This is a genomic window from Nocardia sp. NPDC004654 (assembly GCF_040609595.1).
Taxonomy (GTDB): Bacteria; Actinomycetota; Actinomycetes; order Mycobacteriales; family Mycobacteriaceae; genus Nocardia.
The window spans coordinates 281,861-336,215 of the sequence record NZ_JBEXKI010000007.1; the positions used below are offsets into that span (position 1 = coordinate 281,861).

Consider the following 54,355-nt stretch of genomic DNA (forward strand, 5'->3'; position numbering starts at 1 on the left):
GCAGCGCGGTGGCGGCGGGGACGTCGAAGCTGTAGCCGCGACCGCCGATGAGCGGGAACCGTCTTCCGATCAGGGCGGTACTCGCTCCGGTCGCGACGACCACCACATCGGCGTGACGACGGCCCGCGCCGGTCGCGACCTCGGCGCGCGTACCCAACCGGGTGGCGGTGACTCCTTCCTCGATGCGCACGCCGATGCCACGGAGATGCGCGGCGAGAGCGGCGACGAACGCGCCCGGATCGATCTGAACGTGATCGCGCAGTTCGACGCCGTGGCGGACCAGCGTCGACAGCGCGGGTTCCAGCTCATGGAGCGCGTCGGCGCCGAGGATGGTCTCCGGCACCGAGAACCCGGCGGCCCGGAACGGTTCGCGGGCGCGGCGGAACGCCCGCACGGCATCGGCCTCGCGGGCCACGGCCAGCAGACCCGCGTCGACGCGCCGGAATTCGACGTCTTCGTCGGCGAGCTCGTCCAGCAGCGGGAAGCAGCGCTTGCCCAGCTCGGCCAGCGCCAGGACGCCGCGTTCGTAGCGGCGGGCGGTGGAATGGCGGGCCAGGGACAGCAGCCAGGGCAACAGCCGCGGATAGTCTCGGGCGGCGATCCGCGATGCCGACTCGGGCGAGCGCAGATGCCGGAGCCCGTCGCGCATCAGTCCGGGCTCGGGGAAGGGGCCGGTTTGCGCGGGGTTCACCCACCCGGCGTTGCCGTGGGAGGCGCCCGCGCCGACGCGCTCGGCTTCCAGCACCGTCACCTCGACGCCGCGGTGCGCGAGCTGGTGGGCCACAGTGAGCCCGGCGATGCCCGCGCCGACGACTAGTGCGGTTCGCGGCGTGCTCATATGCCGGAACTGACGTAGCGCGGCATTGTGCGCCCTTCGTTTCGAACGCCGGAAGCATTCCGACGACCGGTGCGTCGTCCTCGCTGGATTGCCAGAACGTTGCCGACGGTCGGGGTAGTCGCAGTCTATTCCGGGCCCGGCGACGGTGTCCTCGATGTGGGATCACTTCGGCACGATCACGCGTTTCGTTTGCTCGGATCACGACCGCCGCTTGTTTTCACCGGGCTATCGCCTCGATTTCGATGCGGTCGGCGACCCAGGACAGGAAGGTGCGCACGTCGGCGGCGGGTAGTGGGACCGCCGCGGAGCGGGGGCGCTCGAAGCTGTCCAGCGCGGCTTCGATGAGCGGTCGGAACGCTTCCTCGGTCTGCGCTATCAGCCGCGCCGCCTTCCGCTTCGCCAGCCAGCGGCCGGTGCGGCAGAACGCGACCGAGCGGCAGCCGTTGAGGACCTGGTTGTCGCTCAAATGACCTACCCCGTCCGCGTGCTCGCGGACCGAGGCCAGGATCGCGGCGTAGAGGTCGCGGTCGTGCGGCGCCGCGACGACCTGGCGTACCGGACTCCCGTAGAGGAGCCGACCGGACTGGTGGGCGATGGAGCGATCGATGACATGCCAGAACGCCGGGGATCGCTTCGGGTCGAAGTCGGCGCGGCTCGGCAGCAGCGGACCGGTGTTGAGGTTCAGCGAATATCCCGCCGCTACGGACGGTCGCTTGGCGAACTCGGAGTCGTAGATCACCAATTCCAGCCCCGCGGCGGGACAGGGCAGCGCGGGATGAGCGAGCACTTTCGCCATCTGGCGCACCGCCCGCCCGGGAAGAGCCGGACCGGCCACCACCGTCACATCGACGTCGCTGCGCCCGTGCCGATAGTCCGCGAGCGCGATGGACCCCACCGCGAACACGCTGACGAGATGCGGTTCGCATACGGCGCGGGTGCGCCGCACGAGCTCTTCCAGGTACGGCCGCACCTCGACCGGCACCGATTCCGGATCCACGAGCGTGGAGGTCATACGACCAGTATCGGCCCAGGGTCGGATACCGGCCCTCGGACACGTGCGCGCAGTCGAAACCGATGTGCGCTGCGTGACCTGACCGTGGCGACCCGTCTCGAGCGCGTCGATGGTCGTATCCGGCATCGACGGATCGAGACCCGGCTCCTGCCACGGGGCGATCCACTGGGGGACTCGGTGAAATCGTCCTAGGGAGGGCTAAGCGCGGCGCGCGGGTGGGATCGTGTGCAGTTCGACTTCGGTGATCTCGCCCGAGGTGACGGTGGCCGTCAGGTAGGTGTGGTGGGGCTGGCGGCGTTTGTCGGTGGGGGAGCCGGGGTTGAGCAGGCGCAGGCCGGTGGAGGTGACGGTGTCCCACGGGATGTGGCTGTGGCCGAACACCAGGACGTCGGTATCGGGGAAGTCGCGGGCGCAGCGAGTGTCCCGGCCGGTGGCCGGGCCGGTCTCGTGCACGACCGCCAGCCGCAGGCCATCGAGGTCGGCGCGGGCGATCTCGGGGAGACGGCCGCGCAGCTCGGGCCCGTCGTTGTTGCCGTAGACGGCGATCAGTCGCTTGCTGCGCGCTTCGAGCCGATCCAGCAGCGCCACCTCGACCCAGTCGCCCGCGTGCACGACGACATCGGCGGCGTCCACCGCCCGCCAGACGGATTCCGGCAGATCGCGCGCGCGTTTCGGGATGTGGGTGTCGGAGATGATCAGCAACCGCACGGTGTCCGGTCTACCACCCGCGGGCGGCACTTCGAGCCGAAGCCGCCGAATCCGCGCTGCGAGCGGCCGACCAGCGCGTCGATCGGGCATCCGCGGCAGAGACACCCGTCACGAGAAGATCGCGTGCACCTGGTCGACGGCCTCGGCGCCGTAGGCCACCGCGCCCACCGGAACCGCACCGCGCACCGCCTCGATCACCCGTGCCGTCCATACCGGACCGAACCCGCCGCACAGTTCGATCAGCTGGGCGCCGCCGTCGACCAAACGGCGAGCCACGTCGACGGCCTGCTCCGGGTGATCGACGCCGACGAACACCGACCGGCAAGCGGCCGTCTCCACGACAGTTTCGTTTGCGGGATCGCTTCCTGCCGCGGTGTAGATGAATCCCCATGCGGTCAGCGCCATGTGCGTGCCTCTCCTAGAGCTTCGGCCGCGGACCTATCGAGGCGCGACCCGATCGAAGCCCAGCGAAGCCGATGCCGGGTCGCGCTGTCCACGAGGTAGAACCGCAGAGGTGTGCGGCCGTTCCGCACGCACCAGGTCGGCGACCATCCGGCACCATCGCGAGGCCGCCGAATCGGCCGGATTCCAGGCCAGCGCGTAGCGGATGGACGGCGAGTCTTCGACGAAAGGCAGCCAGACCAACCCGTCGCCCGGACGCACGTCCCACGCCGGTCGCAGTGCGACGACATCCCCGCCGTGCGCGAGCTCGGCCGCGAACAGTGCTCGTCGCGGTGCGCTGGCTCCGATCGCCGAGGGCTGCCAGCCCGCTCGGAGCCATGACTCGCGGATCGCGTCGTGATAGCCCGGCGCCGCGGATCGCGCGAACCACGACAGCGCGCTGCCGTCCAGATCGGCCCACCGCACCGCGTGACGCTCGGCCAGCCGATGACCGGCGGCCACGATCACGCCGAGCTGCGCCTCGGCGATCACGACATGATCCAGTCCGGCCAGATCCGTGGGCAAGAGCAGAACGCCCATGTCGAGCGAGCCTTCGCGCAGGGCGGGCAGCTGTTCGGCGGTCTGCGCGTCGAGGAACTCCAGGGTCGGCTCGGCGACCCCGCGCCACAACACCGAAGCCGACCACGGCGGCGCACCGGGTGTCACGGCGACGCGCGGAGTCCGCGCTTCCCGCACGGACTCTCGTGCTCGGCGAGCCGAATCCAACACGGCACGAGCATGTTCGGCGAGCCGCGCGCCCGCCCGAGTCGGCGTCATGCCGGCGGAACCCCGTACGAACAACGCCGTACCGAGGTCACGTTCGAGCGCGATGATCTGCTGACTCAACGATGTCGGCCTGATCCCGACCGCATCCGCGGCGCGCGTGAGATTCCGCTCCTCGGCGACCGCGAGGAAATACCGCAACTGTCGCAGTTCCACTCCGCCACGCTAACGAACCAGCGCCCACGCACCTTCCCGGCGACGGCCCGGTTCGGCTCGCGAGGGGCCGCGCCGGGACCGCGACCGCCGGTTCGACACGCACGGGACCGCGGCATCGGTGGTTCCGTCAGAGGGCCGGTCGATTTCTCGTTCCGTAGGTGCCCCATTCGTCGCCGCGCAGATACGCGAGGTGCTGGGCGTCGGCGCGGGCGGAGACGGCGGCGGCCACGGCGGCGGCGGCATTGCGGCGCAATTTCAGGAGCACGCCCATGCAGCCCGCGGCGATCGCGAAGCCCGCGGCGGCGCCACCGAATTCGGCGTCGAAGAGATTGCCGATACCGATGAGCAGGCCGAGTGCCGCGACCGCCCACGTCCACGCGCCGGGGTGCCGACGCATCGACTCTCGGAGGCTGCCGAAAGCTTGCTTGGTCTTGTCCGGGTTCTGGAAGCACCAGACGACGAGGTAGAAAGGCCACAGGAACGGAGCCAGCAGCAACAAGACGATGATCTTCATGGCCCTCCTCTCACTGATCCTGGGAATGAGGGACTACCCACCCCATCGAGACCCAGTCCACGCGCTGTTGCTCGCCGCGACTCTGCCGCAGCTGGCAGGCCGGAAATCCGCGAACCGCGCGCCGACCGCCGAGCCGCTCGCGACCTCGGCCGCGTCGGGCGGGGCAGACTGGTCGGATGATCATCGAGCCGTTGCGCCAGGGCGCGATTCCCGAGGTGATCGCGCTGATGGAGCTGGGAATGCCCTACATCACCGCGCGCACCTACTCCGACTACTGGCTCTACGCGAACCTGTTCTCCTCGACCTGTCCGGTGGCGACCATCGACGGCCGGATCGCTGGCGCACTCGTCGCCTTTCGCAGCCAGGACGAACCGGCCGACCTGTACGCGCAGGATCTGATGGTCCATCCCGACTTCCGCCGCCGCGGCGTCACGCGCGCCCTGATGGACCAGCTGCGCGCGACCGCGGCGACGATGGGTTGCCGCCGGATCTACCTGACCTCGATGCCGGGCAACCACGCGGCCCACCGCACCTGGGCGGCGCTCGGTTTCCGGAACGTGCCCGGCGACCGGACCATCGACGGTGTCTCGGTCGTCTCCGACTTCAAGGGCCCCGGCAAGGCGCGGGCGGTCTTCGAACTGCCACTCGACGGATGAGCGCCGAAACCATTGGTGCGAGGGATTTTCGGCCGACAGAGCGCGGCACCTCAGGCCGCGCTGGTCACGCGGGCGGGCGGCTCCGCGAGTGCCTGTTCGCGCAGACTGTCGAGCGTGTTGGTGAGGATCCTGGAGACCTGCATCTGCGAGCAGCCGATCAGGCGTCCGATCTCGGCCTGGGTCCGGTTCTCGTAGAACCGCATGATCAGCACTCGACGTTCGCGCTCGGGCAGCGCGGCGATGAGCGGTCGCACCGCCATGGCGTCCTCTAGCAGGCGATAGCACGGTTCGACGGTGCCGAGAGTCTCCCGGATCGATGGCGTCCCGCCTTCCTCCTCGCCGCGTTCGGGAGTGTCCAGCGAGTCGGCGGTGTAGGCGTTGCGTGCGACGAGCGCCTGGGTGACCTCGGTCAGTTCGACGCCGAGTTCGGCGGCCAGCTCGCGCGCGGTGGGCATGCGCCCGAGCCGGTGGGTCAGCGCGTCGGTGGCGGGCCCGAGGCGCTGGTGCAGTTCCTTGATGCCGCGCGGCACCCGGACGGCCCAGGTGTGGTCCCGGAAGTGGCGGCGCACCTCGCCCATGATCGTGGGCACGGCGAAGGCGAGGAACGGCTTGCCCTGGGAGACGTCGAAGCGGTCCACCGCTTGGACCAAGCCGAGCAGCGCGATCTGCTGCAGGTCGTCGAGATCCTGGCCGCGGTTGGCGAAGCGGCGGGCGATATTGCCCGCCAGCGGCAGACACCGGTGCACGATCTCTTCCCGCAGCGCGCGGCGCTGCGGGTCGTCGGCGTCGAGGGCGGCCAGCTTCTCGAACCAGGGTTCGATGTCGTCGTAGCTGTCGCCGGACTTCTTGGCGCCCGGCTTGCTCTCCGATGCCGAGTTGCTCATGGAATACCTCGCTCCCAACCGAATTCGACGTCGGTCAGATACCCGCGACCGCCGACGGCAAACGTCCGTCGAGCCGGGGATTGATGCCGCCCGAAACCTTCGCATGCCGTCGCCGGTCAGCGGAGGCGGCGCAGGGCGCGGTCGGCGGCGTGGGCGCCGCACATGCCGTGCGCGCCGGGGCCGGGCGGTGTGGCGGCGGAGCACAGGTAGTGGCCGGGGAGGCCGAGGTCATACGGCTGCAAGGTCTTTCGCGGGCCGAAGACGAGCTGGGGGATGTCCTTGGCGCCGGTCATGATGTTGCCGCCGACGTAGTTCGGGTTGTAGTCGGCGAAATCCGTTGTGGTGCGCACGTCGACGCCGAGGACGCGGTCGCGGAAACCGGGGGCGAAGCGTTCGATCTGGGCGACAATCGCTTCGGTGGCGTCGCCGGTGTAGCCGTGCGGGACATGCGCGTACGCCCAGATCGGGTGGATGTCGCCGACCGAGCGCCCCGGGTCCGCCAAATACTGCTGACCCACGAGCACGAACGGCCGCTCGGGCATGCGTCCGGTGTGGATGTCGCGCTCGGTCGCGGCGACCTCCGCGTAGGTTCCGCCCAGATGCACGGTTCCGGCCCGGCGGGCGGCCGTCGCGGTCCACGGGATACCGCCCTGCACGGCGAAGTCGACCTTGAAGGCGCCGGGTCCGTAGCGGAAACGCCGGAACGCCTTGCCGATTCGCGCCGGAAGCCGGTCGCCGAGGATCTCCGCGACGGCGGTGGGCGCCACGTCCCACATCACGACCTCCGCCGCGGGCAGATCGCCGACCGACCTGACCGGAGTTCCGGTCTCGATCTTGCCGCCGAGGTCGCCGAGCCGCGCCGCCATCGCGTCGGTGATGCGCTGCGAACCGCCCGCGGCGACGGCCCAGCCGTAGGCGTGGCCAGCGGTGAGGATGCCTAGGCCGATGCTCGCGCTGAGCGGCCGGTTCAGCGGGCGGAAGGCGTGGGCGGCGACGCCGCCGAACAGGCCGCGCGCCTGCGGCGTGCGGAAGGCCGCCGCGAGCAGGTCGGCGGAAATCAGCGCGGGAATTCCAAAGCGCGCCAAGCTCACCGGATGGCGTGGCACCCGCAGCAGCGGCCGCATGATGTCGGTGCTCATCCGGTCGTAGCGCGCGACGGGACGTTCGAACAGCAGCCGCCACGCACGACCGTCGGCGCCGAGACCGGCTGCCGTGTCGGCGACCGAGCGGTGCAACACACCGGCGCTGCCGTCGTCGAGCGGATGGACGCAGTCGATGTCCGGCCACGCCCAGGTCAGCCCGTAGCGAGCCAGGTCGAGCGACCGGAGGAACGGAGAGCCGACGGCCATCGGGTGGATGGCCGAGCACTGGTCGTGCAGCAGACCGGGCACGATCGCTTCCCTGGTCCGCGCGCCGCCGCCGATCTCGTCGGCGGCCTCCAGCACGGTGACCTGAAGGCCCGCCTCGGCGAGCACGATCGCCGCCGCGAGACCGTTCGGGCCGCTGCCGACCACGACCGCTGTGCTCATATCGCTCTCCGTTCCGGTGGTCATGGGTCAGCCGACGCGCGACGGCTCGGGTTCGCGGACCGGCGCGGCGGGCAGCGTCGCCGCCTCGTAACCCGCGCGCCGCCAGGTCACCTCGTGCGGGATCGGGCCGTCGGGCAGCCACGGCTGCGTCCGCACCGCGTCGCGCACCCGCCATTCTCCGCGCTCCACAACGCCGAGCGCCGCATCGATGACCTGGTACCGCTGGACGCCGCGGTGAATCGGCTGGGACTCCACCCATACGATGATCCACTCGCCGGGCGCGAACCCGACGCGCGACTGCACCGCGTCGATCAGATCGATGTTGTGCAGGTGCCCGTCGCCGAAGTTGAAGCCGATCAGCGAGTTGCAGCCGAACTCGGCCTCGCGCACCGTCCACCGGTCGAGATCCGGAATGTGCTTGTACAGCAGCGAGAACAGTCCGCGGCCCTGGCTGTGCATGGACCGCCACGCGATGGTCTGCTGCATGGTGATCTCGGCGATCGCCTTCGGGTAACCCATGTCCTGCAACTGGTCGATCTGGTTCTTGGCGGGCCGGTGCGGCAGGCTGTTCAGCTTCTCCTCCGCGCCGGGCGCGAAGGCCCACAGTGCCGAGGCCCAGTTGCCCGCGTACTGCCGCATCGACGGCAGGAACGACACCAGATCTGGGCGCAGATTGCCGAGGACCGGGAAGAACACCAGCGCGGCGACGATGCCGAGGGTCAGCCACGGCGAGGACATGTCGGTCACGGCGTAGCCGTCGGCCGCGGGGTACCCGAGGAAGAGGAACACCGTCAGGTAGGCGAACAGGATGTTCCACTCCAGCGGCACCGCCAGCGGGAAGGTGGAGGTGATGAAGAAGTGGAACACCACCATCATCACCACGCCGGCGAGGGTCAACCAGTGGTTGGTCGAGAACAGCAGCACCAGCGGCGTGACGATCTCGACCGTGGTCCCGCCGACGTGCGCCAGGAACGAGGCGACCTTGGACGGGCGCAGATCACGCGGGAAGTCGCGGTAGTGCAGGCGCTTGATCCACCGGAACGGCACGGCGGGGCTGTTCGACATCATCGGCGGAACCACGTTCGAGAAGTGGTCGCCGAACTTCGACACGCCCGCACCGATCCAGACGGCGCAGATCAGCAACTTCGCCGCGATGATCATGTCGACGAACGGCAGCGCCGCGAAGAAGATCAGCGCGGGCAGGTACTGCTCACCGCGCGCCGCGAGGAAGATCGTCTTGTCCCGCAGACCGCACAGGACATACAGCACGATCGGCGCGATCAGCAGCGCCGGATTCACCAACCCCGCCGTGTTGTCCGGCAGCGCGGTGCTCAGGGACGCGCTCGGGATGCCGGGACGCACGATCGCCGTCAGCAGCGAGCCGAGGAAGGCCAGGTACAGGCCGACGTCGACGATCGTGCGGGTGTCGCCGTTGGTGAACGGCACGTGCCGCCACGGCCGCAGGCGAATCGTGCCGGGCCGAGCCCAGAACAGGATGCCGCCGGTCATCGGCTTGAATTTGCCCGCGAGCGGACCCCAGGATCCGGCCAGGCCGATCGCCTCGAGCAGGATGGTCCAGAGCACCAGCTTCTGGTAGACGATCGGTTCGTGCCACCACTCGCCCACCGCCCAGAACGGTCCGACGCCGGAGGTCCAGGTCGCCAGCGCGACGCCGCCGACGGTGTAGAGCACGAGCAGTTTGGCGATATAGATGGTGTGGATCATTCGCGGACTGCCGAACCCGTATTCCACCCAGTGCAACGCCAGCGCGCGCATGCGCTCGCGTAGCGGTTGGTCGAGGAATGTGTCCACGTCGACGGGCGGGAAATCTCCCGTTTTGAATCCCATTGTTCGAACCTTTCTCGCGATCGTTTTTCGGGTGCACGGCATCGACATCCGTTCGCTCATCGATCGCGTTCGGACGGTGGCCGGTTCAGTTCTTACGGAGCCGAATTACTGTGCGGCTCAGGCAGGCGCCGCCAGGGCGCGCAGTTTTCTCTTGTCGATCTTGCCCACCGGATTGCGCGGCAGCGATTCGGTCAGATGAATGGCGACCGGCAATTTGACGCGGGCGAGCGAAACGCCGCAGTGCTCGAGCAGGGTCGCCGGCGTGAGCTCGGCGCCCGGCATGGCGACCACGTGCGCGACCGGCACTTCGCCGAGCACGTCGTGCGGCGCGCCGACCACGGCGGCCTCCAGCACGGACGGGTGCGCGTGCAGGACGTTCTCGATCTCCTTGGGGTAGATGTTCTCGCCGCCGCGGATGATCATGTCCTTGATGCGATCGACCAGCACCAGGTAGCCGTCCTCGTCGAAGTAGCCGACGTCGCCGGTGTGCAGCCAGCCGTCGACGACGGTCATGGCGGTCGCTTCCGGCCTGCCCAGGTAGCCGCGCATCACGTTCGCGCCCTTGATCACCACCTCGCCGCGCTCGCCCGCGCCGAGCAGGTCGCCGTCGGAATCCATGACGGCCACGGTCTGACCGGGCAGCGGCACCCCGACCGTGCCCGGCTTGCGCCGCCCGCGCGGCGGGTTCACCGTCGACGCGCAGGTGCCCTCCGACAGGCCGTAACCCTCGACTATCGGTACACGGAAACGGGTTTCGAAGCGCGCGATCAGTTCGGCGGGCATCGGGGCGGCGCCGCAGACCACCAGCCGCAACGACGAGGTGTCCGGCGTCCGCTCTGCGGCCTGGGCCACCAACATGGCGTAGATGGCGGGCACCGCGGAGAAGTAGGTCGGCTGGACGCGCTCGATCACATCGAAGAAGGTGGACGCGGAGAAACGTCCGGCGATGGTGGCGCGGCCGCCCGCCAGCAGCGGCGACAGCACGCTGACCACGATCCCGTTGACGTGGAACAGCGGCAGGATCAGCAGGCTGTGATCGGTCTCGTCCAGCCCGAGCGTCTCGATGAGCATGGCGCACATCGCGGCGATGTTGGAGTGGTCGAGCACGACGCCCTTCGGCTGTCCGGTGGTGCCGCTGGTGTAGATGATCAGGGCGGTCGCGTCGTCCTCGATCGCCACTGCGGGCACCGGCGCGCCGACCCCGACGGCGGGTCCGGCCACGTCGGCCACGTCCAGCGCGTCGAGTCCGCGTCCGCCTTCCGTGATCACGACTTTCGCGGCGCAGTCGGAAATCTGATAGTGCGCCTCGTCGAATGTCGAATCCGGCTTGATCGGCGTGACCGCGGCGCCGAGATGCCAGGCCGCGAAAAGGATTATGACCAATTCCAGGCGGTTCGGCAGCATTACCGCGACCACGTCGCCGCGCCGGACTCCGTGCGTGTGCAGAACGGTCGCGGCGGCCCGGACGCGGCGCGCGAAATTCTCGTTGTCGAGTTCTTCGCGATCGTCCGCGAGACAGGGCCCGGTCGGATTCCAGAGCGCCCGCACGTAGGGTATTTCGGCTACGTTCTGCACCATTTCCTCACCATCGAATGCGTACGTGACTCGGATTACATTTCCAAGGTAGGTACCCGGCGAAGGCGGAGCTACGGGCCCGCATCCCAGAGTTTTCGGCGCGGGTTGTGCCGGTGGCACAAAAGGTTGGCGTAAGCGCCCGCCCGGGCCGCTGACCTGGCGTATCGTCCGGAACAAATGAGCGAACCTGATGACCGGACGATCGACGGGGGCAGGCCACACGCCGAACCGAATGGCGGCGCGGACGCGGGCGGGAACGACGACGTCGAGTCGGCGGTCCGCGAGGTGGCCGAACGCATCAAGGCCGACCTGCCACGGCTGCTCGCGGACATGACCGCGATGTTCGCCGACATGATCGAGGAGTTCCGGCACGACGACGAGGTGCGGCGGCTGATGGAAGCCAGCACAGCCTCGAACCTCGCCGCGATCCTCGACCTGCTCACGCTGGGCATCTCGTTCGACGACCTCACGGTGCCGCCCGCCGCCGCCGAGTACGCCCGCCGGTTCGCCCAGCACGGGATGTCGTTGGAGGCTTTGCTGCGCGCGTACCGCCTCGGCGAGCACATGTTCGCCCAGACGGCGATGACCGTGCTGCGGACGCTCGATCCCTCGGCCGAGCTGGCGCTGGCGACCACCAGCCGGATCGCGGCGCGGATCAACCGCTACATCGACGGGGTCATCGAGGGCGTCATCGACATCTACGAGAACGAACGGCGGCGCTGGGACGCCCGCACGGACGCGACGCGCGCCGCGCAGGTCAAAGCGGTGCTCGAGGGGGAGGAGCTGGATCTGGCCTCGGCGGAGCAGATGCTGGGGACCTCGCTGCGCGGCTGGCATCTCGCGGCGGTCATCTGGACGCCGCCCGGCTCCGCGGCGTCCTACGATCTGCTGCGCACCGGCGTGGGCATGCTCGCCGCCGCGACCGGCAAGCAACCGTTGACCATCCTCGTCGACGAACACAATTGCTGGGCGTGGATCTCCTCGACGGGCAAGCCGTCGCTCGATCCGGCCGTGCTCGAAGCCGAGTTGCGCAAGCAACCGTCGCTGCGGATGGCGGTCGGAGATCGAGGGGCCGGGCTCGCCGGGTTCCGGCAGACGTTCCACGACGCGCAATGCGCGCGCGGCGTGGCGGTCACCGCCGCCAAGGTACGTCAGCTCACCCTATATCCCCGGGTCGCCGTCGCCGGTCTGCTGAAGGACAGTCTCCCGGACGTGCGGGTGTGGGCGCGGCGAGTGCTCGGCGATCTGATGCGCGACGACGAATCGACGGCCCGGCTGCGCGAGACCGCCCAGGTCTACCTCGACGCGCGCGGCAGCCTCACCGACGCGGCCGCCCGCATGCACGTGCACAAGAACACCGTGCACTACCGGATCCGCAAAGCCGAAGAGCTGCTCGGTCATTCGCTCGGCACCAACCGGCTCGACGTCGAGATCGCGCTCATGGTCTGCGCTCAATTCGGTATCACGACAACGGGTTCCGCACGGGAATGACAGTCCCGTCGCCGGAGGTGGTGTCAGCAGATCGGTGGCCGGTGGTCGGCTTTCCGGTGGCTCGGTGGTGGGGCCTGGTGGTCGGCTTCCCGGTGGCTCGGTGGTGGGGCCTGGTGGTCGGCTTCCCGGTGGCTCGGTCGTGACGCCTGGTGATCGGCTCTCCGGTGGCTCGGTGGTGGGGCCTGGTGATCGGCTCTCCGGTGGCTCGGTGGTGGGGCCCGGCGGTCAGCTCCCCGGCGACTCGGTCGTGACGCCTGGTGATCGGCTCCCCGGCGACTCGGTTGTCAGGCCCGGTGATCGGTTCCCCTGGGGCTAGGTGGCAAGCCTCGGCGGTGGGTCACCCGGCGACTCGGCGGTGGGCACCGCGCAGCGGGTTCGCCACCGGCGACTTGATCGCGGGCAGGGTGATGGACATGCGGACGCGGGTGCCCCGTCCGTTGTGGTCGATCTCCAGTTCCTCGGTGAGCGCGCGCATCATGTCGATGCCGCGCCCGCGGTGACCGGGATCGGCCGAGCGCGGCTTCCATGTCCCGGTGTCGGTGACCTCGATGACCACCCGTTCGGTGTCGCATTCCGCGCTCAACCGCACCCGTTCGGTCGCGGCCGCGCCGTTGCGGTAGGCGTGCTCGATGCTGTTGCTGCACGCCTCGTTCGCAGCGGCGACCAGGTCGGAGGCCAGATCGTGCGGCACGGCCGCGGCGGCGAACCAGGCCTTGAGCTTGCGGCGCATGCCGGAGAGTTCGTCGGCGTCGGCGGGGACGTCCAAGCGCAGCGGCGCGGGCGGCTGCCGGTACACCACCATCGCGACGTCGTCGTCGTAGCCGGCGGCCGGGCGCAGCCGGGAGAGCACCGCGTCGGCCACCTCGCGCGGCAGCTTGCCCGCGGTGTCGGCGAGCACGGCCGCGATCTTGGCGAAACCGTCGTCGATGTCGACGCCACGCTGCTCGACCAGCCCGTCGGTGAACAGCACCAGCGTCGAGCCCGGGGTCAGCGCGGTGGTGGCCTCGGGGCGGCGCGGCATGTCGAAGGTGGCCAGCGGCACCGAGCGCCCGCCCTCCAGCAGCCTGCCCGGCTTGTCGACGTCGGCGAGGATGGGCGGCATGTGGCCCGCGCTGCTGTAGCGGACCAGTCCGCGCACCGGATCGAGCACGGCCGCGCACACCGTGGTGCACATCGCGCCGGGAATGCGGCTCGCCACCGTGTCGAGTTCGGCGAGCAGCTGCGCGGGCCCGGCTCCGCGCAGCAGCAAAGCCCTTCCCGCCGAGCGCAATTGGCCCATCACCACGGCGGCCGACAGCCCTCGGCCCACGCAGTCGCCGACCACGACGCCGATGGTGCCGTCGCGCAGCGGCACCACGTCGTACCAGTCGCCGCCGATCTCCAGCGGCGGCAGGGCGGGTTCGTAGTGCACCGAGAACCGCGGCGGCAGTTCGATGGGACCGAGCATGGCGCGCTGCAAGGTGAGCGAGGTGGCGCGGGCCTGATCGAAGTTGCGCGCCCGCTGCACCGCCAGACTCAAGTGCCCGATCAGCAGCGAGAACAGCGTCCAGTCCGCGGCACTGATCGCGCGCGGCGCGGCGAAGCGCAACCACAGTGCGGCGTCGCCGGTTTCACCGAGCGGGGCGACGATCCCCTCGGAGCTCTCCGCGCCTTCCGGAATCGCGAACAGGCTGCGCGGCGGCCTGCGCCGGGCACGTTCGAGCAGGGCGCGCGCGGAGTGGTCGAGCGCGGCGGGGTCGGTCTCGACTCCCGTACCGCTCGACGGCTCGACGGTCCCCGAGACGTAGACCTCGGGCTCGGCATTGCGGCTCGGCCACACGGTGACCACCGCGGACTCGGCGCCGACGGTGCGCCGCAGTTCGTCGAGGCCGACCGCGAGCACCTCGACCACGCTGGTCGCCGCGCCCACCGCGGTGGCCAGCCGGGAGGCGGCCTGGTCGCGGGCCTGCGCGTCGTGCTCGGCGGTGACGTCGCGGATGGTGCCGACGTAGATCAGCTCGTTGTTCTCCGGCTTGACCAGTGCGCTGGTGCTCACCGCCAACCACAGCTGCCGCCCGTCGCGGTGCCGGATCGGCAGCACGAAACGCAGTGCCTCGGTACCCAGATCGGGATAGCGCGGCCCCGCGGGCAGCGACCACGGGTGCGGCACGGCGTACGGCACGTCCGCGGGGCCGTAGCCGGTGAGCGCGCCGAAGGCGGAGTTGACCTCGACGATGGTGCCGCGCGCGTCGGCGACGAAGAATCCGTCCTGCAGCGATTCGACGAGCGCGGTGCGGAAGGCGTCGCGGCCCGCGAGATCGTCTGCGCGCGAACGCTGTTGCTCGTAGCGGCGTGTGCCGTCGAGGTAGCCGCGGGTGGCGATGTCCAGCGCGGCGAGGGTCTGCAAGAGGAATTCGAGTGCGGTCTCGGCGATTCGCGGTTGCGGTGCGGTACCGCTCTCCGCGGCGGTGTCGATCAGCGGCTCGGCCGCGGTGTCGATTCGTGGCTCGGCCGCGGTGTCGATTCGTGGCTCGGCCGCGGTGTCGATCGGCGGCTCCGCGGTGGCGCCGGTCTCGTACTCGGCCTGTTCGGCCTCGGTGGCGAGCCGGAAGTGGTTCTCGGTGAGATCGAGCAGGCTGATGCTCTCGACCAGCGCGCGCCTGCCGAGGTCGTAGCCCTCGGACAGGCTGTCCTGACTCGGGGCGGCCAGGTGGCGGCGCAGCGCGGCGGCGTAGGCGTCCAGGAATTCGGCGAGCACGGTGCTCATGGGCGACCGCCGATCACGACCCCGCCTCGCCTGCACCCCGCTGCATCGGTCATGACGCCCCGTTCGTCGTCCCGCCGCGGTGCCGGGCGGCCAGCACCAGGGCGTCGTCGGTGTCCTTGGCATGCCTGGACAGGATCTCGGAGGTGATCTCCGCCGTGGACCTGGAAAGGTCGATGCCCTCGGCGGATTCGGTGACGATGCCGTCGGTGGTCATCAGCAGCAGGTCGCCCGCGCGCACCTGCACGGTCTGCGGTTGCAGGGTCTGCGGTAACCGGTAGCCCACGATCCCTCCCGTCTGCAGGACCGCGGCGCGCACGGTCAGCCCGGCCGGGCTCGCGGAGAGCACCCGGCAATCGACATTGCCGACGCCGAGCCAGCGGATGATGTCGGTGTCGTCGAACAGTGCCAGCGACACCGCCGCGCCGCGGGTGTCGGCCATGGCCCGATGACACAGCACCATCAGCACGTCCAATGGCTCGGAACGATTCTCGGCGAGCACCTGGGCGGCACGGTCGGCCGCGTCCGCGGCGGCGGCGCCGTGGCCGAGCCCGTCGAGTACGGCGAACAGCACCGTGCCGCCGCCCGCGTCCAGGACGACACAGCGATCACCGGAGATGTGCTGGCCCGGTAACGCGCGACCGGCCACCGCCCACTCGATTCGGCCGATGAACCCGTCTTCATGCACCGTTGGGTACCCACTTCCACATTTCCACCAACGTGCCGCGACCGGGCGCGGAGTCGATCGTGAGCCGATCCATCAGCCGTCGCGCGCCGGGTAGTCCGAGGCCGAGGCCCCGGCCGGTCGAATAACCGTCCTCCAGCGCGCGGGGAATGTCGCGGATGCCCGGCCCTTGGTCCCGCGCCTGGACCACGAGAGCTTGGCGGCCCTCGCGGTCGTCGACGGACAGGCGGATTTCACCGGTACCCGCGTAACTGGTGATGTTGCGGGCGATTTCGGAGATGGCCGTAGAGATCATGGTGCAGTCGGTCAGGGAGAAGCCGAGCTTCGCTGCCAATTCTCGTCCTGCTTGTCGTGCTGTCACGATGTCGCTGGACAGCTTGACCGCGATCACCACGTTCTCAGCGGCCACTGTCACGACCGTCTCGCTGGCGGCGTACGGAAGACTTTCGGTCCAGCCATGCCAGTCCTTCTTCGAGGTCGAGGGCGGTGTGCATGTCCTCGAAGGTGAGTCCTAGCTGCACCATGGCGAACGCGACCTCGGGTTGCAGTCCGACGATGACGGTCTCCGCCCCGCGCAACTGGGTCATGTGCGCGATGGTGCGCAGCGATCTCGCGGCGAAGGAGTCCATCACGTCGATCGCCGTCACGTCGACGATGATGCCGTGCGCTCGGTATCTGCTGACCTGTTTCATCAGGTCGTCCTGCAGGCGCTCGGTATCGGCGTCGGTCAGTGCGGACTGAACCGACGCGATGAGATAGGTGCCCTGCTTGAGAATAGGTACCGGCATCGCAGGGACTCGATCAGCGTCCGTCGCGTTCGGAAACCCGATCGGTCACCCGGGTCACCTCGTAGCCGAGCAGGCGTTCGGCTTCCTCGATACCGCCCTGGAGGTCGCCGACCGCGTTCATCTTCGACAGGTCCAGGCCGATGGTGACCAGGGTCAGCGCGATCTCCGAGGAGAGGCCGGTGATGATCACGCTGGCGCCCATCAGGCCGGAGGCGTCGACGGTCTGCACCAGGTGGTTGGCGACGGTGGAGTCGATCGTCGGCACACCGGTGATGTCGATGACGACGACCTTGGCGCGGTTGTGCCGGATGGCGCGCAGCAGCTGTTCGGTGAGCTGGCGGGCGCGCTGGCTGTCCAGCACGCCGATGATCGGCAGGATCAGCAGCTGCTCGCGGACCTGGAGCACCGGGGTGGACAGCTCGCGGATGGCTTCCTGCTGCTGGCGGATGACGCGCTCGCGCTCCTGCACGAACGAGATGGCCACGGTGCTCGCGATGCGGTTGGCGGCCGGTTCGTAGGCGTCGAGCGCGTGGTTGAGCAGCTCGAAGTTGGACTGGTACTTCTCGAAGAGCGAGCGCGCCAGCACATCTCGTAGCAAGAGCACGATGCCGAGGACCTCGTCGGTCTCGACTCCTCTCGGGATGATGCGCTCGGACAGGTCGCGCGCGTAGGCCTGCAGCGCTTCGACGCTACCGGTCTCCAGCACCTCGACGTAGTTGTCGTAGATGGAGGTGGCCTCGGAGAAGATCTCCTCCGGGGTCATGGCGGTGAGCAGCTGGGCGTCGGTGATGCGGCGCGCCCATTCCTCGCGCAGCGCGGTGCGGTTCTGGCGCAGGTGCTCGACCAGCTGCGGCAGCAGGTTGTCGACCGGTCCCGCGGCCAGCGAGTCCGCCGAAAGGCTCATGGACACCTCGGACATGGAAATTCCAGCCCCTTTCGACGGGTAGGTCGGTAAACGTCGTGCGCTCGGCCGTGGCCGAGTCCGAGCCTAGTCATACCCCATCCCGATTGCCGCCGAAACCTACGGGTTGCTCGTGCGCAATTCACGTGCGCGCCACGAATCCGCGTTCCAGTGCGAGCAGGGCCTCCTCCAGGTACACGGTGAGATCGGCGTCCGCCCGGCGCAACCAGGCGTCGAACGCCGCGCGCGCCGCCGCGAGGGTGGCGCGGCCGACGGCCATCGGGATCAGCGCGTCCTCGGGTTCGCCGAGTCGTCGCCCGGCGAACGCGCTCACCGCCCGCTCCCAGGCGTCGTAGTGCGCGCCCGCCGTGGCGGCCAGCGCGGGCACGGTGGCGATCAGGTGCATGCGATTGCGCAACTCGGGCACGTCTTCGGCGCGATAACGGTTGGCGTTCACCACGACTCGGCGCACGGCCGTCATCATCGGCACGTCGTCGGGCACCGTCGCGAAGTCCGCCCGCAGCGCGGCGACCTCGTCGTCGAACTGGTGCCAGAGCACCTCGGCCTTGGTGGGGAAGTAGCGGAAGAAGGTGCGCCCGCTGATGCCCGCGGCGGCGGCGATCTGGTCGACGGTGGTGTCGTCGAAGCCCTGCTCGGTGAACAGGCGCATGGCGATGACCTCGAGCTCGCGCTTGGTGGTGCCGCGGGGCCGGCCCCGGGTGGTCCGCGTCGTCGTCACGGAGCCATTATGTCCGCTGCGGCGCCGATTTTTGTCAGTCACTGAAAGTATTGATTTTGTCAGCCTGTGACGTTAATCTCGCCGACATGGGCACCATGGCGGATCTCACATGGCCGGAGGCGGGCGAACGCGCCGCCGCCGGCGCGATCCTCGCCGTGCCGGTCGGCGCGACCGAGCAGCACGGGCCGCACCTGCCGCTGTCCACCGACACCGACATCGCCGCCGCGCTCTGCGCGCGGTTGGCCGCCGCGCGCACGGATGTCCTTGTGGCGCCCGCGATTCCGTACGGATCCAGCGGCGAGCACGCGGGCTTCGCGGGCACCCTGTCCATCGGGCAGGCCGCGCTGGAGCTGCTGATCGTGGAGCTGTGCCGCTCGGCCACCGACACCTTCGACCGAGTCCTCGTGGTGAGCGGGCACGGCGGCAACCTGGAACCGCTACGCCGCGCCGAGGAGCTGCTGCGCAGTGAATCGCGTGACGTCCGGGTTCATCTGCCCAGCTATCCGGGCGGTCTGCACGCGGGCCGCGCCGAGACCGCGCTGCAGCTGGCGCTGCGCCCCGACCTGGTGCGCGCGGACCGCGCGGAGAAGGGCGACACCCGCTCGCTCGCCGAGTTGCTGCCGCTGCTGCGCGCCGGGGGAGTGCGCGCGGTGAGCCCGAACGGCGTGCTCGGCGATCCCGCTGGCGCGCACGCGGAGGAGGGGCGCGCCCTGCTCGCCCGGCTGACCGACGACCTGACCGAGAGAACCCGGCACTGGTGGCCGGTGGCCGTCCCCGAAAGGACTTAGCTCATGAATCCCTGGTTCGAAACCGTCGCCGAGGCGCAGCGTCGCGCGAAGAAGCGGCTGCCGAAATCGGTGTACGGCGCGCTGATCGCCGGTTCCGAGCGCGGTCAGACCATCGACGAGAACCAGCAGGCCTTCACCGAACTCGGTTTCGCGCCGCACTGCGCCGGTCCGATCGGCGAGCGCGACCAATCGACCTCGGTGCTGGGCCAGCATCTGTCGATGCCGGTGCTGATCTCGCCGACCGGTGTGCAGGCCGTGCATCCCGACGGTGAGGTGGCCGTGGCGCGGGCCGCCGCCGCACGCGGTATCGCCATGGGGCTCAGCTCTTTCGCCAGCAAGCCGATCGAGGAAGTGATCGCGGCGAATCCGGCCACCTTCTTCCAGCTCTACTGGTGCGGCGGCAAGGACGAGATCCTGCAGCGCATGGCGAGGGCGAAGGCGGCGGGCGCGGTCGGGCTCATCCTGACGCTGGACTGGTCGTTCTCGCACGGCCGCGACTGGGGCAGCCCGGTGATCCCGGAGAAGCTGGATCTGCGCACCATGTTGAAGTTCGCGCCGCAGACCTTGGCTCGTCCGCGCTGGCTGGCGACCTACGTCCGCTCCGGGCACATTCCCGATCTCACCGCGCCCAATATGGCGGTGGGCGACGGCCCGGCGCCCGGCTTCTTCGGCGCCTACGGCGAGTGGATGGGCACGCCCGCGCCGGACTGGGACGACGTGCGCTGGATCGTCGAGCAGTGGGACGGTCCGGTGATGCTCAAGGGCGTGATGCGGGTCGACGACGCGCAGCGCGCGGTCGACGCGGGCGTCACCGCCATCTCGGTCTCCAACCACGGCGGCAACAACCTGGACGGCACCCCGGCCGCCATCCGCGCGCTGCCGGTCATCGCGGACGCCGTCGGCGGCCAGATCGAAGTCGTCCTCGACGGCGGCATCCGCCGCGGCAGCGACGTCGTCAAAGCCGTGGCGCTTGGCGCACGCGCGGTGATGATCGGCCGCGCCTACCTCTGGGGCCTCGCCGCCAACGGACAGGCGGGCGTGGAGAACGTGCTCGACATCCTGCGCGGCGGCATCGACTCGGCGCTGCTCGGCTTGCGCAAGACGGCCGTCACCGACTTGGACCGTGACGATCTGGTGGTGCCCAACGGTTTCGAACGAGCGCTCGGTGTTCCGCAGCGCTCGACGGCGAAGGTGGTGCCCGCCTCGGCCTGAGGTCGCTCAGCTCGGCGGCTGCCGCCGGTGGTGCGCGAGCAGCGTGTCGTAGATGTCGGCCAGCGCGCTGAGCTGTTCGCGGTCGAGCGCGTCGATCATGTGCCTGCGCACGCTGCGCACGTGCGCGGGCGCGGCGGTGCCGAGCACATCGGCGCCGCGCGGGGTGAGTCGCGCGGCGGTGCGGCGGGCGTCGTCGGGAATCGGCTCGCGCACCACCAGCCCGCGCTTCTCCATCCGGGTGATCTGGTGCGAGAGCCTGCTCTGCGACCACTCCAGCGCCTCGGCCAGATCGGCGAAGGTGAGCCGGTGGTCGTCGGAGCCGGCGAGGTTGGCAAGCACCGAGTACTCGACGTAGGTGAGGTTCGACTCCCGGGAGGAGTCGCGCCCCACGGCGGCCGCGATGAGGTCGCGCGTGCGCACGAATCCCAGCCAGGCCCGCATTTCCACATCGTCGAGCCACTGCGGATCGGTCACGACAGCCTCCAAACTCTGACGTGTCATCTACATTGCCTCGCTGTGGTCGTGTCGAGCGCGACAAACTTCGGATCTGACAGGTAGCACCACCGGGGTTGAACGTGCAACCTTTTGTGCTGCTTACCAATGGGAGACCGGCGGCCTTGCGCCCGTGCCGAGGAGTCTGGTGTGGGTCACTGTGTCCGCCAGCACTATTAGGTTTGCCTAACCCGGAGTCGGTCGCGGCCCGTGGATAGGCTCCCTGTGCTTGTGACCAGCCCGGCTCAGGCCGCCTGTGGCCGCTGGTCCGCTCGAGCCCCAGCCTCACCCGAAGGAGTGCGATCCGTGACCGCCCCGGAGTTCCGCTATTCAGATCTGCTGCCGACCGGCGCCGACGACACGCCGTACCGGCTGCTGACCACCGAGGGCGTCAGCACCTTCGAGCACAACGGACGCACGTTCCTGCAGGTCGATCCCGAGGCGCTGCGCCTGCTGACCACCGAGGCGATGCACGACATCAGCCACTACCTGCGCCCCGCGCACCTCGGCCAGCTGCGCAAGATCATCGATGACCCGGAGTCCTCGGGCAACGACCGCTTCGTCGCGCTCGACCTGCTCAAGAACGTCAACATCTCCGCGGGCGGCATCCTGCCGATGTGCCAGGACACCGGCACCGCGATCGTCATGGGCAAGAAGTCCGAGGGCGTGCTGACCGGCGTGGACGACGCCGAGTGGATCAGCCGAGGCGTGTACGACGCCTACACCAAGCTGAACCTGCGCTACTCGCAGCTGGCTCCGATCACCATGTGGGACGAGAAGAACACCGGCTCGAATCTGCCCGCGCAGATCGAGTTGTACTCCACCCAGGGCGATCCCGCGCACCCGTCCTACAAGTTCCTTTTCATGGCCAAGGGCGGCGGTTCGGCCAACAAGTCCTTCCTCTACCAGGAGACCAAGGCCATCCTGAACCCCACGCGCATGCTGGAGTTCCTGGACGAGAAGATCCGCTCGCTGGGCACCGCGGCCTGCCCGCCCTACCACCTCGCGGTCGTGATCGGCGGCACCAGCGCCGAATTCGCGCTCAAGACCGCCAAGTACGCCTCGGCGCACTACCTGGACAACCTGCCCACCGAGGGCTCGCTCGCCGCGCACGCCTTCCGCGACCTGGAGCTCGAGGAAGAGGTCTTCAAGCTCACCCAGGAGTTCGGGATCGGCGCCCAGTTCGGCGGAAAGTACTTCTGTCACGACGTACGCGTGGTGCGGCTGCCGCGACACGGCGCCAGCTGCCCGGTCGCGATCGCGGTGTCCTGCTCGGCCGACCGGCAGGCGCTGGCCAAGATCACCCCGGAGGGCGTGTTCCTGGAGCAGCTCGAGCGCGAGCCCGCGCAGTACCTGCCGGAGCAGACCGACGAGATCCTCGGCGGCGACGTGGTGAAGATCGACCTCAACCGGCCGATGTCGGAGATCCGCGCGGAACTGTCGAAATACCCTGTCAAGACCCGGCTTTCGCTGACCGGTCCGCTGGTCGTCGCCCGCGACATCGCGCACGCCAAGATCAAGGAGCGGCTGGACGCGGGCGAGCCGATGCCCGAGTACCTGCGTGACATGGCCGTGTACTACGCGGGTCCGGCCAAGACCCCGGACGGCTACGCCTCCGGTTCCTTCGGCCCGACCACCGCGGGCCGGATGGACTCCTACGTCGACCAGTTCCAGGCCGCGGGCGGATCGTTCGTCATGCTGGCCAAGGGCAACCGCTCGGCGCAGGTCACCAAGGCGTGCAAGGAGCACGGCGGCTTCTACCTCGGCTCCATCGGCGGCCCGGCGGCCCGGCTCGCGCTGGACTGCATCAAGTCGGTCGAGGTGCTGGAATACCCGGAGCTGGGTATGGAGGCGGTCTGGAAGATCGAAGTCGAGGACTTCCCCGCGTTCATCGTCGTCGACGACAAGGGCAACGACTTCTTCGCCGAGACCCAGAAGCCCATCGCGCTGCGGGTGCGCACCCGGTCCAAGGAACGAATCTGAGACGCCCGGTTCCCCCTGCTCACCGGCGGCGCGCGGCGGTCGGCTGACTTCGTCGCGCAGCGTCGGGCGGGACGTGCGGACATGGCGATGTCACCATGATCACCGGTGTGGCATCGCCGCCCTCCCGAGGCACCCTTAGCGGGGTAGGTCGATGAATTTCGAGCGAGGAGGGCAATGAGTACGTCGTTTCGCGTCTCGGAATCGGCCGGGCGACGGCTTGTCGCGCGCGCCGCGCAGGAGGGAACCAGTTCGACCGCACTGCTGAACAGGTTGATTCGGGAGGGGGTCGACCAGTTGGAGCACCCGGGGATCGTGTTCCGTGGGCCGATCCACGACCGGCGGGCCGCGCTGGCCGCCGGGCCGGAGATCTGGGAGGTGGTCGCACGGCTGCTCGAGTTGGAGGGTCCGGTGGAACAACGGATCACCGTGCTGAGCGGGCAAGCCGATCTGCAGTCCCGGAAGATCCATACCGCGCTCGCGTACGCGCGGGAGTACGGGGTGGAGATCGGCGCCAGGATCGGTCGCAATCGTCAAGCCGCCGAAGCGATTCAGCGGGGCGAGCCGATCTAGCCGGAAAGCCGACCGGTTGGTCGCTGCGCCGAGGCCGTTCGCGGGCCTCGGCGCATCTTTGTTTCGGGGCCGCGAAAAAGGCTCGCGGCGCGGAGGATTCGGACAAATCGCTCCGGCTCGTCCGGCGCGTAGGGTCGGTCCGATGTGGGCGATCGTGCAGACCTGGATCCCGGATTCCGACGGCGGCTTCGGCGAAGTGATCACCGAGACCTGTGAACGCGTCGCGGTTCGAGATGTCCTGGTGGAGACCGATGTTCCGGTCGGGGTCGGTGACCGTGTCCGATTGGAGTACATCGACGGCGAGCTGGTGCGGGTCGTCCGGGCGCAGTAGGGGATTGGTAGCAGCGCCCACTCGACTGTGATCCACAGCACTGGATAACTATGTGGACAGCGATCTTTCCTGTGGATAGTGGGATTGGCGGGCAAGCGGATTGGGGATCGGATGGGGCGATCTGGGGCCGGGATGTAGCCGTTCGCTATCACTGCTGGTTATCCACACGCCTGTGGATTCGAGAGGTCGGGAGGCGGCTCGCCGGGTTTCTCTCCACAGGTAATACACACGAAATCGCCGGTGTGAACCCTGAGTTGGCATGGACTGCAGGTTTCCGGCGGTGATGGCGAGGTCGTACCGGTGCCGCTCCGGGGGTGTGCTCGAAAGGACCGTCCAGTATCGGCTCGCCGCCCGGCCAGCCGCCCTTTCGCTGCCGAGCGGAGAGGAGTGGCTTCGACTGGAGCGGTGGTGCAGCCGAAGTGCTTGTCGGGCAACCATTTTCCCTCCTCGGTTCGCGGGTTCCGACTGCTGCGCGGGTGATGGGTGTCGGGCGGGGGATGCCGAACCCGATGGCGCGCCGAGATCGAGACCCGGTGGGAATGGTGTGGTGTCGTGTGCCGCACGGGACCGGTTCGCCAGGTGCCGCATCGCAATCGACGCCGAGTGTGTTGTGGATCTCCCGATCGTTCCGAGCCGGGGAGCGGGTGGTGGCCCGCCACTACTATGGCGCCCATGCTGCTGTGGAGTGAGGGCATCGGGAAGGGGATGGCGGTCGGCGTACTGGCGGCGGCCGCGATCGGGAGCACTGCCGCACCGCAGGCGCTGGCGGCCCCGGCCGGACAATGGGAGGTCGTCGGTTCGGCCGCGGGCACCGAGGGACTCGATCCGGTGCTCGCGGTGGCCTACACCCTCGCCGAGAACGCGGCGCACGCCGAAGACGTTCCGCTGTGGATCAACTCGGGTCACCGCGGCTACGCCGAGCAGCAGGCGATGTGGGAGGACGGCGTCGCCACCTACGGCAGCCCCGAGGAGGCGCGCCGCTGGGTGCTGCCGCCCGAGGAGTCGACCCACGTCGCGGGTCAGGCCGTCGACGTCGGTCCGCAGGAGGGTGCGCAGTGGCTCCGAGAACACGGGAACCGCTGGGGCCTCTGTCTCACCTATGCGAACGAATGGTGGCACTTCGAAGTCGCCACCGTCCCCGGCGGCGCCTGCCCGACGCCGCGCACGGACGCCAGCGAACGCTAGGACTTGGCCGACACTGCAACCCAGACGTTGGGCGACGCTGTGACTGGGTGCGGCCCGGCCAACGACGAACACTGCGACCGGTTCGACCCGGCCGTCGGCGACCGCCGAAACTCGTGCCGGGGACAGGCCCGGAAACGCGAAACGCCGCCAGGATCACCTGGCGGCGCTCAGTCCCCCGGCACCGGCGAACGGTGCCACGAACGGGGTGCCGACGTCCCACAAGCGCCTCTCGGCGAGTGGTCGCTCGAAGCGACTGAAAGGGGTGCGGCCCGGGGCTGTCCGGACGCCGACGGTGAGCTTCAACGGGCCGCCGCGCGGATCTATTCCGCACCCGCCGGCGTGACGTGCGCTACTCGTCCACGTCGAGACCGGCCGAGACGTGTCACCTCGGGAGTGCGCTGCGGTTCGTCCGCGCTGGGACGGGTTCAGGTTCGATCACTCAGGAGTGCGTCGGCGGGGTCGGGGCTCGGCCGAGGACTTCGGTCGGCACGATGCGCTGCGCGCCCAGAACCTCGAAGCCGAGCAGGGTGCCGGAAGCGCTGAAGTCGAGAACCACGGTTCCGCCCTCGACCGGGGTGACGATCTGCCGGGTCGCCTCACCGGGCGCCACCTCGTCGGCGATGGTGAAATACGCGGCGTCGGCGGCCGGGTCGTAGGTCATGTGCATGTCCGGGTCCTCCGTCGCGTCGCCGTTCGGTCGTGAGCACTTCACGGTAACTCCGATCCGGCCGGACCGCCGAGTCGCGAGCCGTAGCCCGGTCGCCCGCGCGGTGGTCAGCGCACCGGTGCGGGCTCGGCCTCGGGTTCGGTCGACGCCGCTCGTGCCACGGTGCGGCTCGCGTGCCGCGGCAACACCCAGAACAGGACGAACGTGCTGGTCAGGCTGATCGCGCAGACCGCGACGACATACCAGGCGATCGCACCGGACCCGGCGCCCGCGGTCCACAGCGCCGTCGCGATGAGCGGCGCGAGTCCGCCGCCGAGAATCACGGAGATCTGAACGATCAGCGAGGTCCCCGAGTACCGCACCGCGGCGGGGAACAGATCCGCGATGATGATGCCGCCCACGCTGTGGCTGATCGGCAGGACAACGCCCATCCCGATCAGCGCCAGGAAGACCACGACCCGATCGCCGGTGTTCAGCAGCGGGAAGTAGACCGCGCACCACGCGAGCAGCGCCGCGGTGCCCGCGAGGAAGACCCGCGCGGTGCCGATCCGATCCCCGAGCGCGCCCCACAGCGGCATGGTGGCGCACCACACGACGGCGGCCACGATGACGCCCGCCAGCAGGAAGTCCCTGCTGAACCCCAGCGTCTTGGTCCCGTAGGTGAGCGTGAAGACCATGAAGATGTACACCACGGCCGAGGTCGCCACCGCCGCCAGCAAGATCAGCGTCAGCCGCGGCAATCCGACGCGCAGCGCGTCGCGCAGCGGAAACGCCGACACCTCACCGCGTCGCACCAGCCCCGCGTACTCCTCGGACTCGGTGACGCGCAGCCGCACCACCAGCCCGACGACCACGAGAATCACGCTCAGCAGGAACGGAATCCGCCAGCCCCAGGACAGGAACGCCGCATCGGGCAGCAGCGCGCTCGTGCCGAGGAACATCGCGTTGGCCAGGATCAGCCCCGCGGGCGTGCCCATCTGCGGGAAGCTCGCATATCGGTTGAGCCGCCCCGGCGGCGCGTGCTCGATGGAGAGTACGGTCGCGCCCGCACCCTCGCCGCCGAGACCGACGCCCTGCGCCAGTCGCAGCACGACCAGCAGCACCGGCGCCCAGAACCCGATGCTCGCGTAGGTGGGCAGCAGGCCGATCAGTGTCGAACTCACGCCCATCAGAATCAGCGACACCACCAGCGTGGTGCGTCGCCCGAACCGGTCGCCGAAGTGCCCGAACAGCAGCCCGCCGATCGGGCGCGCGCCGAAACCGACGGCGAACGTGCTGAACGCCGCGAGGGTGCCCGCGGCCGGGCTCAGCGAGGGAAAGAACTGCTTGCCGAAGATCAGCGCCGACGCCGTGCCGTAGAGCATGAAGTCGTACCACTCGAGTGTGGTGCCGACCAGGGTCGCGGCGGCGACCCTGCGCGGTGCGGACACGGCGGTGGAGCGGGGTGAAACAAAGGTCACTGCGATCCGTTTCAGCCGACGGGCGCGGGAGCGCCCGGCATGTCGTCGAGGGTGAGTCCGCCCTCGATGGTGGTGGGCACCCTGCGGCGGTTGGGGGAGCCGAGGGCGGTGGTCAGGTCGCTGCCGTCGTGTTCGGCGAGCAAGTCGCCGCTGTCCCACACCAGCAGCGTCGCGCTCACCGTGTTCTCGGCGGTGGAATGCGCCAAGTCGTAGTGCGCGCAGCCCGGCACGTGCGGGTAGGTGATCCACAGGTCGTAGCCGGTCATGAACAGGTCGAGGTCGAATTGCACACTCAAGCCCAGCAATTCGCTGCGGCCGTTGTCGTCGACGCCCGCGAACGCCTCGTCCAGCGCGAGCAGCCGCGGCGCCTGCGGGTCGGCGGAGTCGAGCATGACGTGCGCCGCCGCGAACAACGGCAGGTGCAGCGACACCGACTGCTCGCCGCCGGACAGCGCGCTGTGCCTGGCGACGGTCAACTTGTCTTCGCTGCCGTCGCCGGAGATCAGCGTGAACGAGAACACCCGCCACGTGCGGTAATCCAGGGTGGCGGCGAGGATCTCGGGGTAGGAGCGTTCCGGGTGCGCGGCGCGCGCCGCGCGGATCTCGGCGGCGAAGTGCGCGCGGATCGCGGCGAGATCGTCGGAACTCAGCGTGGTGGCGTCACGATCGAGCAGCTTGCACATCGCCCGCGCGGCATCGGAGAGATTGTCGGCGAGCACCCAGTGCACGCCGATGGTGTTGCCCGAGGACATCCGCCGCTGCTTCATCTCCGCGCCCATCTTGGCGATGAGATCGCGTGCGTCGCTGGTGCGTTCGTGGATCTGCTGGGCGAGCCCGGTGAGCAGCGCGTCCTCCAGGATGCGTCGCTCGGCGTCGGTGAGCAGCAGCTCCTGGTCGTGGCGTGCTTGGTCGATGCGTCCGGCGAAGTCGGCGAGCGCGGCGAGGCCGTGCTCGTCCTGCACCTGCACCACGGTCAGTCCGTCGGCCGCGTCCCACTGCAAGCGGTAGTCGCGGCCGGACGCGGCCAGCGCGGCGTCGAACTCCTGCAGGGCCGCGGTCACCGCGCTCCGGGTGGACTTGCGCGCCGCCTCGCCCGCGCGCACCGACTCCGTTGCCGCGGCGAGGCTTTCGAAGAGCTCGGCCACTTCGTCGGGCAGCACCCGCGGTTCGTGTTCCGGACCCGCCTGGGTGATGCGATAGAGCAGCTGTTCGGGCGTCGACCACGCCGCGTCGCTGCTCGGCCATCGGCACTCGGGCGCGGCGCCGAGCAACGACAGCAGATCCGGCTGGGCATACGGGGCAAGGCTTTTCACGTCGGCGAGCACCTCGGTGAGCGCGGTGCCCAGCGATTCGTGCGCGGTGCGGTAGGCGGCCTCCGCGTCGCCGACCGCCTCGATGGCCGCGTTGGCGGCCTTGCGCGCGGTCTTCTGTTCGGCCCTCGTCGCCTCGATGCGCTGCCTGGCCTGCTCGAGTTCGCGGTCGATATCGGCCGCGCCCGCGCCGAGCGCCTCGCGCAGCGTCTCCAGTTTGCGCAGCTGCTCCTGGTAGCCCGCCTCGGCCGCCTCGGCCTCCTCGGCGAACGCCTCGGCCAGGTCGCGCGCCTCGTCGTGCCGGTCGGCGCCCTCGCGTTCGCGTTCGCGTTCCCGCTCGTGGTCGGCGCGCAGCCGGAGCAGCCCGGTGCCGGTGTTCTCGAAATGCCGGATCGCGGCGGCGAGCGCGTCGAGTTCGCGCGGTTCGCGCGGCGCGCGGTGCGCGACGGCGGCGGCCCGCAGCTTCTTGTCGATGGCGGCGACCTCGGTGACCGCTTGGTCGAGATCCTTCTCGGCCTGCGCCGCGGACTCCGAGCGAGAGCGCATGACGCCCGCGGTCTCCGACACCGCGCGCAGCGCGGCGGTGACCGCGGCCGGGCGCGGAAGCGCCTTGGCGGCGGCGGTGATTCGAGCCAGTTCCGCGTCCGCAGCGTCCGCTTCCTCTCGCGCGACGCGCTGCGTCTCGGCGGCCGCGTCCAGCGCGTTCGCCAGCTCGGCGAGCCGTAGCTCGCGGCGGCGGGCGCGCGCGGTCGCGCCGATGAACTCGGCGTCGGACTTGTGGTGCCTACCTACCTGCACGCCCTGCCGGAATCCGCCCGCGCCGCTGATCGCGACGCCAGCGGCGCCGTCGAGGTCGTCGAGCAGGGCGATCGAGGCGAGCACGTCGGCGACGACCTGCCGCGGCACGGTCAGTCCGTCGGTGTCGTCCTCCACCACCAGCACGTCCGCCAGGGTGCGCCCAGCGGGTCGGCCCTTCGGCGGCAGCGGGACGAGGAATTGATCGCTGCGGTAGTCGTCGGGTAGCTCGTTTTCGGCGCACACCCAGGCGTCCAGCAGACCGGCGGCATGCAGCGCGGCCTCGATACCGGCGGCGGTTTCGGGCGAGACCTCGTCGGCGAAGCGGACCAGCCGCCACAGCGGAGCGCCGGGACGACCCGCTCGGTCGTCGGTGCGCGCCGCGGCGTTCGGCGGCGCGTCGTCGCGCTGCGCGCCGACTCGGTCGCGCTCGGCGGTGAGCTCGGCGATCTGTTCGGCCGCCGCCGCGGCGCGCGCCTTGGCCGCGAGCCGACGGTCCCGCAACTCGTCCAGCAGCGGTTCGGCGCGTTCGGCGAGCACCTCCGCCACGCCCGCCGCGTCATCGGATCCGACCTTCGCCAGGGCCGCGTCGAGGGCGTCGAACAGACCGCCGCCGAGCGGGAGATAGCACTCGCGGTGCGCGTCCCACCAGGCGCGCAGCGCCGCCGCGGCTTCGGTGCGGGCCAAGGTCACCGCCGCCTCGGCGTGCGCCACCTCGGCGGCGGCCGCCTCGCGCGCCTGGACCGCGCGCTCGGCCAGGCGTTCCGCCCTGGTCCGCTCGGCGGCCGCGGAATCCATGAGCACCAACGCTTTACGCACCGCGCGCACGTCGGCGTCGCGCTCCTCGGCCCGGGCCCGCACGGTCGCGGTGAGCTGATCGCCGCGAGCGTCGTCCGGCAGCGCCGTCCACGCGATGCCCGCCTCCTCGGCGGCGGCACGCAACTCGTCCTCGCCACGGGACAGCGCGGCCGCGGCCTGCTGCACGGCGGCGCGGGCCCGCTCGGCCTCCTGGGCCCGTTGGTCCAAGGTCTGGTTCGCCTTGAGCGCCTTGTCGCGGTGCACCGCCGCCGAGGTCTCCAGCCTGCGCACCGCGTCGGCGAGGTCGTCGAGCTGCTGTTTGCCCTCGTAGGCGCTGGAGCGTTGCAGGGTCTCGCGATCGGTCAGTGCCTGCTCGTAGGCGCGGTCGGCGTCGTCGGCGCGGGCCTCCGCGGCGGTGCGCTCGGCCTCGCGGCGCTCGCGCAGCGCGGTCGCGGCGAAGAGGGCGGTGCTGGCGTGGGTGACCGCGTCCAGCCGCGCGCGCACCTGGTCGACATCGGTCTTCGCCTGTACCGCAAGGTATTTCCGGTACACGCCGACGAAGGCGCGGGTGGCGGTGTCGGCATGCACCAGGCCCTCGAGCGTGCGGCCGACCTCCTCCATATCGCTGAAGGAGCGCGCCGCGTCCAGGATCAGCTGCTCGTCGAGCGGGCGCAGGCCGTCGGTGAGCGCCTGGGATAGCCCGCGCGGATCCAGGTTCTTGGCCAGCTGCGGACGGCGCAGCGTCAGAATGAGATTGATGAGCTGGTCGTAGCGCTGCTGACCGAGGCCGAACATGCGGGCGTCGATGGCGGCCCGGTATTCGACCGGCCGGTCCACGATGGAGTCGGTGCCGATCTGCTCGGCCAACTGCTTGCGGGTGAACGGGCGGTCGTCCGGCCCGATGAGCGAGAAGTCGACGCCCACCCGGCCATCGGCGACGAAATACCAGCGGGTGACCTTGTCCGAGGATCGGGTGGCGCGCATCCCGATGCCGACTGTGACCACCTCGGGGTCGTCCCACTTCCCGCGCGCGAACTCCATCCAGACATAGGAGTAAGCCGACTCCTGCTTGCGGTACAGCAGATTCGACTTCATCGTGCGTTCCTCGCCCGCGAACGGATTGAGCCTGCGCGGCTCGATGCGACCGTCCAGCACGAAGGGGAACAGCACCTCGAGCGCCTTGGTCTTGCCGGAACCGTTGGGTCCGCGCAGCACCAGCCTGCCGTCGGCGAAGCAGAACTCCTGATCCCGGTAGTCCCACAGGTTGACGATTCCGGCGCGGGTCGGGAGGAAACGCACTCCGCCGTGGATGACCGACATGTTCAGATCCCTTCCGTACCGGTGCTCGAGGCCCCGACCGTGTCGGCGGCGGTGACGAACAGTTCCGCGGCCCGTTTGGTGCGCACGGTGACCACCGCGCCGCGGTAGCGGGCCAGCGCGGGCAGTACGAGCAGCCCGTCCTCGACCACCTGGATCAGGCGCAGCCGCGCCAGCAGCGCGGTGACCTGGGCGGTGAGCCCCGGCACGTCGGCCTGCCATTGCGCGGCGAAGGTGACGCCGTAGCGGTCGGTGAGGGCACGCACGGTGTCGCGCACCCAGTCGGCCGCGACGAACGGGTATGTCGCCTCGGGTTCGTCCACCGTCGAACCCGCCTCGCCCGCTTCGGGTTCGAACGGCAGGTCGGCCATCGGGACGAACAGCGTGGATTCGGGGATGGCGTCGTCCAGTTCGTCGGCCAGCGTCTCGCCCGGCTCGGCCCTGCGCGGGCGGCGGGGGAGCGGATGGTCGATGTCGAGGACGACGTCGGCGATCTCGCCGACCAGCAGCAGCGCTACCTGGGCGAGCGTGCCGGTTCCTGGAAAGCGCACATCGGACAGCCGCCCGGAGGTGTCGATGAGCGCGACGCCCTCGGCCCGGCGTTCGGCGCGCAGACCGGTGAACAACTCGACATCGGCGACCGTGCGCTCCTGCGCCAGCACCGGGCGTTCCTCGGGAGTCAGATCGTCGGCGTAGACCACCGGCCGCTCCACCAGCGCCCGGCGCACCCGGCGGGCCAGCTCGCCGGACTGCGCGGCGGGCTGACCGGCGGTGACGGCGGGATCCTCGGCGAGCAGGCCGCGCACGCTGTGCAGATGCTGGAGCGCCCGTGGCGGGCGGAACAGCGCGAACACCACCGGCCGGTCGATGTCGTAGAGCGCCTCGCCCGCCTCGGGATCGGCCGCCCAGCCGCCCGCGTCACCGTCGGCGAGGGTGAGCGCGCCGCGCGCGGCCAGCCAGCCGACCGCGTCGACGAACGCGTCGCGGTCCGCAGCGCGATCCGGGGCGAGCTCGAGCCCTTCGATCCGCGCCGTGTACGCCGCGACCTGGTCGGCCAGTTCGGAGAGCGTGATCTGATCGCCCGCGCGGCCGAGCGCCGCCAGCGCCAGCGCGAGGTAGGCGTAGCGGCGGCGGTCGAAGACGCGATCGTTCACCGTGCGCGCGGGTTTGCCGCCGTCCAGCCGGTCGATCACCGGATAGACGCGCGCGGTGGTCTCGGTGACCTCGAGCCGGTAGCCGAAGAGTTCGGCGAGGTCCTCGCGCAGTTCGGTGGCCCACCGGCGGATCAGCGGCAGCGCGATCCGATCGGGATAGGTGCGGGTCACCAGATGGTTGGCCAGGATCACCCTGGCGGCGCGCTGATAGTTGTCCAGCGCGAGCGCGTCGATGCGACGTGCGTGAATCATGCCGCGCCCCCTGCGGTTTCGGAGTCGGCGGTGTCCTTCCCGCGTCCGCGCTCCGGATGCCCGCCGCGAGACTTGGTCGCGCGGACGTCGAGCTTGCGGTTGTTCAGGTGCAGCAGACCGCGTGAGGTCCGCACCACGGTTGGTTCCGGGTGTTCGGAGACCGTGAGCGTCACGCCGCTGTCGGAACCGGTGGTTCCCGCCACCCGGCCGGTGACCGGCACCCAGGCGGTCGAGGCGGCGTCGAGCAGCCGCAGCAGGACCTCGGTCTCGCGCTCGTCGAGCACCCGTTCGTGGACATCCGCGGCTGCCAACGACTGCGCGGCCTCCGCCCTGGCGCGCTGCGCGGCCAGCTGGGCTTCGCGCAGACGGCGAATACCCGCGTCGTTGCGCTGGATTCGGCCCGGCGCGCCCGCCGAGGGCGGCCGTCCGGTCTCGGCCAGCGTGCGCGAGATCTCCAGCGGCGGCGCCTCCCACCAGGACCGCGTCGCGGGCACGATGTCGGCGTCGGGATGCTCCATGGCCAGGTGGCGGGGTCTGCCGAGCCCGAAGACCGCGTCGAAGAGCGCGTGTGCGCCGTCCGCGGTCGGCGCCGCGGTGAACCAGCCCGCCAGGTGCCGCAGCGCCGATTCCCGGCTCACCCCGCCGCGGCGCGTCTCGGTGACCCGCCGCAGCAGCGACAGCACGGCCGCGATCGCGCTCATGGTCGCCTCGCGCAGCCGGTCGGCCTCGGTGGACTCGCCCTCGCCGCCCGAGGTGACGAACCAGGTGCGCAGACCGTGCCAGCGGGCGCGCCAGTCCGCCTCGCGTTCCGCGGCGCTCAGCAGTACCCGCTCGTCGCAGCTCGCGGCGCGGGCGATGAGCTCGTCGACGCCGGTCTCCTCGATCTCGCCGATGGCGGCGGCCAGCCGCGGCAGGAAACGCGCCAGATCCATGCTGAACTCGCGCATGTGCGCGAGCAGCGCGTCCTTGTGCGCCAGGAACGACTCCGGGGTGATCTCGGTGGTGCGAACCAGATCGCCGAGTGACAGGTAGAAATGCGCGGCGCGCGCGGCCATGTCGGACAGCGCCGCGTCCAGCCTGCGCAGCGTGCGGTAGACGCGCTCGGCGTCGCCCGCCCGGTTCGCCTCGGCGAGGGTGTGCAGGTCGGCGAGCAGTTCGGGCAGCACGAGCCGGGACAGCGCCGCCTCGTCCAGCCGCGCCTCCAGCACGCCCGCCACCGCGCGATAGGCCTGGAATCCGGCCTGGGAGAACTGGTAGACGTAGTGCCGGTTGCGGTATTCGGCCAGCGTCGCGGCCCTGGTGCCGTCGTAGCTGCGCTCCAGCACGCCCCACTGGTGCAGCTGGTCGAGCAGTGGTCCGATCTCCGCGGCGCTCAGCGGCGCGGCGTCGGCGCGCCGGAAAAGGCCGGGTTGCGCCTCGGCTGAGGCGGTTTCGTCCGCGTCCGGCGACGCTCCGCTCTCCGCGACCCGCGCCCGTCCGCCGTTGCGCCGAATCCAGTCCGCCACGTCGTCGGCGTGCAGCAACACCACGTACGCGGCGCGTGCGCTGTCGAACGCCCGCAGCACCCACAGGTATTCGGCGCGCTTCTCCGCGGTCGCGAAGGAGAACAGCCGCAGCCGCTCGTCCCACAACACCGCTGAGCCGGGCTGGTCACCGAGGGCGGCTGGGCCGGGTCGATCGCCGAGCACGGCTGAACCCGGCTGGTTACCGAGCACGGCTGAACCAGGCTGGTCACCCGGGGCGGCTGAGCCGGGCCTATCGCCGTAGGGCGGGCCGTCGTCGGAGTCGGTCACCGGCAACAGGGTAGTAGCGGGCCGGTCGCCGCCGCCAAGACCGACCCCCGTTCGGCGTGGCTGTGTCCGCCGCGCCGCGGTTCGCCCGCCGTCCGCCGCGCCCCGCTCACTCGGTGGACAGCGCGCGCAGCTGCTCGAGGTAGCAGCGCGTGCGCGGATCGCCCGGGTAGCGTTCGATGATCTCGCGCGCCACCTCGCCCGCGATCCACATCAGTGAGGGCAGCGAGCGGCGTTTGCCCGCGAAGGCGCGCATGCCCTCGGCCACGGCGAGTTCGAGGTCCCGGTTGCGCACGGCGACGACGGCCAGCGTCAGGTGCGCCTCGGAGACGCGCATCGGATTGCGGATGGTGCCGTCGGCGCGGGTGGAGTTCCGGATGACCTCGCGGGCAAAGGATTCCGCGAGCCGATCCTCACCCGCCACGCGGCAGCAGTCCATCGCGTAGAAGTCGAACTTCTGCGGATCCACCACGAAGTGGTTGTCCAGGTTCGCCGGATGGTCGAGTCGCTCGAGGATCGCCCGGCCGATGCCGAGCGCCCGCTCCACCTCGCCGCGGTCGCCGAGCCGAGCCCACGCCTTGGCGCGTTGCGCGGCGAGTTGCACGCCGACCCCGAACTCGCGACTGTCCTCCAACGCGCCGTCCACCGCTTCCACAGCGCCCCGATAGTTACCTTGAGTGAGCGCGAACCAGGCCGCCATTTCCGCGGCCCAGCCGGTGATCTCGCGATGTCCGGCCTCGTTGCCGAGCGACCACGCCGCGCGCCTGGTGGCTTCCGCCGAGGTGCGGCGGCCGAGGTCGTAGTCGACGCAGCCGACCAGCAGCGCGACCCAGCCCGCGAGCACCAGGATCTCCCGGTGCTGGGCCAGCGTCAGCCGCCCGTCCAGCAGCGAGGTGATGCGGCGCAGCCAGGACGTGCCCTCGGCGTGCAATTCGTGTGGATCGGCGTAGGCGTACTCGCAGCACAGGCGCTCCGCGGTGATCCGAACGGCGTCCAGGGTCGCGGCGGACACATCGGACATGCGCAGCCTGCCGATGAATTCCAGCGTGTCCATCCCAGTGGCCGAGAGCAATTCGTCGTCCCGGTTCGGCCTGGCCTTGGGGAAGAACGCCGCGGTGACGGTGTCGAAGGCGGCGGCGATGATGGGCGCGTAGAAGTCGTCGGGCCGCGACTCGCCCGACTCCCAACGCCGCCAATTGCGTAGCAGCGTGCTGTCGGTCGGCAGATTGTGCGAAGACTTCGCACGCATCACGCGGACTGCGTCGGCCTGTGACCACCCCCTCGCATCGCGCTCGGAACGCATCCGGACAGCCCAGACGGGTCGATCGTCTCCAGCGGCCACGGTTGTAGTATCGCACCAGTTAACGCGCGGCGGCCCGGATAGGGCATCTAGATGTCACTGGGTTGACACCTGCATTCGCAGTTTTGCGTCAGCGATCCTGGAGAAGGAGCGGTCGGATTGCCCGATTCGCAACTGTAAGTACAGATGCAAGGCCGAGACCGCCCCACCGGCAGTACCCTGCACGGGAAGATCCAAACGAGAGAACAGCGGCCCAATCCAACGGAGGTTCGGGTGGAAGCGTTGATCTATGGATACTTGCGTGACGATCTGGCCGACGGCCACAGCGAAGAGCTCGAGCGGGCGATGAGCACGCTCGCCCAAGCCGAAGGGCTTTGCTTCGCCGCAACATTCCATGAATCGACAGCGGGTGACGGCACGGCGTTCGCCGAGCTGACGCAGGAACTCAAGCGCGCCGACGCACACCACGTGGTGGTGCCCTCACTCGATCACTTTGCCGGCCAGACTATTCCGCGCGACATTCTGATCGCGAAGCTGGCCCAGGAGGCGGCGGCCCAGGTCTGGACCGTCGAGGAGGTGCGGGCGACGAGCGTCGCGGCCCCGCCACCCACCGCCTCATGAGCAACCCGGATCCGGAGGATGCGAGCAACACCTGACGGTGTTGCTCGCACCGGGGGGACAGAGTCGTCGTATCGCTCGCTCGGCGGACGAGCTGATGTCGTGCTCACACGGGGGATACAGCCGTCGTCGTGCGTGCGGGAATACCGGCGAGCAGCCGATCACAACCCGAAACTACCGGGACCCCTTCTGCGCAAGTACTTTTCGAACTCCGCCGCGATCGCGTCGCCATCGATCTTGGCCATCGCGTCGTTCAGATCGACCGCCGCGTCACCGCGCTCCTCGAGCGAACGCACGTACTCGGTGATCTCCTCGTCGCCGACCGTCATCTCGTTGACCGCGGCCTCCCACTCCTCGGCCTGCTTGGGCAACTCGCCCAGCGGCACCTCGATGTCGAGCACGTCCTCGACCCGGTGCAGCAGCGCGATCGTCGCCTTCGGATTCGGCGGCTGGGACACGTAGTGCGGCACCGCCGCCCAGAACGACACGGCGGGCACCCCCGCCTTGACGCACTGATCCTGGAGGACGCCGGTGATGCCGGTCGGACCCTCGTAGCGGGTCTGCTCCAAGCTGAAACGCTCGGCCGCTTCCTTGCTGTAGGCGGAACCGGTGACCGGGACGGGCCTGGTGTGCGGAGTGTCGGCGAGCAACGCGCCCAGGATCACCACGGTCTGCACACCCAACTGCTCGATGAACTCGAGCAGATCCCCGCAGAAGCTGCGCCACCGCATGTTCGGCTCGATCCCGCGCAGCAACACCACATCCCGGTCGCTGCCGGGCGGGGAACACACCGAGAGCATGGTGGCGGGCCACTGGATTTCCCTGGTCACGCCGTCGACCTGACGCACCGTCGGCCGATTCACCTGATAGTCGTAGTAATCCTCGGAATCGAGTTCGGCCAGCGGCTCGGCGTCCCAGATCAGTTCCAGATGCTCCACGGCGCCGCTCGCCGCGTCACCGGCGTCGTTCCAGCCCTCGAAGGCGGCAACCAGCACCGGATCCCGCAACGTCGGCAGTTCCGAATCGGAAGTTTCACTGGGGTTCACCCGGTCAGCCTACGGTGTGCGCTCGCCCGGTGCTGTATCTATTGGCGCGCTTCGCGCGCGTGTTCCCGGCCCCTGGTGTCTCGCGTCCGAGACCGCGAGTCTCGCGACTGCGACGCATGCGCCTCGCGGTCTCGGACGCGAGACGGGCCGGGAACGGGCTCGTAGGACTCGCCCTCGGGGTGGCTGGGAATGTAGGTGTGGCCGTCGGGTGGCGTTGTGCGCCGAGTCGTAGTGGCGGCAGCCTCGAGGCGGCGGTGTGGTCTTCGTTCGGATGTGGCGCCCCTCACGCTCACCGAGGAGATCCGCAGGCTGTTGGTTACCGGTCGTACCCGGCCTTTACGCTTGTACCCATGTCTGTGTCCAATTCCGCCGGGTTCGATACCACGCTTCTCGACACGCTCAGCCGGCGTGTCGTCATCGGTGACGGCGCGATGGGCACGATGTTGCAGGCGGCGGATCTGACCCTGGACGATTTCCGCGGGCTCGAGGGCTGCAACGAGATCCTCAACGAGACCCGGCCCGACGTGCTGCGCGACATCCATCGGGCGTACTTCGAGGCGGGCGCGGACGCGGTCGAGACCAACACCTTCGGCTGCAACCTGCCGAACCTGGCCGACTACGACATCTCGGACCGGATTCGCGATCTGTCCGAGCGCGGTACCCGTCTGGCCCGTGAAGTGGCCGACGAGATGGGCCCGAGCGAGGACGGCACGCCGCGGTACGTGCTGGGTTCGATGGGTCCCGGTACGAAGTTGCCGACGCTGGGGCACGCGCCGTACACGGTGTTGCGCGACGCCTACATCGAGGCGGCGCTGGGCATGCTGGAGGGCGGCGCGGACGCGATCCTGATCGAGACCTGCCAGGACCTGTTGCAGGTGAAGGCGGCGGTGACGGGCAGCAGGCGGGCGATGGAGCGCGCGGGCCGCCGGATCCCGATCATCACCCACGTGACGGTGGAGACGACCGGCACCATGCTGGTCGGCAGTGAGATCGGCGCGGCGCTGACCGCGCTCGAGCCGCTGGGCATCGACATGATCGGGCTGAACTGCGCGACCGGCCCCGACGAGATGAGCGAGCATCTGCGGCACCTGTCGCGGCACGCGAAGATCCCGGTGTCGGTGATGCCGAACGCGGGCTTGCCAGTGCTGGGCGCCAAGGGCGCCGAGTATCCGCTGACGCCCGAGGAGCTGGCTGTTTCCATGCGCCAGTTCGTCAGCGAGTTCGGGTTGGCGCTGGTCGGCGGGTGCTGCGGCACCACGCCCGAGCACATCCGCCAGGTGCGCGAGGCGGTGCGCGAGGTCGAGCCGACGCTGGCGCCGATCGTGGAGCGGCGCACGCCGGTGCACGAGCCGAGCGTGTCGAGCATGTACACGGCGGTGCCGTTCGAGCAGGACGCCTCGGTGATGATGATCGGCGAGCGCACGAATGCCAACGGCTCCAAGGCTTTCCGCGAGGCGATGCTCGCCGAGGATTGGCAGAAGTGCCTCGACATCGCCAAGGACCAGACGCGTGACGGCGCGCACATGCTGGATCTGTGCGTCGACTACGTCGGTCGCGACGGCACCAAGGACATGGAGGCGCTGGCTTCGCGCCTGGCGACCGCGTCGACCCTGCCGATCATGCTGGACTCCACCGAGACGCCGGTGCTGCAAGCAGGCTTGGAGCACTTGGGCGGCCGGTGCGCGGTCAACTCGGTGAACTACGAGGACGGCGACGGGCCGGAGTCCCGGTTCCAGCAGACCATGCGGCTGGTCGCCGAGCACGGCGCCGCGGTGGTCGCGCTGACCATCGACGAAGAAGGCCAGGCGCGCACCGCCGAGAAGAAGGTCGAGATCGCCGAGCGCCTGATCGCCGACATCACCGGCAACTGGGGTCTGGCCGAGTCCGACATCATCATCGACACCCTGACCTTCACCCTGGGCACCGGCCAGGAGGAGTCGCGCCGCGACGGCCTGGAGACCATCGAGGCGATCCGGGAACTCAAGCGCCGCCACCCGCAGGTGCAGACGACACTGGGTCTGTCGAACATCTCCTTCGGCCTGAACGCGGCCGCGCGGCAGGTGCTGAACTCGGTGTTCATGCACGAGTGCGTCCAGGCGGGGCTGGATTCGGCGATCGTGCACGCCTCCAAGATCCTGCCGATGAGCCGAATCCCGGACGAACAGCGCGAGACGGCGCTGGACCTGGTCTACGACCGGCGCGCCGAGGACTACGACCCGTTGCAGAAGTTGATGGCGTTGTTCGAGGGTGTCTCGACGTCGTCGTCCAAGGCCTCGCGCGCCGAGGAGCTGGCGGCGTTGCCGCTGTTCGAGCGGCTCGAGCGGCGCATCGTCGACGGCGAGAAGGCCGGGATGGACGCCGACCTGGACGCGGCGATGACCGAGGTGCCGCCGCTGCGGATCATCAACGAGACGCTGCTCGCGGGCATGAAGACCGTCGGTGAACTGTTCGGTTCCGGGCAGATGCAGCTGCCGTTCGTGTTGCAGTCCGCCGAGGTGATGAAGGCCGCGGTCGCCTACCTGGAGCCGCACATGGAGGCCACCGACGACTCCGGTAAGGGCCGTATCGTGCTGGCCACCGTCAAGGGCGACGTGCACGACATCGGCAAGAACCTGGTCGACATCATCCTGTCCAACAACGGCTACGAGGTGGTCAACCTCGGCATCAAGCAGCCGATCGCGACCATCCTCGATGCCGCGGTGGACAAGAAGGCCGACGTCATCGGCATGTCCGGGCTGTTGGTGAAGTCGACCGTGGTGATGAAGGAGAACCTCGAGGAGCTCAACGCCCGCGGTGTGGCCGATCAGTTCCCGGTGCTGCTCGGCGGGGCCGCGCTGACCCGCGCCTACGTCGAGAACGATCTGACCGAGGTCTACGAGGGCGATGTGCACTACGCCCGCGACGCGTTCGAGGGCCTGCGGTTGATGGACGACATCATGACCCGCAAACGCGGCGGCGGTCTCGACCCCGACAGTCCCGAGGCCGTGGCCGAACGGGAGAAGGCCGCCGAACGCAAGGCCCGCCACGAACGGTCCAAGCGGATCGCCGCCCAGCGCAAGGCCGCCGAGACCCCCGTGGTGGTGCCCGAGCGCTCGGACGTCGCCGCCGACCTGCCGGTGCCGGTGCCGCCGTTCTGGGGCACGCGGGTGATCAAAGGCCTGTCGCTGCACGAATACTCGGGCCTGCTCGACGAGCGGGCGCTGTTCCTCGGCCAGTGGGGTCTGCGCGGCCAGCGCGGCGGCGACGGGCCCTCCTACGAGGAACTGGTGGAAACCGAAGGCCGCCCCCGGTTGCGGGCCTGGCTGGACCGGCTCTCCACCGAGGGCGTGCTGCAGCACGCGGCGGTGGTCTACGGCTACTTCCCTGCGGTGTCGGAAGGCGACGAGGTCGTCGTGCTGACCGAACCCGATCCCGCCGCGCCGGAGCGGTACCGGTTCCGTTTCCCGCGCCAGCAGCGCGACCGGTTCCTGTGCATCGCCGACTTCCTGCGCTCGCGCGAACAGGCCGTGGCCACCGGCCAGGTCGACGTGCTGCCGTTCCAGTTGGTGACCATGGGCCAGCCCATCGCCGATTTCGCCAACGAACTCTTCGCCGCCGACAACTACCGCGACTACCTCGAGGTGCACGGCATCGGCGTCCAGCTCACCGAGGCGCTAGCCGAATACTGGCACCGCCGTATCCGCGAAGAACTCGTTCTGGAAGGGCATTCGGTCGCCGAATCCGACCCGGCCGACGTGCAGGACTACTTCAAGCTCGGCTATCGCGGGGCGCGCTACTCCTTCGGTTACGGCGCCTGCCCCGACCTCGAGGACCGCGCCAAGCTCGTCGACCTGCTCGAAGCCGATCGCATCGGCGTCGTGCTCTCCGAGGAACTCCAGCTACACCCCGAGCAGTCCACCGACGCCTTCGTCCTGCTGCATCCCGAGGCGAAGTACTTCAACGCCTGATCGGTTCGGCGCGAATGGCGGCGCGTCGCGGCGCCGCCATTCCCGCTGTCCGTGGCGCCCCCGGACCGGAGAGCTGTGATGGTGCTCACCGGGGTGATGGGCGGCGCTTGTCAGAGGGCTCCGCTCTGTTTCCTGCCGCTGACCTGCGGATAAGCGCGGAGCAACCGGCCGCCGAACGGTCGTGGCACAGATATCCGGTACCGGCGGGTACGCTCGAATGTTCGAGGCTACCCGGGTATTCGACCGTCCGGTCCGCGACAGCGGGTCGACGCGGCTGGAGTCTGTCGGGTGGGTATGCCATTGTCGACTAGTTGCAACTGCATCCGGAGCAGTCGGCGGATGCCGTTCGTCTCGCTGCTGACGGGTGCGAAGCACTTCGGAGCGTAGGGATTTCGCCGGAAACCCGCTGGGCGCGCCGGAGTGCTCGACGGCTCGGCGCACAGCAGGAGGGGCACGACCACATGACGGCGGATCGGTTGATCGCTGGACGGTATCGGCTGACGGATCCGATCGGCACCGGCGCGATGGGTGTGGTGTGGCGGGCGACCGACGTGCGACTGCGCCGCACCGTGGCGGTGAAACAGCTGCTGCTCGGCCCCGGGCTCTCCAAGGAGCAAGCGCTGGAGTCGAAACTGCGCGCGATGCGCGAGGGGCGGATCGCCGCCCGGCTGCACCACCCGAACGCGATCACCGTCTTCGACGTCGCCGAAGAGGACGGCCAGCCGTGGCTCGTCATGGAGTACATGAACGCGCCCAGCCTGGCGGCCAAGCTGTCCGGGCATCGCACCCTGTCGCCGATCGAGGTGGCCAAGATCGGCGCGCAGGCCGCCGCCGCGCTGGCCGCCGCGCACGACGCGGGCATCATGCACCGCGACGTGAAACCGGCCAACCTGCTCGTCGCCGACGACGGCACCGTGAAGATCACCGACTTCGGCATCTCCCGCGCCGTCGGCGACGTGACCGTTACCGCGACCGGATTCCTCGCGGGCACCCCCGCCTATCTCGCGCCGGAGGTGGCGCGCGGCGAGAACCCGGAACCGGCGTCCGATGTGTTCGCGCTCGGCTCCACGCTGTACGCCGCGGTGGAGGGCGCGCCGCCGTTCGGCGAGGGCGACAACGCACTGGCGGTGCTGCACGCCGTCGCGCGGGCCGACGTGCCCGAGCCGCGCCGCGCCGACGGGCTGGCGCCGGTGCTGATGCACCTGCTCGCCGCGAGCATCGACGCGCGCCCGACCATGCGCGAGGCGAAGGAGGCGCTGGAAGCCGTTGCGGCGGGCCGCGTTCCGGCATTGGCGACCGCACCGGTGATGACCAAGGTGCTGCCCGCGCCCGGGGCCGACGCGACCACTGTGCTCCCCACCTCCGCCGCCACCGCCAGCACCGGGAACGCCTCCGACGCCACCGAATTCGTGCCGAGCGCGGCGCTCGCCGCCGCGCCGTCGTCGTCGCCCAGCGGACCGTCCGGCGGCGGCACGCTGCCCGGCGCCACCGGTGGCGGCGCCGGGCCGAACAAACAGATCCTCGCCGTGATGGCCGCCGCGGCGGTCGTGCTGGTCGTGGTGGTGGCGTTCGTGCTGTCCTCCGGTGGGGACCGAAACGGATCGGACGATCCCACCGCGGCCCCGCCGCCGGGGACGAGCGAGGCGCTGCAGCCGCCGCCCGGCACCGGCGGTGATCCGACCGAAGAGCCCCAGGCCCAAGTGCCCACCGCCGCGCCGCAGAACAACGAGACCCCGACGGTCGTGCCCGCCACGCCGACCAGCAGCGCCGCGCCGTCGAGCAGCCCGAACAGTCCGACCAGCACCACGCGGCCGCCGACGACCACGATCACCACGACGCCGTTCGGGCCGCCGACGCCGGACCGGATCGCCCAGTTCATCCAGGGCTACTACGGCATGCTGCCCGGCAATGTGTCCGGCGCGTGGTCGCAGCTCGCGCCCGGCTACCAGTCCCAGACCGGCGGCTACAACTCCTACGCCTCGTTCTGGTCCACCATCCGCTCGGTCCAGGTCAACGGCATCACGCCGCGGGGCAACGACGGCGCCACCGTCTCGCTGACCTACGTGAAGACCAACGGTGCGGTGGATCGGGAGAACCGCTGGATCCAGGTCCGCCAGGACGGTGGCCGGATGGTCATCACCGGCTCCGGCGTGTGAGCGGGAATCACGTGCCGACGCGACTCACCGCGGTCCTGTGGGACATGGACGGGACACTGCTGGACTCGGAGAAGCTCTGGGACGTCGGGGTTCGCGAGCTGGCGGTGCGGCTCGGCAGCGTCCTGACCGACGAGATCCGGCACGCGCTCATCGGCGCGTCCGGCCCGAACGCCCTGCGCATCCTGTTCAACGGACTCGGACTGGATCCGACACCGGACGCGCTGCGCGATGCCGCGGGCTTCCTGGAGCGGCGCGTCACCGAACTGATGACCGGCCCCATCCCGTGGCGGCCGGGCGCCAAGGACGCGCTCGGCTTGGTCCGCGACGCGGGCCTGGCCTCGGCGCTGGTCACCAACACCAAGCGCTCGCTGACCGAGTACGGCCTGGACACCCTCGGCCGTGACTTCTTCGACGTCTCCGTCTGCGGTGACGAGGTGCCCGAGGGCAAACCCGAGCCCGACGTCTATCTGCGCGCCGCCGACCTGCTCGGCGTGCACCCGCGCGACTGCGTGGCGATCGAGGACTCGCCCACCGGCGCCCGCGCGGCGGCGGCCGCGGGCTGCGCGGTCCTGGTCGTGCCCTGTGAGATTCCGGTCCCGCACGCCCCTGGCCTCGCTTTCCGCGACACTTTGGTCGGCCTCACCCTCGCCGATCTGGAACAGACGCTCCGCGCCTGACGTCCCGCACGCATCCACCGCGGTACGTCCGCTTGCCGGGCGACCATCTGAGCCACGGTTGCATCCGGCCGGACTTCGAGAGAGGGCCTGACGTTCCGTGCGCGTCCGCCCCGCCGGCGGCCAGGTGCTGCCGTCGCGGGCAACCGAAGGCGAACCGGCTGACAACTTCGATCGTTGGCGTTCGTCGAATATCGTCCGGCGCAATGGGTCGTTCTGCGCGGCAGCGCGAGAGGTGCGGCGAAACCCCGATGTCGAGGTTGTCGCCGGGCACAAGACTGGTCGGTTCGATTGTGTGCTGAGCACCGGGGAATGCGTGGGAGTTACTGTGCCGCAACGCAAATGCGCGCAGATAGTAAGTGTGACTGCACTCACCGGCAACTTTTCCGAATCTCCGGGCGTGTCGTCGGGCGCTGCACCAAAATGACGCCATGGCTGCGACGGGAGTGTTGGACGAAATCGTCGACACCGCAAGGTATCCGCTGGAATCGCCGGGCTCGGCGGGGTGGCGCACGGCGGTCGACGCGGCGCGGGCCGACCTGGCCGACAGCGGCTGCACGGTGCTGCGCGAGTTCATCCGGCCCGAGCTCCTCGAGACGTTGCGCGCGCAGGGCGAGGACATCGCGCCGCACGCGCACTACGAGGTGGAGCGGGTCAACGCCTACAACATCCCGCTGGATACCGACCTGCCCGAAGATCATCCGGGCCGCATCGTGCTGGAGCGCGGCAACGCGTTCGTGCCGCGCGACCGCATCCCCGCCGACGCGCTGATCCACCGGCTCTACACCAGCGCCGCGTTCCAGCGCTTCGTCGCGGACTGCTTCGACCTGCCCGAGCTGCACGAATACGCCGACCCGCTGGCCGGGCTGTGCCTGAACGTGGTCGCCCCCGGCATGTCGCACCCGTGGCACTTCGACACCAACGAATTCACCGTCAGCATGCTCACCCAGCTGCCCGAAGCGGGTGGGACCTTCGAGTACTGCCCTGGCATCCGCTCGCCGCAGGCCGAGAACCTCGCCGACGTGCGCGACGTGCTGACCGGTTCCGGCGAGCGGCTTATCCGCAAGCTCGAGCTGTGCCCCGGCGACCTGCAACTGTTCCAGGGGCGCTTCTCGCTGCACCGGGTGTCCCCGGTTTCCGGTGGCAGGCAACGACATTCGGCGATCTTCGCCTACACCGACCGGCCAGGTGTCATCGGCACCGTGGAACGGACCCGCCAGCTGTTCGGTCGCGTCCTGCCCGAACACGTCGCCGAGGACCGCCTGGTCCGCGGCGACCGACTACTCGACTGAGCCCAGCTCGACCCCGAGAGGAACGAACACACGTGCCAGTACCCTTAGACACGACCGGGAAAGCCTCCTTCGACGACATCTACGACCGTCCCGATCCTCGCGAGTACTACGCACGGATGTCCCAGCTGGACTACCGCATACCCGACCTGGCGAAGCCGTTCTTCGAGCAGCAGATCCGGGAGTATCGCGCCTCCGCGCGCGTCGCGACGCCGACCGTGCTGGACATCGGCTGCTCCTACGGCGTGAACGCGGCGCTGCTGCGCTTCGACACCGGCATCGGCGAACTCGCCGCGCACTACCGCGACGCCGCCGACGCCGACCGCGACCGCCTCATCGCCGGCGATCGCGCCCGCCTCGCCGAGCGCGATCACCATCCCGACGTGCGCTTCGTCGGCATCGACGCCGCCCGCCCCGCGCTCGACTACGCGCGGGCCGCGGGATTGCTGCACGACACCGTGCACGCCGACCTCGAATCCGCCGATCCGACAGACGAACAGCGCGAGGTGCTCGCCGCCGCCGACATCGTCCTGTCGACCGGCTGTATCGGGTACGTCACCGAGAAGACCCTGCTGCGGATCGCCACCGCGCACCCGCGGCGCAGGCCGTGGATGGCGCACTTCGTGCTGCGCATGTTCGACTTCGACCCGATGGCCGAGGAACTCGCCGCGCTCGGCTACCGCACCGAGCGTGCGCCCGGCCTGTTCCAGCAGCGCAGGTTCGCCTCCGCCGACGAACAGCAGCGCGTGCTGAACACGCTGTCCGACAAGGGAATCGACACCCGAGGCCAGGAAGCCGACGGCTGGCTGTACGCGCACCTCTACCTGTCGCGGCCGGGCCCCAAAGGCCGCGCCTGAAGGTTTCGCACCGAAACACCGGCAGCCTCTTGTCGAAACTCGGCCTCGTCGCCGAGGATCTGTAGTGGAGCGACGCACTCCACACCCGCACGCACGGACGTTGTCTCGCCGTGCGCGTCTCACCCCATCGCACCCGAACCTCGAGGACTCCGACTTGACCGACCGCACCTTCGCCGCCGAAGACCACCTGCCCCGGGTACCGCTGCCGACACTGGAGGACAGCTGCGCCAGGTTCCTGGAATGGTGCACCCCGCTGCTCAGCGACGACGAAATCGCCACCACCGAGGCGGCGGTCGCCGACCTGCTCCGGCCGGACGGTCCGGGCCGGACGCTGCACGCGGCGCTGGCGGAGTACGACGCCACCCCCGGTGTCGGCAGCTGGCTCGACCTGTTCTGGCCGTCGCGCTATCTCGGCCGACGCGACCGAATCGCGTTGAACGCCAACTTCTTCTTCCTCTTCCGCGACGACACGCCGCTGGCCGCGTCCACCGCGGCCGATCAGGTGGAGCGGGCCGCGGCCATCGTCTCCGCGGCCGTGGACTACAAGCTGGCCCTCGACGAGGAAGCCGTCCCGCCGGTCACCCAGCGCGGGCAGCAGCTGTCCATGTGGCAGAACAAATACCTGTTCTCCGAGACCAGAATCCCCGGCGAACAGCAGGACACCGTGCGGGTGCCCTACAGCCCCGAGTGGCCCGGCCCCTCGCGGGAGCGGCACATCGTGGTGTTCTACCGCGGCAGCATGTTCCGGATGGACGTGATCGGCCAGGGCGGCGCGCCGTACTCCCTCGACGACCTCGCCGATGGTCTGCGCGCGGTGCTCAAGGCCGGGTCGCGTTCGGCGCGCACCGACACCGCCGTCGGTCACCTCACCACCAAAGCGCGCGCCGAATGGGCGGCGAGCCGAGCCGCGCTGCGCGCCGAACCCGCCAACGTCGCGGCGCTCGACACCATCGAGACCGCGCTGTTCTGTCTGTGCCTGGAGGACTTCACTCCGCGCGACACCCTGCACGCCTGCGATCAACTGCTGCACGGCGACAGCGCCAACCGCTGGTTCGACAAGGCGGTGTCGTTCATCGTCTTCGGCGACGGCCAGGCGGGCATCAACGTCGAGCACTGCGGGTTGGACGGCACCACCATCCTGTCGTTCGTGGACACCCTGCTGGAGACGCCCGCCGCCGAACACGCGCGGCGCTCGGGCGCCCAGGCGCAGGGACTGCCCGCCGTGGAGCCCATCGAGTTCACCCTCGACGCCGCGCTACGCACCGACATCGCGGCGGCGGGGGCGGCCTTCGCCACGTACGCGGCCGAAAATGCCACGCAGACGGTCTCTTTCGAGGATTTCGGCACCGCGCGAGCCAAGCAGCTCGGCATCTCGCCGGACGCCTTCGCTCAATTGAGCTACCAGCTCGCGCACCGGCGCAGCAAGGGCATCACCGGCGCCACCTACGAATCCATCGCGACCCGCCAGTACCGCAACGGCCGCACCGAGGCCATGCGGGTGGTGACGCCGGAGATGATCGCCTTCGTCGACACCATGCTGGACCCCGCCGCCGACACCGCCGCCCGCCTCGCGGCCGCGCGCACCGCCGCGGCCAAGCACGTCGAACGGGCCAAGCAGTGCCAGGCCGGTGACGCGCCGGAACAGCACCTGTGGGAGCTGGAGTGGATCCAGCGCCGTCGCGGCGCGGAACTCGGTGTCACCGAGCCGATTTCGCTCTACACCAGCCCCGGCTGGGTGATCATGCGCGACGACTACCTCAGCACCAGCTCCGCGCCTTCGGTCAACATCCAGTACTTCGGCTTCGGCTCGACCAGCCCGCGCTGCATCGGCGTCGCCTACGTGCTGCTGCCCGACCGCTGGAACCTCTACCTGGCCACGCCCAAGACGGTGGCCGACCAAATGTACGCGTTCGCCGATCACCTCCGCGAGGCGGTGCGCGAACTGGCGGAGCTGCTGGCGCCGGAGTGACCGGCGTCGAGCGGCCGCGCTGAGCCCAGCGTCCGCGCGGTGAGCGCGCGGGCCGTCCCGGTCCCGGGGTGGACCGGGACGGTAGCTGGGAATGCGCGTCTGAGAGAATGACCAGCCGTGAAGACTTTCGAAACCCTGTTCGCCGAGCTGCAGGATCGTGCCATCACCCGTCCCGAGGGTTCCGGCACCGTGGCCGCGCTGGACGCCGGTGTGCATACCCAGGGTAAGAAGGTGCTCGAGGAGGCGGGCGAGGTCTGGCTCGCCGCCGAACACGAGAGCGACGAATCGCTGGCCGAGGAAATCTCGCAGCTGCTCTACTGGGTCCAGGTGCTCATGGTGGGCCGGGGACTGAAGCTCGAAGACGTGTACCGACATCTGTGACGGTCGCGTCCATTCCGTAGTTTCGTTTCGCGCCGGAGCGGGTCAGGCCCGGAGGCGGCAGCGCAGCGTGACCACGGAGGGGCCCCCGCTCAGGCCAAGTCGAACACCGAAAGGACATCCACCCCATGCTGCGCGTCGCAGTCCCCAACAAAGGCGCCCTGTCCGAATCCGCGACCTCCATCCTGGCCGAGGCCGGATATCGCAAGCGCACCGATTCCCGCGACCTGAGCGTGCTCGATCCCGCGAACCAGGTCGAGTTCTACTTCCTGCGTCCCAAGGACATCGCCGTCTACGTCGGTTCCGGTGAACTCGATCTCGGCATCACCGGCCGCGATCTCGCGCTGGACTCCGGCGCGCCGGTGCAGGAGCGGATCGCGCTCGGTTTCGGCCGCTCCACCTTCCGCTACGCCGCCCCCGCGGGCCGGGAGTGGAACGTCGAGGACTTGCAGGACAAGCGCATCGCCACCTCCTACCCGAACCTGGTGCTCGCGGATCTGCGGCGCCGCGACATCGAGGCCGAGGTGATCCGCCTCGACGGCGCGGTCGAGATCTCCATCCAGCTCGGCGTCGCCGACGCCATCGCCGACGTGGTGGGCTCGGGGCGCACGCTGCGCCAGCACAACCTGGTCGCCTTCGGCGAGACCCTCTGCGATTCGGAGGGCGTGCTCATCGAGGCGGTCGGCTCGGACCAGAACGACCGGGCCCGCAACCAGCTCATCGCCCGCGTCCAGGGCGTGGTGTTCGCCCAGCAGTACCTGATGCTGGACTACGACTGCCCGAAGGACCTGCTCGAGCAGGCCGTGCGGATCACGCCGGGCCTGGAATCGCCGACCGTCTCCCCGCTGGCCGACGCCGGCTGGGTCGCGGTGCGCGCGCTGGTGCCGCGCGGCAAAGGCAACGCGGTGATGGACGAGCTCGCCGACCTCGGCGCCAAGGCCATCCTGGCCACCGACATCCGCTCCTGCCGGGCCTTCTGACCACGCCGGACGCCGGGCGGATATCGGAGTGCATCCGCCCGGCGGCTCCGCCGTCGCGGTGAATCTGCTTGTGGGCCTGGGCCTCTCGGCGCTGTCGTTCCGCGACTTCACGGCCTGAGCCGCGGGATGGCGCGGTGACGGTCTCGCCCGGGGTGTCGCCGGATCAGTCGGCGACGGCCTCGGCCAACGTCTCGCCCGGCGACTCGCCGTCGTCCTCCGGCCAGCCGGGGTACGGCGGCGGGGTGCCACCGAACGCCGGGCACAGTGGCTTGTAGTCGCAGTAGTTGCACAGCCAGCTGGTGGTCGGCGGGAACTCCCCGGTGCGACCCGCCTCGCGCACGGCCGTCCACAGCGCGGACAGGGTGCGTTCGAAGCGGCCGAGCTCCTCGGCGTCTGGCGCGTAGGTGAGGATCTGCCGGTCGGCCAGGTAGATCAGGCGCAGCTGGGCGGGCAGCGCGCCGCGGGTGCGCAGCACGACCAGCGCGTAGAACTTCAGCTGGAAGAGCGCTTTGGTCTCCTGCACGAGTCCGGGCGCGCGGCCGGTCTTGTAGTCGACCACCCGAAGCTCACCGGTCGGGGCCACGTCGATCCGGTCGACGTACCCGCGCAGCAACACGCCGTCGTCCAGCTCGACCTCCACCCGCGCCTCGCGGGACTCCGGTTCGAACCGGGTCGGGTCCTCCAGCTGGTAGTAGCTCTCGACCAGCGCGCGGACCTCCGCGAGAAACGGCGCGAGCCCGTCGGCCGGGATCAGCTCCGCCACCTCCGGCTGCGCCGCGAGCACCCTGGCCCACGCGGGCTCCACGAGAGCGTCGGCTCGCTCTGGTCCGCGCTCCATGGCGGGCAGCCCGTACAGGTCCTCGAGCACCGCGTGCACCACCGTGCCGCGCACCGCGTGCCGCGACGGCGGCTCGGGGATCCGGTCGATCGCCCGGAAGCGGTACTTCAGCGGACACTGCTTGAAATCCATTGCCCGCGAAGGCGACAGCGCGGGCCTGCGCCGCGCCGAGACGGCCTCGGACGGCTCGGTGGAGGCTGCGTCGGCAGGGGGCGTGGACACGGGCGCTGGCATACCTGGCAGGCTATCCGGCGGCACCGACACGCCGGTGCCGGACCGCGACGACAGCGCGACGACGAGCAGCGAACGGAGATTCATGACGGCCAGACGGACCGGGCCATTCACCACCGGGGACCGGGTGCAGCTGACCGATGCCAAGGGACGCCTCTACACGGTGATCTTGGAGCCGGGCAAGGAGTTCCACACCCACCGCGGCGGGATCAAGCACGACGATCTGATCGGCGCCGACGAAGGCAGCCTCGTGCACTCCACCAACGGCACCCCGTACCTCGCGTTGCGGCCGCTGCTCGTCGACTACGTGCTGTCCATGCCGCGCGGCGCGGCCGTCATCTATCCGAAGGACGCCGCGCAGATCGTGCACGAGGGCGATGTGTTCCCCGGCGCGCGCGTCCTGGAGGCCGGCGCGGGCTCCGGCGCGCTGACGTGTTCGCTGTTGCGCGCCGTTGGCCCGGAGGGCGAAGTCGTGTCCTACGAGATCCGCGAGGACCACGCCGAGCACGCCGTCCGCAACGTCGAACGGTTCTTCGGCGAACGTCCAGCTAACTGGAGTCTGACCGTCGGCGACGTCGCCGACTACACCGGCGACCCGGTGGACCGGGTGGTGCTGGACATGCTGGCGCCGTGGGACGCGCTGCCCGCGGTGTCCAAGGCGCTGGTGCCCGGCGGCGTCCTCATCGTGTACGTCGCGACCACCACCCAGCTGTCCAAGGTGGTCGAGGCGCTGCGCGAGCAGGAATGCTGGACCGAGCCGCGGTCCTGGGAGTCGATGGTCCGCGGCTGGCACGTCGTCGGCCTCGCCGTGCGCCCCGAACACCGCATGCAGGGCCACACGGCGTTCCTGGTGAGCGCGCGCAGGCTGGCCGAGGGCGTGGTCACCCCCAAGCCGCAACGCCGCCCCTCGAAGGGCTGAGGCGCCGCGACGCCCGTGCGGGAACCGGGTCCGCGCCGCCGTGCGCGGTCCGACGGAAGACCACGCACGGCCGGAGCGAAGGCGGGGGTACGCTCAGGGCGTGCAGGGCGCCTGCGCGAAGCCGAGCAGGGTGCACGCGGTGGCGTCCGAGAGCTTCCACTTGCCGTCGACATGCTGGAAGGTCATCGGCATGGCCGGCGCCGAGCCGTGCGGCGACGTGATGACGACCTGCGCGGTCGCGGTCTCGCCCTCGGTCTTGACGTCGGTGACCGCGAAGGTGAGCTGACCGTAGCCCGCGAGCAGCTGGTTCATCTGGTCGATGTTGGCGGTGCGCTTCTCGCCGTCGACGATCACGGCGGTCTTCTCGGACGTCAGCTTGCTCGGGTCGGCGACCAGTGCCAGGGTGGCCTGCAGATCCTCGGGCTTGGGCGCGTCGGCTCCCGCGTGGTCGTGGCCACCGGCCGCACCGGTGGTGGCGGCGGCCGAGGTGGTGGCCACCGCCGAGGTGGTGGTCGCGGCGGTGTCGGAGGAGTCGTCCGAGCCGCAGGCGGTGAGCCCGACCGTAACGGCGAGGGCGGCCGCGGCGGTAGCCACGGAAACACGCAGGGTCTTGGCGGGAAGGAGCATTCTCTAGCAACCTTTCGGCTTGGGCGTCGAGGGACCTCGCGCCTTGTCGGGTTAGGGCAGGCTAACATGGTTGCTCGGCCGCCGATCGCAGCACAGATGTGATCACGACGAAACCATGTCGGACAGCGAGAACGGTTCGCGCCCGGTAGCGTTGATAGACCGGGACTGGGAGGAGCAGCACATGAGCCCCATCGAGAATTCGGATTCGGCGGCCTGGAGAGAGCTCGAGGCGATACGCGCCGAGGCGGCTGCACTCCGGAGGCAACTCGCCGATTCGCCGGATCGCACACGGGAATTGGAAGCCCGCATCGATTCGCTGACCATTCGCAACACGAAGCTGATGGACACACTCAAGGAGGCGCGCCAGCAACTGGTCGCACTGCGCGAGGAGGTCGATCGGCTGGGTCAGCCGCCGAGCGGATACGGCGTTCTGATCGGCGTGTACGACGATCAGACGGTCGACGTGTTCACTTCGGGTCGCAAGATGCGGTTGACGTGTTCACCGAACATCGACACCGCGACCCTCGAGTACGGCCAGACCGTGCGTCTCAACGAGGCGCTGACGGTGGTCGAGGCGAGCACCTTCGATTCGGTCGGTGAGATCGGCACCTTGCGCGAGATCCTGGACGACGGTCGCCGCGCGCTGGTCGTCGGCCACGCCGACGAGGAGCGGGTGGTCTGGCTGGCCGGCCCGCTGGCCAAGGTCGCCGAGGTCGACGATCTGGACGACCCCGATTCCCCCATTCGCAAACTGCGGCCCGGTGATTCGCTGCTGGTCGACACCAAGGCGGGCTTCGCTTTCGAGCGGATTCCCAAGGCCGAGGTGGAAGACCTCGTGCTCGAGGAAGTCCCGGATGTCGACTACAACGACATCGGCGGTCTCGGACGCCAGATCGAGCAGATCCGCGACGCGGTGGAACTGCCGTTCCTGCACAAGGATCTGTTCCGCGAGTACGCGCTGCGTCCGCCCAAGGGCGTGCTGCTCTACGGTCCGCCCGGCTGCGGTAAGACGCTGATCGCCAAGGCGGTGGCCAACTCGCTGGCCAAGAAGATCGCCGAGGCGCGCGGTGAGGACGCCAAGGAAGCCAAGTCGTTCTTCCTGAACATCAAGGGCCCCGAGCTGCTCAACAAGTTCGTCGGCGAGACCGAGCGTCACATCCGGATCATCTTCCAGCGGGCGCGCGAGAAGGCCTCCGAGGGCACGCCGGTGATCGTGTTCTTCGACGAGATGGACTCGATCTTCCGCACCCGCGGCTCCGGCGTCTCCTCCGATGTGGAGACAACCGTTGTGCCGCAGCTGCTTTCGGAGATCGACGGCGTCGAGGGCCTGGAGAACGTCATCGTCATCGGCGCCTCCAACCGCGAGGACATGATCGACCCCGCGATCCTGCGGCCGGGCCGCCTGGACGTGAAGATCAAGATCGAGCGGCCGGACGCCGAATCGGCGCAGGACATCTTCTCCAAGTACCTGACCGAAGGACTGCCGCTGCACGCCGACGATCTCGAGGAGTTCGGCGGCGACAAGGGCGCCTGCATCCGCGCGATGATCGAACGGGTCGTCGACCGGATGTACGCCGAGAGCGAGGACAACCGCTTCCTGGAGGTCACCTACGCCAACGGTGACAAGGAAGTCCTGTACTTCAAGGACTTCAACTCCGGCGCCATGATCCAGAACATCGTGGACCGCTCCAAGAAGTACGCCATCAAGGCGGTGCTCGACACCGGCAACCCGGGTCTGCGCATCCAGCATCTCTACGATTCGATCGTGGACGAGTTCTCCGAGAACGAGGACCTGCCCAACACCACGAATCCCGATGACTGGGCCCGCATCTCGGGTAAGAAGGGCGAGCGCATCGTCTACATCCGCACCTTGGTCACCGGCAAGAACGCCAGTGCCAGCCGTGCGATCGACACGGAGTCGAACACGGGTCAGTACCTGTAGTTCGGGGGATATCGCGGGCCGTGTCTCCTCGTGGGGCGCGGCTCGCGTCGTGTCGGGCGAGCGCATCGTCTACATCCGGCTGCGTTGGATGCACCGGCAAGAACGCCAGTGCCAGCCGTGCGATCGACACGGAGTCGAACACGGGTCAGTACCTGTAGTTCGGGGGATATCGCGGGCCGTGTCTCCTCG

General features: G+C 69.7%; 45 protein-coding genes (1 of these 45 only partly in view). 19 read left to right on the forward strand and 26 right to left on the reverse strand.

Going from position 1 to position 54,355, the window contains the following annotated elements:
• The 6 genes from ABZV58_RS24505 to ABZV58_RS24530 form a co-directional block, all read right to left on the reverse strand.
• Positions 1-838 carry the 5' portion of an FAD-dependent oxidoreductase gene (locus tag ABZV58_RS24505; RefSeq protein ID WP_355002481.1) on the reverse strand. 392 nt of this gene lie to the left of the window's left edge, so only the first 838 of its 1,230 coding nucleotides appear in the window; it begins with the start codon at positions 836-838; its stop codon lies beyond the left edge, outside the window.
• Positions 839-1,055: 217 nt separating this feature from the next.
• Entirely contained in the window at positions 1,056-1,850 is a 795-nt protein-coding gene (locus ABZV58_RS24510; protein WP_355002482.1) for an aminoglycoside adenylyltransferase domain-containing protein, read from the reverse strand.
• Positions 1,851-2,048: 198 nt separating this feature from the next.
• A complete protein-coding gene (locus ABZV58_RS24515) occupies positions 2,049-2,558 on the reverse strand; it encodes a metallophosphoesterase (RefSeq protein WP_355002483.1) in 510 nt (169 codons plus the stop codon).
• Positions 2,559-2,666: 108 nt separating this feature from the next.
• The gene (locus tag ABZV58_RS24520) at positions 2,667-2,963 is read right to left on the reverse strand and encodes a DUF6506 family protein (protein ID WP_355002484.1); all 297 of its coding nucleotides are present in this window, start codon (positions 2,961-2,963) and stop codon (positions 2,667-2,669) included.
• A 33-nt stretch (positions 2,964-2,996) separates the two neighbouring features.
• A complete protein-coding gene (locus ABZV58_RS24525; RefSeq protein ID WP_355002485.1) occupies positions 2,997-3,938 on the reverse strand; it encodes a LysR family transcriptional regulator in 942 nt (313 codons plus the stop codon).
• A gap of 127 nt (positions 3,939-4,065) precedes the next feature.
• Positions 4,066-4,452, reverse strand: a complete 387-nt coding sequence (locus ABZV58_RS24530; RefSeq protein ID WP_355002486.1) for a hypothetical protein — start codon at positions 4,450-4,452, stop codon at positions 4,066-4,068.
• Between the two features lie 176 nt (positions 4,453-4,628).
• On the opposite strand from ABZV58_RS24530, the gene ABZV58_RS24535 reads away from it, so the two are divergent.
• Positions 4,629-5,108: a GNAT family N-acetyltransferase gene (locus tag ABZV58_RS24535; RefSeq protein WP_355002487.1), complete on the forward strand. Its 480-nt coding sequence runs from the start codon at positions 4,629-4,631 to the stop codon at positions 5,106-5,108.
• A gap of 50 nt (positions 5,109-5,158) precedes the next feature.
• Here the strand turns inward: ABZV58_RS24535 and ABZV58_RS24540 are convergent, their stop codons facing one another.
• The 4 genes from ABZV58_RS24540 to ABZV58_RS24555 all read right to left on the reverse strand — a co-directional run bounded on the left by ABZV58_RS24540 (position 5,159) and on the right by ABZV58_RS24555 (position 10,947).
• Positions 5,159-5,992 (reverse strand): RNA polymerase sigma factor SigF, encoded by an 834-nt coding sequence (locus tag ABZV58_RS24540; RefSeq protein WP_355002488.1) that lies wholly within the window; start codon positions 5,990-5,992, stop codon positions 5,159-5,161.
• Between the two features lie 116 nt (positions 5,993-6,108).
• A complete protein-coding gene (locus tag ABZV58_RS24545) occupies positions 6,109-7,521 on the reverse strand; it encodes an NAD(P)/FAD-dependent oxidoreductase (RefSeq protein ID WP_355002489.1) in 1,413 nt (470 codons plus the stop codon).
• 27 nt (positions 7,522-7,548) lie between these two features.
• Complete coding sequence (locus ABZV58_RS24550; RefSeq protein ID WP_355002490.1) at positions 7,549-9,369, reverse strand: DUF3556 domain-containing protein; 1,821 nt, start codon at positions 9,367-9,369, stop codon at positions 7,549-7,551.
• A gap of 117 nt (positions 9,370-9,486) precedes the next feature.
• On the reverse strand, positions 9,487-10,947 hold the full coding sequence (locus ABZV58_RS24555; protein ID WP_355002491.1) for an AMP-binding protein: 1,461 nt from the start codon (positions 10,945-10,947) through the stop codon (positions 9,487-9,489).
• A 174-nt stretch (positions 10,948-11,121) separates the two neighbouring features.
• On the opposite strand from ABZV58_RS24555, the gene ABZV58_RS24560 reads away from it, so the two are divergent.
• Positions 11,122-12,435 (forward strand): helix-turn-helix domain-containing protein, encoded by a 1,314-nt coding sequence (locus tag ABZV58_RS24560; protein WP_355002492.1) that lies wholly within the window; start codon positions 11,122-11,124, stop codon positions 12,433-12,435.
• A gap of 337 nt (positions 12,436-12,772) precedes the next feature.
• On the opposite strand, the gene ABZV58_RS24565 is transcribed toward ABZV58_RS24560, so the two are convergent.
• The 6 genes from ABZV58_RS24565 to mftR form a co-directional block, all read right to left on the reverse strand.
• Complete coding sequence (locus ABZV58_RS24565) at positions 12,773-15,181, reverse strand: SpoIIE family protein phosphatase (protein WP_355002493.1); 2,409 nt, start codon at positions 15,179-15,181, stop codon at positions 12,773-12,775.
• 49 nt (positions 15,182-15,230) lie between these two features.
• Entirely contained in the window at positions 15,231-15,866 is a 636-nt protein-coding gene (locus tag ABZV58_RS24570) for a SpoIIE family protein phosphatase (RefSeq protein WP_355002494.1), read from the reverse strand.
• Positions 15,859-16,272, reverse strand: a complete 414-nt coding sequence (locus tag ABZV58_RS24575; protein WP_141811885.1) for an anti-sigma regulatory factor — start codon at positions 16,270-16,272, stop codon at positions 15,859-15,861. Before ABZV58_RS24575 ends, ABZV58_RS24570 begins: the two co-directional genes overlap by 8 nt.
• Positions 16,262-16,651 (reverse strand): STAS domain-containing protein, encoded by a 390-nt coding sequence (locus ABZV58_RS24580; protein WP_067781095.1) that lies wholly within the window; start codon positions 16,649-16,651, stop codon positions 16,262-16,264. The genes ABZV58_RS24575 and ABZV58_RS24580 overlap by 11 nt, the downstream gene beginning before the upstream one ends.
• Before the next feature lie 13 nt (positions 16,652-16,664).
• The gene (locus tag ABZV58_RS24585; protein ID WP_141810165.1) at positions 16,665-17,570 is read right to left on the reverse strand and encodes an STAS domain-containing protein; all 906 of its coding nucleotides are present in this window, start codon (positions 17,568-17,570) and stop codon (positions 16,665-16,667) included.
• 124 nt (positions 17,571-17,694) lie between these two features.
• Positions 17,695-18,291, reverse strand: a complete 597-nt coding sequence (gene mftR / locus ABZV58_RS24590) for a mycofactocin system transcriptional regulator (RefSeq protein ID WP_355002495.1) — start codon at positions 18,289-18,291, stop codon at positions 17,695-17,697.
• Positions 18,292-18,377: 86 nt separating this feature from the next.
• Here mftR and mftE point away from each other — a divergent pair, with 86 nt between their 5' ends.
• Together mftE and mftD are read left to right on the forward strand one after the other, a co-directional pair.
• Positions 18,378-19,079, forward strand: coding sequence for a mycofactocin biosynthesis peptidyl-dipeptidase MftE (mftE, locus tag ABZV58_RS24595; RefSeq protein ID WP_355002496.1), 702 nt, complete (start codon positions 18,378-18,380; stop codon positions 19,077-19,079).
• Positions 19,080-19,082: 3 nt separating this feature from the next.
• Positions 19,083-20,291, forward strand: a complete 1,209-nt coding sequence (gene mftD / locus ABZV58_RS24600; protein WP_355002497.1) for a pre-mycofactocin synthase MftD — start codon at positions 19,083-19,085, stop codon at positions 20,289-20,291.
• Positions 20,292-20,297: 6 nt separating this feature from the next.
• Here the strand turns inward: mftD and ABZV58_RS24605 are convergent, their stop codons facing one another.
• Positions 20,298-20,765 (reverse strand): MarR family winged helix-turn-helix transcriptional regulator, encoded by a 468-nt coding sequence (locus ABZV58_RS24605; RefSeq protein WP_355002498.1) that lies wholly within the window; start codon positions 20,763-20,765, stop codon positions 20,298-20,300.
• Positions 20,766-21,089: 324 nt separating this feature from the next.
• Here ABZV58_RS24605 and ABZV58_RS24610 point away from each other — a divergent pair, with 324 nt between their 5' ends.
• The 4 genes from ABZV58_RS24610 (at position 21,090) to ABZV58_RS24625 (ending at position 24,852) form a co-directional block, all read left to right on the forward strand.
• The gene (locus ABZV58_RS24610) at positions 21,090-22,766 is read left to right on the forward strand and encodes a fumarate hydratase (protein ID WP_355002499.1); all 1,677 of its coding nucleotides are present in this window, start codon (positions 21,090-21,092) and stop codon (positions 22,764-22,766) included.
• A 174-nt stretch (positions 22,767-22,940) separates the two neighbouring features.
• On the forward strand, positions 22,941-23,336 hold the full coding sequence (locus ABZV58_RS24615; protein ID WP_355002500.1) for a hypothetical protein: 396 nt from the start codon (positions 22,941-22,943) through the stop codon (positions 23,334-23,336).
• A 142-nt stretch (positions 23,337-23,478) separates the two neighbouring features.
• Positions 23,479-23,667 carry a hypothetical protein gene (locus ABZV58_RS24620; protein ID WP_355002501.1) on the forward strand — a complete coding sequence of 63 codons (189 nt, stop codon included), beginning with the start codon at positions 23,479-23,481 and terminating at the stop codon, positions 23,665-23,667.
• A 672-nt stretch (positions 23,668-24,339) separates the two neighbouring features.
• Positions 24,340-24,852 (forward strand): M15 family metallopeptidase, encoded by a 513-nt coding sequence (locus tag ABZV58_RS24625; protein ID WP_355002502.1) that lies wholly within the window; start codon positions 24,340-24,342, stop codon positions 24,850-24,852.
• Positions 24,853-25,291: 439 nt separating this feature from the next.
• Here ABZV58_RS24625 and ABZV58_RS24630 read toward each other — a convergent pair whose 3' ends face one another.
• From ABZV58_RS24630 to ABZV58_RS24655, 6 genes are all read right to left on the reverse strand, one after another.
• Positions 25,292-25,564, reverse strand: a complete 273-nt coding sequence (locus ABZV58_RS24630) for a DUF2283 domain-containing protein (RefSeq protein ID WP_355002503.1) — start codon at positions 25,562-25,564, stop codon at positions 25,292-25,294.
• A 62-nt stretch (positions 25,565-25,626) separates the two neighbouring features.
• Positions 25,627-26,979, reverse strand: coding sequence for an MFS transporter (locus tag ABZV58_RS24635; protein WP_355002504.1), 1,353 nt, complete (start codon positions 26,977-26,979; stop codon positions 25,627-25,629).
• A gap of 11 nt (positions 26,980-26,990) precedes the next feature.
• Entirely contained in the window at positions 26,991-31,202 is a 4,212-nt protein-coding gene (locus tag ABZV58_RS24640) for a TIGR02680 family protein (RefSeq protein WP_355002505.1), read from the reverse strand.
• 2 nt (positions 31,203-31,204) lie between these two features.
• Entirely contained in the window at positions 31,205-32,602 is a 1,398-nt protein-coding gene (locus ABZV58_RS24645; protein WP_355002665.1) for a TIGR02678 family protein, read from the reverse strand.
• Entirely contained in the window at positions 32,602-34,221 is a 1,620-nt protein-coding gene (locus ABZV58_RS24650) for a TIGR02677 family protein (RefSeq protein ID WP_355002666.1), read from the reverse strand. The genes ABZV58_RS24645 and ABZV58_RS24650 overlap by 1 nt, the downstream gene beginning before the upstream one ends.
• Before the next feature lie 283 nt (positions 34,222-34,504).
• On the reverse strand, positions 34,505-35,644 hold the full coding sequence (locus tag ABZV58_RS24655) for an XRE family transcriptional regulator (RefSeq protein WP_355002506.1): 1,140 nt from the start codon (positions 35,642-35,644) through the stop codon (positions 34,505-34,507).
• Positions 35,645-35,968: 324 nt separating this feature from the next.
• Between ABZV58_RS24655 and ABZV58_RS24660 the strand changes: the two genes are divergently transcribed.
• On the forward strand, positions 35,969-36,316 hold the full coding sequence (locus tag ABZV58_RS24660) for a hypothetical protein (protein WP_355002507.1): 348 nt from the start codon (positions 35,969-35,971) through the stop codon (positions 36,314-36,316).
• A 158-nt stretch (positions 36,317-36,474) separates the two neighbouring features.
• Here the strand turns inward: ABZV58_RS24660 and ABZV58_RS24665 are convergent, their stop codons facing one another.
• Entirely contained in the window at positions 36,475-37,359 is an 885-nt protein-coding gene (locus ABZV58_RS24665; RefSeq protein ID WP_355002508.1) for a PAC2 family protein, read from the reverse strand.
• Positions 37,360-37,709: 350 nt separating this feature from the next.
• On the opposite strand from ABZV58_RS24665, the gene metH reads away from it, so the two are divergent.
• From metH to hisG, 8 genes are all read left to right on the forward strand, one after another.
• Complete coding sequence (metH, locus tag ABZV58_RS24670) at positions 37,710-41,306, forward strand: methionine synthase (RefSeq protein WP_355002509.1); 3,597 nt, start codon at positions 37,710-37,712, stop codon at positions 41,304-41,306.
• A gap of 461 nt (positions 41,307-41,767) precedes the next feature.
• On the forward strand, positions 41,768-43,462 hold the full coding sequence (locus tag ABZV58_RS24675) for a serine/threonine-protein kinase (RefSeq protein ID WP_355002510.1): 1,695 nt from the start codon (positions 41,768-41,770) through the stop codon (positions 43,460-43,462).
• Positions 43,459-44,139 carry an HAD-IA family hydrolase gene (locus ABZV58_RS24680; RefSeq protein WP_355002511.1) on the forward strand — a complete coding sequence of 227 codons (681 nt, stop codon included), beginning with the start codon at positions 43,459-43,461 and terminating at the stop codon, positions 44,137-44,139. The genes ABZV58_RS24675 and ABZV58_RS24680 overlap by 4 nt, the downstream gene beginning before the upstream one ends.
• A gap of 428 nt (positions 44,140-44,567) precedes the next feature.
• On the forward strand, positions 44,568-45,428 hold the full coding sequence (locus ABZV58_RS24685; RefSeq protein ID WP_355002512.1) for an arpA protein: 861 nt from the start codon (positions 44,568-44,570) through the stop codon (positions 45,426-45,428).
• A 32-nt stretch (positions 45,429-45,460) separates the two neighbouring features.
• Positions 45,461-46,282: a class I SAM-dependent methyltransferase gene (locus tag ABZV58_RS24690; RefSeq protein ID WP_355002513.1), complete on the forward strand. Its 822-nt coding sequence runs from the start codon at positions 45,461-45,463 to the stop codon at positions 46,280-46,282.
• Positions 46,283-46,436: 154 nt separating this feature from the next.
• Entirely contained in the window at positions 46,437-48,251 is a 1,815-nt protein-coding gene (locus ABZV58_RS24695) for a choline/carnitine O-acyltransferase (protein ID WP_355002514.1), read from the forward strand.
• 117 nt (positions 48,252-48,368) lie between these two features.
• Positions 48,369-48,632 (forward strand): phosphoribosyl-ATP diphosphatase, encoded by a 264-nt coding sequence (locus tag ABZV58_RS24700; protein ID WP_355002515.1) that lies wholly within the window; start codon positions 48,369-48,371, stop codon positions 48,630-48,632.
• Between the two features lie 125 nt (positions 48,633-48,757).
• Positions 48,758-49,609 (forward strand): ATP phosphoribosyltransferase, encoded by an 852-nt coding sequence (gene hisG / locus ABZV58_RS24705; protein WP_355002516.1) that lies wholly within the window; start codon positions 48,758-48,760, stop codon positions 49,607-49,609.
• Positions 49,610-49,772: 163 nt separating this feature from the next.
• Here the strand turns inward: hisG and ABZV58_RS24710 are convergent, their stop codons facing one another.
• Positions 49,773-50,681 carry a RecB family exonuclease gene (locus tag ABZV58_RS24710; protein ID WP_355002517.1) on the reverse strand — a complete coding sequence of 303 codons (909 nt, stop codon included), beginning with the start codon at positions 50,679-50,681 and terminating at the stop codon, positions 49,773-49,775.
• Between the two features lie 82 nt (positions 50,682-50,763).
• Between ABZV58_RS24710 and ABZV58_RS24715 the strand changes: the two genes are divergently transcribed.
• Positions 50,764-51,597, forward strand: coding sequence for a tRNA (adenine-N1)-methyltransferase (locus ABZV58_RS24715; RefSeq protein ID WP_355002518.1), 834 nt, complete (start codon positions 50,764-50,766; stop codon positions 51,595-51,597).
• A 93-nt stretch (positions 51,598-51,690) separates the two neighbouring features.
• On the opposite strand, the gene ABZV58_RS24720 is transcribed toward ABZV58_RS24715, so the two are convergent.
• A complete protein-coding gene (locus ABZV58_RS24720) occupies positions 51,691-52,224 on the reverse strand; it encodes a hypothetical protein (RefSeq protein ID WP_355002519.1) in 534 nt (177 codons plus the stop codon).
• Positions 52,225-52,405: 181 nt separating this feature from the next.
• Between ABZV58_RS24720 and arc the strand changes: the two genes are divergently transcribed.
• Positions 52,406-54,166 carry a proteasome ATPase gene (gene arc, locus ABZV58_RS24725; RefSeq protein WP_355002520.1) on the forward strand — a complete coding sequence of 587 codons (1,761 nt, stop codon included), beginning with the start codon at positions 52,406-52,408 and terminating at the stop codon, positions 54,164-54,166.
• The last annotated feature ends 189 nt before the right edge of the window (positions 54,167-54,355 follow it).

What these genes read in the sequence shown, in the direction of transcription:
- ABZV58_RS24510 (WP_355002482.1), bottom strand. Translation starts at nt 1,850, where the DNA reads ATGACCTCCACGCTCGTGGATCCGGAATCGGTGCCGGTCGAGGTGCGG.
- ABZV58_RS24520 (WP_355002484.1), bottom strand. Translation starts at nt 2,963, where the DNA reads ATGGCGCTGACCGCATGGGGATTCATCTACACCGCGGCAGGAAGCGAT.
- ABZV58_RS24530 (WP_355002486.1), bottom strand. Translation starts at nt 4,452, where the DNA reads ATGAAGATCATCGTCTTGTTGCTGCTGGCTCCGTTCCTGTGGCCTTTC.
- ABZV58_RS24535 (WP_355002487.1), top strand. Translation starts at nt 4,629, where the DNA reads ATGATCATCGAGCCGTTGCGCCAGGGCGCGATTCCCGAGGTGATCGCG.
- ABZV58_RS24540 (WP_355002488.1), bottom strand. Translation starts at nt 5,992, where the DNA reads ATGAGCAACTCGGCATCGGAGAGCAAGCCGGGCGCCAAGAAGTCCGGC.
- ABZV58_RS24545 (WP_355002489.1), bottom strand. Translation starts at nt 7,521, where the DNA reads ATGAGCACAGCGGTCGTGGTCGGCAGCGGCCCGAACGGTCTCGCGGCG.
- ABZV58_RS24550 (WP_355002490.1), bottom strand. Translation starts at nt 9,369, where the DNA reads ATGGGATTCAAAACGGGAGATTTCCCGCCCGTCGACGTGGACACATTC.
- ABZV58_RS24555 (WP_355002491.1), bottom strand. Translation starts at nt 10,947, where the DNA reads ATGGTGCAGAACGTAGCCGAAATACCCTACGTGCGGGCGCTCTGGAAT.
- ABZV58_RS24560 (WP_355002492.1), top strand. Translation starts at nt 11,122, where the DNA reads ATGAGCGAACCTGATGACCGGACGATCGACGGGGGCAGGCCACACGCC.
- ABZV58_RS24565 (WP_355002493.1), bottom strand. Translation starts at nt 15,181, where the DNA reads ATGAGCACCGTGCTCGCCGAATTCCTGGACGCCTACGCCGCCGCGCTG.
- ABZV58_RS24580 (WP_067781095.1), bottom strand. Translation starts at nt 16,651, where the DNA reads ATGCCGGTACCTATTCTCAAGCAGGGCACCTATCTCATCGCGTCGGTT.
- ABZV58_RS24585 (WP_141810165.1), bottom strand. Translation starts at nt 17,570, where the DNA reads ATGTCCGAGGTGTCCATGAGCCTTTCGGCGGACTCGCTGGCCGCGGGA.
- mftE (WP_355002496.1), top strand. Translation starts at nt 18,378, where the DNA reads ATGGGCACCATGGCGGATCTCACATGGCCGGAGGCGGGCGAACGCGCC.
- mftD (WP_355002497.1), top strand. Translation starts at nt 19,083, where the DNA reads ATGAATCCCTGGTTCGAAACCGTCGCCGAGGCGCAGCGTCGCGCGAAG.
- ABZV58_RS24615 (WP_355002500.1), top strand. Translation starts at nt 22,941, where the DNA reads ATGAGTACGTCGTTTCGCGTCTCGGAATCGGCCGGGCGACGGCTTGTC.
- ABZV58_RS24620 (WP_355002501.1), top strand. Translation starts at nt 23,479, where the DNA reads ATGTGGGCGATCGTGCAGACCTGGATCCCGGATTCCGACGGCGGCTTC.
- ABZV58_RS24625 (WP_355002502.1), top strand. Translation starts at nt 24,340, where the DNA reads ATGCTGCTGTGGAGTGAGGGCATCGGGAAGGGGATGGCGGTCGGCGTA.
- ABZV58_RS24640 (WP_355002505.1), bottom strand. Translation starts at nt 31,202, where the DNA reads ATGTCGGTCATCCACGGCGGAGTGCGTTTCCTCCCGACCCGCGCCGGA.
- ABZV58_RS24655 (WP_355002506.1), bottom strand. Translation starts at nt 35,644, where the DNA reads ATGCGTGCGAAGTCTTCGCACAATCTGCCGACCGACAGCACGCTGCTA.
- metH (WP_355002509.1), top strand. Translation starts at nt 37,710, where the DNA reads ATGTCTGTGTCCAATTCCGCCGGGTTCGATACCACGCTTCTCGACACG.
- ABZV58_RS24675 (WP_355002510.1), top strand. Translation starts at nt 41,768, where the DNA reads ATGACGGCGGATCGGTTGATCGCTGGACGGTATCGGCTGACGGATCCG.
- ABZV58_RS24685 (WP_355002512.1), top strand. Translation starts at nt 44,568, where the DNA reads ATGGCTGCGACGGGAGTGTTGGACGAAATCGTCGACACCGCAAGGTAT.
- hisG (WP_355002516.1), top strand. Translation starts at nt 48,758, where the DNA reads ATGCTGCGCGTCGCAGTCCCCAACAAAGGCGCCCTGTCCGAATCCGCG.
- ABZV58_RS24710 (WP_355002517.1), bottom strand. Translation starts at nt 50,681, where the DNA reads ATGCCAGCGCCCGTGTCCACGCCCCCTGCCGACGCAGCCTCCACCGAG.
- ABZV58_RS24715 (WP_355002518.1), top strand. Translation starts at nt 50,764, where the DNA reads ATGACGGCCAGACGGACCGGGCCATTCACCACCGGGGACCGGGTGCAG.
- ABZV58_RS24720 (WP_355002519.1), bottom strand. Translation starts at nt 52,224, where the DNA reads ATGCTCCTTCCCGCCAAGACCCTGCGTGTTTCCGTGGCTACCGCCGCG.
- arc (WP_355002520.1), top strand. Translation starts at nt 52,406, where the DNA reads ATGAGCCCCATCGAGAATTCGGATTCGGCGGCCTGGAGAGAGCTCGAG.